Annotated in this window: 50 protein-coding genes (1 of these 50 running past the window's edge); 25 read left to right on the forward strand and 25 right to left on the reverse strand. The window is 46.8% G+C overall.

The features are described from left to right. Positions 1–543, reverse strand: a 543-nt coding sequence (locus tag Q8L79_RS04710; protein WP_305268434.1) for an ABC transporter substrate-binding protein, incomplete at its 3' end; no start/stop codon positions are given. Positions 544–768: 225 nt separating this feature from the next. Next, positions 769–2,505, reverse strand: a complete 1,737-nt coding sequence (locus tag Q8L79_RS04715) for a multicopper oxidase domain-containing protein (protein WP_305268436.1) — start codon at positions 2,503–2,505, stop codon at positions 769–771. A 217-nt stretch (positions 2,506–2,722) separates the two neighbouring features. On the opposite strand from Q8L79_RS04715, the gene Q8L79_RS04720 reads away from it, so the two are divergent. Then, complete coding sequence (locus Q8L79_RS04720; RefSeq protein WP_305268438.1) at positions 2,723–4,330, forward strand: YdiU family protein; 1,608 nt, start codon at positions 2,723–2,725, stop codon at positions 4,328–4,330. Between the two features lie 49 nt (positions 4,331–4,379). Here Q8L79_RS04720 and ylqF read toward each other — a convergent pair whose 3' ends face one another. After that, the gene (gene ylqF / locus Q8L79_RS04725) at positions 4,380–5,300 is read right to left on the reverse strand and encodes a ribosome biogenesis GTPase YlqF (protein WP_305268440.1); all 921 of its coding nucleotides are present in this window, start codon (positions 5,298–5,300) and stop codon (positions 4,380–4,382) included. Positions 5,301–5,630: 330 nt separating this feature from the next. Between ylqF and yfbR the strand changes: the two genes are divergently transcribed. Together yfbR and Q8L79_RS04735 are read left to right on the forward strand one after the other, a co-directional pair. Next, a complete protein-coding gene (gene yfbR, locus Q8L79_RS04730; protein ID WP_305268442.1) occupies positions 5,631–6,233 on the forward strand; it encodes a 5'-deoxynucleotidase in 603 nt (200 codons plus the stop codon). 222 nt (positions 6,234–6,455) lie between these two features. Next, complete coding sequence (locus Q8L79_RS04735) at positions 6,456–6,671, forward strand: hypothetical protein (protein WP_006894047.1); 216 nt, start codon at positions 6,456–6,458, stop codon at positions 6,669–6,671. Positions 6,672–6,687: 16 nt separating this feature from the next. Here Q8L79_RS04735 and mepA read toward each other — a convergent pair whose 3' ends face one another. The 3 genes from mepA to mtgA all read right to left on the reverse strand — a co-directional run bounded on the left by mepA (position 6,688) and on the right by mtgA (position 9,287). Further along, positions 6,688–7,527: a penicillin-insensitive murein endopeptidase gene (gene mepA / locus Q8L79_RS04740; RefSeq protein WP_305268446.1), complete on the reverse strand. Its 840-nt coding sequence runs from the start codon at positions 7,525–7,527 to the stop codon at positions 6,688–6,690. 47 nt (positions 7,528–7,574) lie between these two features. Next, positions 7,575–8,468 carry a VacJ family lipoprotein gene (locus tag Q8L79_RS04745; RefSeq protein ID WP_305268448.1) on the reverse strand — a complete coding sequence of 298 codons (894 nt, stop codon included), beginning with the start codon at positions 8,466–8,468 and terminating at the stop codon, positions 7,575–7,577. Positions 8,469–8,567: 99 nt separating this feature from the next. Then, complete coding sequence (gene mtgA / locus Q8L79_RS04750) at positions 8,568–9,287, reverse strand: monofunctional biosynthetic peptidoglycan transglycosylase (protein WP_305268450.1); 720 nt, start codon at positions 9,285–9,287, stop codon at positions 8,568–8,570. A 317-nt stretch (positions 9,288–9,604) separates the two neighbouring features. Here mtgA and Q8L79_RS04755 point away from each other — a divergent pair, with 317 nt between their 5' ends. The 7 genes from Q8L79_RS04755 (at position 9,605) to Q8L79_RS04785 (ending at position 15,700) form a co-directional block, all read left to right on the forward strand. After that, the gene (locus Q8L79_RS04755) at positions 9,605–10,597 is read left to right on the forward strand and encodes an alpha/beta hydrolase (RefSeq protein WP_305268451.1); all 993 of its coding nucleotides are present in this window, start codon (positions 9,605–9,607) and stop codon (positions 10,595–10,597) included. A 574-nt stretch (positions 10,598–11,171) separates the two neighbouring features. Next, the gene (locus Q8L79_RS04760) at positions 11,172–11,579 is read left to right on the forward strand and encodes a BON domain-containing protein (RefSeq protein WP_305268452.1); all 408 of its coding nucleotides are present in this window, start codon (positions 11,172–11,174) and stop codon (positions 11,577–11,579) included. A gap of 17 nt (positions 11,580–11,596) precedes the next feature. Beyond that, entirely contained in the window at positions 11,597–12,118 is a 522-nt protein-coding gene (locus tag Q8L79_RS04765) for a hypothetical protein (protein ID WP_305268453.1), read from the forward strand. A 52-nt stretch (positions 12,119–12,170) separates the two neighbouring features. After that, a complete protein-coding gene (locus tag Q8L79_RS04770) occupies positions 12,171–12,614 on the forward strand; it encodes a DUF2383 domain-containing protein (protein ID WP_305268454.1) in 444 nt (147 codons plus the stop codon). Positions 12,615–12,932: 318 nt separating this feature from the next. Further along, entirely contained in the window at positions 12,933–13,460 is a 528-nt protein-coding gene (locus Q8L79_RS04775; RefSeq protein ID WP_305268456.1) for a peroxiredoxin, read from the forward strand. Positions 13,461–13,499: 39 nt separating this feature from the next. Continuing rightward, positions 13,500–14,852 (forward strand): glutathione-disulfide reductase, encoded by a 1,353-nt coding sequence (gene gorA / locus Q8L79_RS04780; protein ID WP_305268457.1) that lies wholly within the window; start codon positions 13,500–13,502, stop codon positions 14,850–14,852. A gap of 230 nt (positions 14,853–15,082) precedes the next feature. Further along, the gene (locus Q8L79_RS04785) at positions 15,083–15,700 is read left to right on the forward strand and encodes a DUF4878 domain-containing protein (RefSeq protein WP_305268458.1); all 618 of its coding nucleotides are present in this window, start codon (positions 15,083–15,085) and stop codon (positions 15,698–15,700) included. Between the two features lie 166 nt (positions 15,701–15,866). Here the strand turns inward: Q8L79_RS04785 and Q8L79_RS04790 are convergent, their stop codons facing one another. The 6 genes from Q8L79_RS04790 to Q8L79_RS04815 all read right to left on the reverse strand — a co-directional run bounded on the left by Q8L79_RS04790 (position 15,867) and on the right by Q8L79_RS04815 (position 21,903). After that, complete coding sequence (locus Q8L79_RS04790) at positions 15,867–16,283, reverse strand: glycine zipper family protein (protein ID WP_305268460.1); 417 nt, start codon at positions 16,281–16,283, stop codon at positions 15,867–15,869. 717 nt (positions 16,284–17,000) lie between these two features. Beyond that, positions 17,001–18,383, reverse strand: a complete 1,383-nt coding sequence (locus Q8L79_RS04795; RefSeq protein ID WP_305268463.1) for a GldG family protein — start codon at positions 18,381–18,383, stop codon at positions 17,001–17,003. Then, complete coding sequence (locus Q8L79_RS04800) at positions 18,380–19,132, reverse strand: ABC transporter permease subunit (RefSeq protein ID WP_305268519.1); 753 nt, start codon at positions 19,130–19,132, stop codon at positions 18,380–18,382. Before Q8L79_RS04800 ends, Q8L79_RS04795 begins: the two co-directional genes overlap by 4 nt. Before the next feature lie 2 nt (positions 19,133–19,134). Then, positions 19,135–20,064, reverse strand: coding sequence for an ABC transporter ATP-binding protein (locus tag Q8L79_RS04805; protein ID WP_305268464.1), 930 nt, complete (start codon positions 20,062–20,064; stop codon positions 19,135–19,137). 13 nt (positions 20,065–20,077) lie between these two features. Further along, positions 20,078–20,701, reverse strand: a complete 624-nt coding sequence (gene hflD, locus Q8L79_RS04810) for a high frequency lysogenization protein HflD (RefSeq protein ID WP_305268466.1) — start codon at positions 20,699–20,701, stop codon at positions 20,078–20,080. 2 nt (positions 20,702–20,703) lie between these two features. Then, entirely contained in the window at positions 20,704–21,903 is a 1,200-nt protein-coding gene (locus tag Q8L79_RS04815) for an EAL and HDOD domain-containing protein (RefSeq protein ID WP_305268468.1), read from the reverse strand. A 190-nt stretch (positions 21,904–22,093) separates the two neighbouring features. Here Q8L79_RS04815 and Q8L79_RS04820 point away from each other — a divergent pair, with 190 nt between their 5' ends. Both Q8L79_RS04820 and Q8L79_RS04825 read left to right on the forward strand, forming a co-directional pair. After that, positions 22,094–22,309, forward strand: a complete 216-nt coding sequence (locus Q8L79_RS04820; protein WP_305268469.1) for a heavy-metal-associated domain-containing protein — start codon at positions 22,094–22,096, stop codon at positions 22,307–22,309. Between the two features lie 16 nt (positions 22,310–22,325). Further along, on the forward strand, positions 22,326–24,566 hold the full coding sequence (locus tag Q8L79_RS04825) for a heavy metal translocating P-type ATPase (protein WP_305268471.1): 2,241 nt from the start codon (positions 22,326–22,328) through the stop codon (positions 24,564–24,566). A gap of 11 nt (positions 24,567–24,577) precedes the next feature. On the opposite strand, the gene Q8L79_RS04830 is transcribed toward Q8L79_RS04825, so the two are convergent. The 8 genes from Q8L79_RS04830 to Q8L79_RS04865 all read right to left on the reverse strand — a co-directional run bounded on the left by Q8L79_RS04830 (position 24,578) and on the right by Q8L79_RS04865 (position 34,467). Then, a complete protein-coding gene (locus tag Q8L79_RS04830) occupies positions 24,578–24,781 on the reverse strand; it encodes a hypothetical protein (RefSeq protein WP_305268473.1) in 204 nt (67 codons plus the stop codon). Between the two features lie 207 nt (positions 24,782–24,988). Next, on the reverse strand, positions 24,989–28,021 hold the full coding sequence (locus Q8L79_RS04835) for a type I restriction endonuclease subunit R (RefSeq protein WP_305268474.1): 3,033 nt from the start codon (positions 28,019–28,021) through the stop codon (positions 24,989–24,991). Next, positions 28,018–29,055: a virulence RhuM family protein gene (locus tag Q8L79_RS04840; RefSeq protein ID WP_305268476.1), complete on the reverse strand. Its 1,038-nt coding sequence runs from the start codon at positions 29,053–29,055 to the stop codon at positions 28,018–28,020. The genes Q8L79_RS04835 and Q8L79_RS04840 overlap by 4 nt, the downstream gene beginning before the upstream one ends. Then, positions 29,052–30,035 carry a hypothetical protein gene (locus Q8L79_RS04845; protein WP_305268478.1) on the reverse strand — a complete coding sequence of 328 codons (984 nt, stop codon included), beginning with the start codon at positions 30,033–30,035 and terminating at the stop codon, positions 29,052–29,054. The genes Q8L79_RS04840 and Q8L79_RS04845 overlap by 4 nt, the downstream gene beginning before the upstream one ends. Beyond that, complete coding sequence (locus tag Q8L79_RS04850; protein WP_305268479.1) at positions 30,032–31,288, reverse strand: restriction endonuclease subunit S; 1,257 nt, start codon at positions 31,286–31,288, stop codon at positions 30,032–30,034. The genes Q8L79_RS04845 and Q8L79_RS04850 overlap by 4 nt, the downstream gene beginning before the upstream one ends. Beyond that, complete coding sequence (locus tag Q8L79_RS04855) at positions 31,288–33,099, reverse strand: class I SAM-dependent DNA methyltransferase (protein WP_305268480.1); 1,812 nt, start codon at positions 33,097–33,099, stop codon at positions 31,288–31,290. Before Q8L79_RS04855 ends, Q8L79_RS04850 begins: the two co-directional genes overlap by 1 nt. Before the next feature lie 245 nt (positions 33,100–33,344). Further along, positions 33,345–34,241 carry a (2E,6E)-farnesyl diphosphate synthase gene (gene ispA, locus Q8L79_RS04860; protein WP_305268481.1) on the reverse strand — a complete coding sequence of 299 codons (897 nt, stop codon included), beginning with the start codon at positions 34,239–34,241 and terminating at the stop codon, positions 33,345–33,347. Further along, a complete protein-coding gene (locus Q8L79_RS04865) occupies positions 34,234–34,467 on the reverse strand; it encodes an exodeoxyribonuclease VII small subunit (RefSeq protein WP_305268482.1) in 234 nt (77 codons plus the stop codon). Before Q8L79_RS04865 ends, ispA begins: the two co-directional genes overlap by 8 nt. Before the next feature lie 139 nt (positions 34,468–34,606). Between Q8L79_RS04865 and parE the strand changes: the two genes are divergently transcribed. Next, positions 34,607–36,499, forward strand: coding sequence for a DNA topoisomerase IV subunit B (parE, locus tag Q8L79_RS04870; protein ID WP_305268484.1), 1,893 nt, complete (start codon positions 34,607–34,609; stop codon positions 36,497–36,499). 238 nt (positions 36,500–36,737) lie between these two features. Here parE and Q8L79_RS04875 read toward each other — a convergent pair whose 3' ends face one another. After that, the gene (locus Q8L79_RS04875) at positions 36,738–36,926 is read right to left on the reverse strand and encodes a hypothetical protein (protein ID WP_305268486.1); all 189 of its coding nucleotides are present in this window, start codon (positions 36,924–36,926) and stop codon (positions 36,738–36,740) included. A gap of 255 nt (positions 36,927–37,181) precedes the next feature. Between Q8L79_RS04875 and uvrC the strand changes: the two genes are divergently transcribed. The 3 genes from uvrC (at position 37,182) to Q8L79_RS04890 (ending at position 40,270) form a co-directional block, all read left to right on the forward strand. Then, positions 37,182–39,023: an excinuclease ABC subunit UvrC gene (uvrC, locus tag Q8L79_RS04880; RefSeq protein WP_305268488.1), complete on the forward strand. Its 1,842-nt coding sequence runs from the start codon at positions 37,182–37,184 to the stop codon at positions 39,021–39,023. Then, positions 39,013–39,576, forward strand: coding sequence for a CDP-diacylglycerol--glycerol-3-phosphate 3-phosphatidyltransferase (pgsA, locus tag Q8L79_RS04885; protein ID WP_305268490.1), 564 nt, complete (start codon positions 39,013–39,015; stop codon positions 39,574–39,576). Before uvrC ends, pgsA begins: the two co-directional genes overlap by 11 nt. A 94-nt stretch (positions 39,577–39,670) precedes the next feature. Continuing rightward, positions 39,671–40,270 (forward strand): TetR/AcrR family transcriptional regulator, encoded by a 600-nt coding sequence (locus Q8L79_RS04890; protein WP_305268492.1) that lies wholly within the window; start codon positions 39,671–39,673, stop codon positions 40,268–40,270. A gap of 425 nt (positions 40,271–40,695) precedes the next feature. On the opposite strand, the gene Q8L79_RS04895 is transcribed toward Q8L79_RS04890, so the two are convergent. After that, the gene (locus tag Q8L79_RS04895; RefSeq protein WP_305268493.1) at positions 40,696–42,138 is read right to left on the reverse strand and encodes a glutamate synthase subunit beta; all 1,443 of its coding nucleotides are present in this window, start codon (positions 42,136–42,138) and stop codon (positions 40,696–40,698) included. A gap of 35 nt (positions 42,139–42,173) precedes the next feature. Beyond that, the gene (gene gltB / locus Q8L79_RS04900; protein WP_305268494.1) at positions 42,174–46,793 is read right to left on the reverse strand and encodes a glutamate synthase large subunit; all 4,620 of its coding nucleotides are present in this window, start codon (positions 46,791–46,793) and stop codon (positions 42,174–42,176) included. A gap of 392 nt (positions 46,794–47,185) precedes the next feature. Between gltB and Q8L79_RS04905 the strand changes: the two genes are divergently transcribed. Together Q8L79_RS04905 and Q8L79_RS04910 are read left to right on the forward strand one after the other, a co-directional pair. Continuing rightward, entirely contained in the window at positions 47,186–48,403 is a 1,218-nt protein-coding gene (locus tag Q8L79_RS04905; RefSeq protein ID WP_305268496.1) for a UbiH/UbiF/VisC/COQ6 family ubiquinone biosynthesis hydroxylase, read from the forward strand. A 146-nt stretch (positions 48,404–48,549) separates the two neighbouring features. Beyond that, positions 48,550–48,927, forward strand: a complete 378-nt coding sequence (locus tag Q8L79_RS04910; RefSeq protein ID WP_305268498.1) for a PilZ domain-containing protein — start codon at positions 48,550–48,552, stop codon at positions 48,925–48,927. A gap of 93 nt (positions 48,928–49,020) precedes the next feature. On the opposite strand, the gene glnD is transcribed toward Q8L79_RS04910, so the two are convergent. Together glnD and map are read right to left on the reverse strand one after the other, a co-directional pair. Then, the gene (gene glnD, locus Q8L79_RS04915) at positions 49,021–51,660 is read right to left on the reverse strand and encodes a [protein-PII] uridylyltransferase (protein ID WP_305268500.1); all 2,640 of its coding nucleotides are present in this window, start codon (positions 51,658–51,660) and stop codon (positions 49,021–49,023) included. Beyond that, complete coding sequence (map, locus tag Q8L79_RS04920) at positions 51,657–52,421, reverse strand: type I methionyl aminopeptidase (RefSeq protein ID WP_305268502.1); 765 nt, start codon at positions 52,419–52,421, stop codon at positions 51,657–51,659. The genes glnD and map overlap by 4 nt, the downstream gene beginning before the upstream one ends. A gap of 313 nt (positions 52,422–52,734) precedes the next feature. Here map and rpsB point away from each other — a divergent pair, with 313 nt between their 5' ends. The 7 genes from rpsB to ispC all read left to right on the forward strand — a co-directional run. Next, positions 52,735–53,472 carry a 30S ribosomal protein S2 gene (rpsB, locus tag Q8L79_RS04925; RefSeq protein WP_006889944.1) on the forward strand — a complete coding sequence of 246 codons (738 nt, stop codon included), beginning with the start codon at positions 52,735–52,737 and terminating at the stop codon, positions 53,470–53,472. A gap of 114 nt (positions 53,473–53,586) precedes the next feature. Continuing rightward, on the forward strand, positions 53,587–54,474 hold the full coding sequence (tsf, locus tag Q8L79_RS04930) for a translation elongation factor Ts (protein WP_305268507.1): 888 nt from the start codon (positions 53,587–53,589) through the stop codon (positions 54,472–54,474). Between the two features lie 100 nt (positions 54,475–54,574). After that, positions 54,575–55,306: a UMP kinase gene (gene pyrH, locus Q8L79_RS04935; RefSeq protein ID WP_305268509.1), complete on the forward strand. Its 732-nt coding sequence runs from the start codon at positions 54,575–54,577 to the stop codon at positions 55,304–55,306. Next, entirely contained in the window at positions 55,299–55,856 is a 558-nt protein-coding gene (frr, locus tag Q8L79_RS04940; RefSeq protein WP_370869877.1) for a ribosome recycling factor, read from the forward strand. The genes pyrH and frr overlap by 8 nt, the downstream gene beginning before the upstream one ends. Positions 55,857–55,871: 15 nt before the next feature. Continuing rightward, positions 55,872–56,660: an isoprenyl transferase gene (locus Q8L79_RS04945; protein WP_305268510.1), complete on the forward strand. Its 789-nt coding sequence runs from the start codon at positions 55,872–55,874 to the stop codon at positions 56,658–56,660. Positions 56,661–56,720: 60 nt separating this feature from the next. Beyond that, on the forward strand, positions 56,721–57,602 hold the full coding sequence (locus Q8L79_RS04950) for a phosphatidate cytidylyltransferase (RefSeq protein ID WP_305268511.1): 882 nt from the start codon (positions 56,721–56,723) through the stop codon (positions 57,600–57,602). Beyond that, positions 57,599–57,671, forward strand: partial view of a 1-deoxy-D-xylulose-5-phosphate reductoisomerase gene (gene ispC / locus Q8L79_RS04955; protein ID WP_305268512.1) — the 5' portion only. It continues 1,112 nt past the right edge of the window; 73 of the gene's 1,185 nt are visible here — the first part of the coding sequence; the start codon lies at positions 57,599–57,601; the stop codon falls past the right edge of the window. Before Q8L79_RS04950 ends, ispC begins: the two co-directional genes overlap by 4 nt.

Raw genomic sequence — 57,671 nt, forward strand, 5'->3', positions numbered from 1 at the left:
ATAAGGTTCGTTGCTCAGATAGGAATTAAAGGCATCTGCCTTGCCGTCAACCAAATCATGAATTTCATAACTGCTGGGGATGACATGAAGGCGGCTTATGTCTATGCCTTCATTATTGAACATGGCGACAAAATCAGCATCGACGGTTTGATCCATCAGCATGATTTTTTTTCCGACTAAACCGTCAGGTGAAGAAATTCCGGCATCTTTGCGCGCGATTAACACGGAAGGGGAATGTTGATAGATCGCAGCCAGGGCGACAAGCGGTGCGCCGCGTAACCGTTCCAATAATAATTCGCTATTGGCCACGCCATATTGGGCATGGCCTTGAAGGACTTCCTGCACCGGTTTTTTATCCGGCATGCCTTCGTGGATAATGACGTCGAGTCCCGCGTCTTTGTAATAGCCTTTTTCTAACGCGGCATAATAGCCGGCAAATTGAAACTGGTGATGCCAGCGTAACTGTAAATGGATAGATTCAGCCGATGCAGAAAAGCATGGATATATCAATGCCATAGCAAGTATGGCATAGGTTCGCATCATATTGAGGTTATCCGGTTTTTATGCTTGATAGTCATTCTTCATTGCTTGGCATACACAGATAACTCAACCGCCTCTGCCGAGAAGAAACTTCAGGTGCATATCATGTCAGCATTTGTGCAGTCGAGATTGGAAATAAGTTAGAGATATTGCAACACAAAGCTTCCGTTCCTGCTCCCGCCCATTACCTACATCCATGTAGGTAATGTTTCTAACTGACGACTGGAGTTATTTATTAAGCAGTTTGCGGACACGGTCGTAAATCGTTTGCCGATTAATGACCAGTACATAGCTTAATAATCCAAGTATTAAACCGAACAACAATTTTCCAAAAACAGAACTTTCCTGCTCAGCTGCTGCCGGAGCTGCCGGAGCCCATTGGGGTTGTACGGTCTGTACCGCAACTTTGGAAGGTTGGTATTCTGCCTTCAGGTCCGGCAGACCTAAGCTGCGCCACTCATCATAATCCTGCCAGATAGGATAATTGCGTTTCCAAAGCCCTTTGGTGAAATAAGGCGCAAGACTCATACCGTGCGATTTCGGTATGCCTTTTTCATCAAGGAAATCTTTATAGACGACCAGGCTGATGTCTCCGCCCTCGCCAACGCCATTAGTCGTAAACGCTTTTTCAACATGGTCATGGAACATCCAGATACCTTGTCCAAAACTATGCAAGCCATCATCGACACCGCTTAATTCCAGGTCAATACGCTGTGCGGGTACCATGCCGTGCACATCACGCTGGATATAGGAGCCAGGGCCATTATCGACGCCGTCATAATGAGTGATAGTCGGCTTGTGACCGTGAATATGCATAGCCATAGCTTCCGTATGACCATTCAGAACCCGCAGTTTAACTTTTTCATCCTGGCCCATTTCGATCAGCGACTCCCTTAAGGTATAAGGGAATGAACGGCCATTGAGCATGAAATAATCATCGGTGGCGTCTGTCGTGTCGTATTCCATGTTCATATGCTTGGCAATCAGCCTCGGATCATTGGCTGATCTGGCAACAAGCTCATGTAACTCTTTATCCGCGGATTGATAATGCAAGTCGTATTCTCGGGCATATTTTTCCAGTACCGCCACCGATGGATGGCGAACCTGACCTGCGCCGACATTAAGCGTTTGCGGCCAGTTGTTGGGACGGTTTTCCTCAACGATAAAAATACCCTGCAAGCCCATCGGGATATGCGTATGCGGTTGAACATGGCAATGATAATACATAGTGCCCGGTTGGCGGGGCTTGATCACATAAGTCTTGCTTTGACCAGGCATCGTATCCATGTTGCTGGTTTGCCCAACGCCATCATTACCACCGCCGCCATGATCCATAAACGGATGGTCGATGCCATGCAAGTGTATGGAATGCGGCAAATAATGGGTGTTTTCCAGAACCAGCCAGACCACGTCATCCTGCTCGACACGGATTACCGGAGATGGTACGCGCAGCAATGGATTGGCGACTGGTTCGTAAATGCTCAGTGTAGACATATCGCGGGTTTTTGGGGCAAAGACCCAAAAAGTCGGCTGGATACCCGGCGCTATATCGAAGGTGGTGGTCGGGTCTTTCATGTCCGGTGAATGACCGTTGAGTTCGGCAACTTCAAGTTTGATAATGATTTTATCAGGATCGCCGTCGCCATCGACATCGTCAGACATGGTAATGGCATCGGCAGCAAGCTGAGTTTCCATCAGTGTTGCCATGGAAATGCCGTTAGTACCTTTTACGAAAGCAGCAATGTCGGCCGGATTGTCAGGGTTACAGAGCCGTGAAGCCTGGATTTTTACACCATCAATGACTTGTTCTTTTCGCCATTCCGGAGAAGTAAAGTCAGAACATACCTCTTCTACCGGTCCCATTTCTACCTTGGCCGTAGGAGGTAAATCACTGGCCGCTTGACTCCAAGGATGTATAAGGAGCAGAGTGGCGCCGCACATGAAGGTAAGAAAATTTTTATGCATACAACGACCTCGAAAAAATACAACTAAATAAAATCACCCACCGCTAACTCAAAGCGGAGGTTCTTTAACTTGGCCATTTTAACTGAATATCAAGGAAAATTCATTTTTAACGTTAGAATAAGCTTAAATTGTCAATTATAGATTTTATGGCTGTGTGGAAGAGCCATCATCAATTAAAAACAGTCAGTAATTACTTGCAAATGAAAGGGCAGAACAGATGAATTCTCAAACAAAAACTTCCGGACTCAATGGTTTAATCTTTGATAACCGTTTTATTCGTGAGTTACCTGCCGATCCGCAAACTGCCAATAATCGCCGTCAGGTATTCTGTGCCTGTTATTCGCGGGTGCTGCCGACGCAAGTTGCCAATCCGCAAATAGTCGCTTATTCCAAAGAAGTTGCAGAACTTTTAGACTTGAGTTCCGAAGATTGTGAATCGGATTATTTTACCCAAGTGTTCGTCGGCAATCGCTTGTTACCCGGTATGGATCCTTATGCAACTTGTTACGGTGGTCATCAATTCGGTAACTGGGCGGGGCAGCTCGGCGACGGTCGCGCTATTAATTTGGGTGAAGCGGTCAATCGCCGAGGCGAACATTGGATATTGCAGCTGAAAGGTGCAGGCGAAACGCCATATTCAAGAAGCGCTGACGGTTTGGCGGTGTTGCGTTCTTCGGTGCGCGAATTTTTGTGCAGCGAAGCCATGTATCATCTGGGCGTACCGACTACACGGGCATTGAGTCTGATACTGACCGGCGAAGAAGTTATCAGGGACATGTTTTACAACGGCAATCCCAGACCTGAACCGGGTGCCGTAGTTTGCCGGGTTGCGCCATCGTTTACCCGTTTTGGTAATTTCCAGATTTTCACAGCCAGGGGCGAGCTTGAGCTGCTGAAAAAGCTGGTAGATTATACAATTCGCACCGACTTTCCGCATTTAGGCGAACCATCATTTGATGTTTATCTTAAATGGTTTGAAGAAGTCTGCCGCAGAACGGCGGAAATGATAGTGCACTGGCAGCGGGTCGGCTTTGTTCATGGCGTGATGAATACCGACAATATGTCGATACTCGGACTCACCATAGATTACGGCCCTTACGGCTGGCTGGAAAATTACGATCCTAACTGGACGCCTAATACTACCGATGCGGCTGACCGCCGGTATCGTTTCGGCAACCAGCCGCAAATCGCTTTCTGGAATCTCGGGCAACTGGCCAATGCTATTTATCCCCTGATAGAACAGGTTGAGCCTCTGCAACAGGCGATTAATGCCTATAAAGACACCTTTGAGCAAGGTTGGCAGACCATGGTCGCAGGCAAACTGGGGCTTAATGCCTATGATCCAGCCATTGATAACGAGCTAAACACCGAGTTATTGATCCTGTTGCAATTGGTTGAAACGGACATGACTATTTTTTACCGCAAGCTTGCGATGCTGATCATGAATGTTGAACTCAGCGACGAAGCTTTGATGGCGCCGCTGATGGAAGCCTATTATGTACCTGAGCAGTTAACCGATGAATACAATGCACGTCTTGGTCACTGGCTTAGGCTTTATATAAAGCGGATTCAAGCTTCCGGCATATCCGATGTTGATCGGCAAAAAAGAATGAATGCCGCCAATCCCAAATACGTATTGAGGAATTATCTGGCGCAACTGGCGATAGACAAAGCAGAGCAGGGGGATTTTTCGATGGTTAACGAACTACTGGAACTGTTGCGTCATCCTTACGACGAACAACCCGGTAAAGAAGAATTCGCCTTAAAACGTCCCGACTGGGCAAGGCAGCGGGCGGGTTGTTCTATGTTGTCGTGCAGTTCGTAGATTGCGCTTCACTTTGTTCTGCGCAATCTATGGTTCTACACAAATCAGTTTAATTCGGCTCTTTCCATTTCTGCTTACGCGCTTTTTTCTTGGCTTCTTTCTGCTCGCGAATAATCACCAGTTCGGCCAGTTCTTTTTCCATCATGGCCGGGGTTTCCAGGCTGATTCTGCCAATGGTTCCGGCGCGCAATTCAGACAGCAGGATCTTGGACACTTTATCCATTTCGATGCGCCCGCCTGAACGTAGACAGCCGCGTTTTTTGCCGATGGCTTCCATAAGCTGTTGCTCGGCTTCCGGGAGTTGCTCCAGCTGAAAACGGGCCTGCAATAAATCCGGGTAATGCTGTAACAGATATTCGGCCGCGAAGAAGGCCACATTCTCATGACTGATAGCGGTGTCTTTGATGGCGCCGGTGGTCGCCAGGCGGTAACCGCTGTTTTTGTTTTCGACGTTGGGCCAAAGCATTCCGGGCGTGTCCAAAAGAATAATGCCGTGGCCTATATCAATGCGTTGCTGGGTCTTGGTAATGGCCGGTTCGTTACCGGTCTTGGCAATCATTCTTCCGGCCAGTATGTTGATCAGCGTGGATTTTCCGACATTGGGGATACCCATAATCAGGGTGTGTATGGGTCTGTCGCTGCTGGCTTTGTTCGGCAGCATCTTGTGGCACAGTTCGGTCAATTGGCGCATTTTTTCGGGCTGTTCAGTGGTCAGCGCCAGGGTTTTTACGCCTTGCTCCTGTTCCAGGTAAGTTTGCCATTGTTGCGTAACAACTGGATCGGCAAGGTCGCTTTTGCTGAGGACCTTGATGCAAGGCTTGTCGCCGCGCAGGGCGGCGAGCATCGGATTTTGGCTGCTGAACGGAATACGCGCGTCCAGAATCTCGATGATCAGGTCAACCTTGGGCAGGATTTCTTTGACCTCTTTGCTGGCCTTGTGCATATGGCCGGGGTACCACTGAATAAGCATAATGTTTAGCTGTAACCAAAGTGGACTATTTAAGCATCATAACCCTATAATCAACAGCTATAAATATAAACAAGGCTTAATGAATGAAGATAATTAATATATTAGGAAGACTGTTTTCTGCTGGCTGGCTGTACGCAGGATCAACAAAATAAGCTGTTAAGGAAAGCGGTTAAGTTTGTGGAAGGAAATTATCCGGTCACTTATGCTAATGGTTCAATAATGAAAACCCAATGACAAGGTTACCTCCAACGACAAGAGCTATTATGACTTCTGGAACAATAAGAAGCATTATGTTCAGGTATCGATAGAAAATTCGTTCATTAAAAAAATATGAATAAAGAAATAACAAGTAGTTTCTACGCTTATTTGTCACGGCTAAGATGGATTAAACGGTGGGGGCTAAAGCGTAATGCGCATGCTGAAAATGTCATGGAGCATAGCTGGGAGGTGTCGGTTATTGCCCATACTCTGGCCTTGATTAAAAATCGTTATTATGGCGGGAATGTTGATGCCAACGCCGTTGCTGCTGCGGCTTTGTATCATGATATTACGGAAGTTATTACCGGCGATTTGCCCACGCCCATCAAATACCATTCCAAAGAAATCAGCACAGCTTACAAGCAGATTGAAAAACAGGCGGAGATAGAATTACTGGCTCTTTTACCGATAGAGTTACAGGCTGACTTTCAGATGCTGATTCATCACGATAAGATGCCGCCGGAACATGTGCAGATCATTAAGGCGGCAGATAAAATATCGGCCTATCTCAAATGCCAGGCTGAGCTAAAAGCCGGTAATTTAGAGTTTGAAACCGCCGCCGAACAATTGGCTTTAACTATCGGTGCATCAGAACAACCGGAAGTTACTTTTTTTATGAAAACTTTTGCGCCCAGCTGCGGATTGACGCTGGATGGCTTGATGAAAACCTATTGAGCCGGTTTGAAGTTGGGATGCCGGTAAAGGGGATTTTTTAGTATGGACGTCTCAAGTTATAATGCTTTTTTACTAAGGTAGAAGATAGGATGAAAATTCACGGAGCTGCTGGAATTTCCCTAAGCTTTAAAATAAAACAGATTGCGCATAAAGAAATGGAATCTATACAGTATGAGTGGACAGTCGAATAAATTTACACGGTGCAGTACCCATGGAGAAGTTGTGAAACATCGATACACCATTGAGCAAGCCAGAATATTACTGGATATTTTGAAGTACCATAATGCATCCACCATGCTGCCTTCGTTTCATCAGGTAAAGCAGGAAACACTAGATGAGGCTCTGGATAAATTGCGGCTGGAGTTGTCCGAATTTATTGCAACGGATGACGGACTTGGCTTTATTGTTCCGATCCGGGATGAGAAGGGTCTGATTTAGTTTGGCTATCCAGACGCTATTTCTTTAAAACGACATCGCATAGCGCCGGCAGTACGAGCGCTTCCGGTTTTTTGGCAGCGGGAACCGGCGTTTTGGCTTCTTCTGAAAACCACCATGCCAGCGACGCATCGCAACCATCGCTTTCAGGAAGCGGTTCCTGTCCAATGCAGTTTTTGTTATTCAGCGGACATTTGAGCCGCACGTGAAAGTGATCATCATGCCCCCACCAGGGTCGAACTTTTCTTAGCCAGTCGTGGGCTGACTTACGTGTACACAATAGGCGTTTGACACTGGGATTGACGAAGATGCGGTCTACTTCGGGTCTGCGTGCCGCGGTCTCAAGAATTTTTTCATGAGCCATCGACCACTGGTTATCATTAATGGCATCCGATTGAGCGACAAGAACCGAGGGGGCACTCCAGGTTTCACGTTCATTAAATTCCAGACTTCGGGTTGCAGCTTGTTGTGAAAGCAAATACCAGATATCGACGTCGAGTCCGGTTTGGTGGCTGCGATGCCCGCTTGGCGTCGGGCCACCGCGCGCTTGTCCCAGATCGCCGATCAGCAAGACACCCCAATGCTGTGAGTGGGTAGTCTTGGCTATGCTCTCAATAAATCGTATCAAGTCCGGATGACCATAAGATCGGCTTCGTGTAGGGCGCATCAATTGATAGCCTGTGCCATTCTGAGGTAGCGAGACCGCACCGCTTAAACAACCGGCCGTATAAGAACCAACGCTTTGAGCGCTATCGCCGATTTGTGCAGCTTGTTTGATCATCGCCCAGTTATTGTCAACGGGAGATGAAGAACATTCGGAGAAAATGCCCAATAACAGAATAAATATTGAAAATTTCATTTTAAAATTCAGGGGCGACCGGCTGAACAGGTCGCCCGTTGTCAGGCTTATTTCTTAACAGGCGCTGATAAATCCAGAAAGTGTTTGGAATTATCAGTAACCGGAGCTGAGCCGGGGCGAGTATTGATACTTGCCGGTGAAGCGCTGTTCGTTTTTTCAGTATTCGCTCCCTCTGTTGTAGCTTCATCTTCCAATTGGAGTTCATCTTCTTCAGGAACCTTGCCGTCATGGAGCAGATATTCACGACGTTGCTGATAAGCATTTTTGATAAAGGAATAACGATCTACAGAAGCTTCATCAACGATTTTTTCAGTCGGTATCAGATCGGCGCGAGTGTCTGTGACATCAACTGCTTTGGCTCCCGCATTGATCGCGCTGACGGCGGCGCCGCTACCGGCAAATGCAAAGGTATAGGTGAGTGGGTTCAATAAAGCATCGCCAACAGCCCCTACAACTTCTCTAGGTGAACTGGCCCCCATAAACGGCACCACCAAGTAGTTACCGGTCGGAACGCCCCAGAAGCCTAAGGTCTGACCGAAGTCTTCATTATGCTTGGGCAGATCAATCATTTTTGCCACATCAATAAAGCCGGCAACGCCAATCGTGGTGTTAACCAGGAAGCGACTGGCATCCATACCGCCTTGCAACATTTTAAGTTGCAGTAAATCATTGACGGTTACCCCGATGTCGTTCATGTTACTGAAGAAATTGGTTATGCCCTCATCAACAAATTTCGGAGTGATCCACATATAGCCTTTTGCCACAGGTTTTAAAACAGCCTTGTCCAGATCATCATTAAACTCTTGGGTGCCACGATTCCAGCCTTCCCAGGGGTCTTTTTCGTTAACCGTTGAGGTGCTCGCACAACCCGCAAGCACGCTTGATATAACCAGGCTACTCATAAATAAACGAGTGTTGATGATGGATTTTTGCATGCTCATGGATTATCTCTATCTACTTAATGTTGATGTAATGGGAAGCCTGTATAGAACAGTTATTATTTTTGCGCGAATTATACCAGACACAGTCTATAAAAAGCCTCACTGATTTTGCATTTGCCGGAGTATCCAGCGTTGCCTTTTAAGTAAATAGTTCGATGGCTGAGCTGCCCGCAGCAGTATCGGGTTAGGCAGGGTTGCAGCCAGTAATGCCGCTTGCGATCGGCTGATTTGATTAGCATGGATGCCAAAATAGTGCTGACTTGCGGCTTCTATGCCAAATAGGTGGTCGCCAAATTCAGCAATATTCAAGTAAACCACCAATATTCGTTCCTTACTCCATAGCAATTCGATCAGCAGCGTGAACCAGACCTCCAGTCCCTTACGGACAAGACTTTTTGACGGCGTTAAAAATAAGTTTTTGGCTACTTGCTGGGAAATAGTACTCGCCCCTCTAAGTCGTCCGCCATCCATATAGACATCAATGGATGATTGTATGGAATTTAAATCAAATCCCGAGTGTTGAAAAAAGCGCTGATCTTCTGCCGCGATAACTGCCGAACAGGCGTAAGGCGATATTTTTTTTGCCCCGATCCATGAGTATTTGATAGCCTTAAACGCGCCATCGTCCCTTAAGTCTTCAAAATGTCGATAGACCATAAACGCCGACGTTGGCGCAGGTACCCAACGTAACAATACACACAAGCCGACCGAGGAAGCCAGCAAGGTAAACAGCAAATAAAGCATAGTCTTGCGCAGTATTGCCTTGATGGATAATGAGCGAAAGTTGCTGTTGTTAGGATAACGGGATTGTCTTGCCAAAATACAAAGATTGTTAATGAGAGGGGATTGGCATAAGAGTTATGCACTGCATTTATGCATATGATAAAGCCTTAATCCAAGTTTTAATAGCCGCAAACGATACTGCCGAATTCTGAGGTGAGTATATAATCCTGGAAAATAAAAAGTAGACGTTTCCAGGCGACACAAAAAGCGCAAAAATATATCAAACTTTAGACAGTTACCCAGAGAGTGAACGGCTTAACCAATATAACACACTGATCTATTTAGGATCTTTCGTGGACTAATCGCCGTTTTTAGAATAATAACAACTTACCGTACAGACTTGATTCAAACGCATGAAACTCCGATACACACTGACTGCTCTTTTGCTACTTATTACCCAAAGCGGCTGTATGCCGATGACTTATCCACCGGGCGCAAAAAACAATGCGGCTCAACTTGGCGAGAACACTTTTCTCACCGAAGATGGGGCCAGTTTGCCGTTACGTCATTGGCTGCCGAAAGTCGAACCGCGTACGGTCATTATCGCGCTGCACGGATTTAACGATTACAGCCGTTTTTTTGATACGCCGGGAGAGTATTTCAGCAAACAGGGTATTGCCTGCTTCGCTTACGATCAACGCGGTTTCGGCATGGCTCCAAAACGCGGATTATGGGCAGGGGGCGAGACCTATACCAAGGATTTACAGACCTTGGTGCGACTGGTCAAACAACGCTACCCGAAACGCCCGGTTTATTTGCTCGGCGAAAGCATGGGCGGTGCGATAGTCATTACCGCCATGAGTCGGGCCGATATGCCGGAAGTTTCCGGCATTATCCTCGCCGCGCCGGCGTTATGGGCCAGATCAACCATGCCTTGGTATCAAACCGGTTTACTTTGGACGTTGGCGCACAGCCTACCTTGGCTGACCTTGACAGGGGAGGGCGTACACGTCGTGGCATCGGATAATATCGACATGCTTCGCGCAATGGGCCGTGATCCGTTGGTTATCAAAGCGACCCGCGTGGAAACGGTGTACGGGCTGACTGATTTGATGGACGCGGCATTTAACAGTGCCACGTTGCTACGCGGTAATACTTTGATGCTTTACGGCGAAAAAGATGAAATTATCCCCAAGGAACCGACTTATGCCTTCTTGCAGCAGTTTCTTGCGACAAACTCGACAGAAAAAACCGTGGCCATTTATCAACACGGTTACCACATGCTGTTACGCGATTTGCAAGCGTCCACCACATGGAAAGATATAGCCGCCTGGATTAACGCCAGTCCTGGCAAGCTTCCGTCAGGCGCGGATAATCGGGCGAAGCAATTGTTGAGCAGCCGTTAAAGGTTCTTTAACATTAAATGCATAATTCGATGCATCTTTTTCTAATAAGGTTGGTGATGTATCAGAGCCATCGCGCTTAAATTATCCTCAAGAGTACGAAGTAAATAATCGCTGCCCCGGCTATATTGGCCGGCGACTCTATGCCCTGCGGGTACTTCATTCAATTTATTATCGGCTTAAAATCCGGTTACTTCGCTGTACCCTGGCACCCAATAATTTCAAAACAATCTGATTCCGGGCAGATACAACAGTTCGCCATCTATGTGTGCGATACCGTACCGACTCTAAGAAGCTTTTCCGATAAAGTTTTTATTAACTTACATCATTATGTCTTTTAACAGCATGCTTGAATGTAAGCCAAAGCCAATGGGCTGGTTTCCTTTAAGCCGTTTGTTGAGGCTGTTGGATGACCAGGCTTGTTGTCGTGCAATAACAGATTTTATAGAGCAACAACGGATTAATTGCTGATAACGATACCATTGATCGGATGAGCGTTCGTTGATTTATAAGGATAAAGCGGGCATAGATGCCATTCAATTACTTTAAAGAACCACTCACTATTAAGGAGATTACAATGTCTAGACGATTATTGTTAACTATGTTCACATTAACTGGTAGTTTGATAATGATGACTGGCAATGCTCAGGCCGAACAGAGCGCTGCGCTCTTTTTGGCGGCAGACTCGCCTGCGGAAAATACCGAACGTAATGTTCGAGATAAGTATGACACTACCTTAACCCCTGAAGATCAAATAGAAACCGAAAGTGATGTCAACGTCACGGCTAACATACGTAAAGCCGCGGTCGCAGATGAATCGTTATCGGTCAATGCGAAAAACATAAAAATCATCACGCGTAAGGGGGTAGTAACGTTGCGTGGGCCTGTTGAGAGCCAAACCGAAAGTATGAAACTACAACAAATCGCCAAACAAACGCCTGGTGCAGTGCAGGTAGATAATCAACTTGAAATTAAAGCACCTTAAAGGTCTAGGAGAATGTCATGACTAAAGCAGTTTTTGGTATCGCCCAAAGTATCGATCAGGCAGAGGCTATTGTTAATGAGCTTAAGACCGCCGGTTTTTCAAATAATGACGTATCGGTGCTGTTTCCCGACAAATCCACTACCAGGGATTTTGCCCATGAAAAGCACACCAAAGCGCCGGAAGGCGCTGCTATCGGCGGGACAGTGGGTTTAGGTACTGGCGCTGTATTAGGATGGTTAGCCGGAATCGGTAGTCTGGCTATTCCGGGTGTTGGTCCGTTTATCGCCGCCGGACCGATTATGGGCGCCTTGAGCGGTGCGGCAGTAGGCGCTGCCACAGGAAGTTTGACAGGCGCTTTAATCGGGGTAGGTATTCCTGAGTATGAAGCCAAGCGCTATGAAGAAAAAATCAGGGGAGGAAATGCTTTGATTTCCGTTCATACAGAAAGTAGCGAAGAGCGTGATAGGGCAAAAGAAATCTTTGAGCGGGCTCATGCAGAAGATATTTCCTCGACTGAGGAAGAGTCAGTAAAGACTTAAGATTAATAATGCTATTTCAGTGATCAAGAAATAATCCCATAGGAGTTTTACTATGCATAACATCGAAACAATCGACAAACTGCTGAAAGATGAATTAGCAGCAACGGAAACGTATCAACAGGTTTTGGATAAGTTTCGGGAAGATGTCTCATTCGGCGAAGCAGGCTATTTAATGCCCATTTATGAAGATCATAAAGAAGCGGTTTCCAGTCTACAAGAACAAGCTTCTCAATTGGGAGGAATTCCTGCTGAAGATTCGGGAGTCTGGGGCACTTGGGCTGAAATAGTCCAGGGAGGCGCTAATTTGTTGGGTCAAAAAGCTGCACTGAAGGCTTTGCAGGAAGGAGAAAAAAGTGGCGCAGATGATTATGAGGAAGCGCTACAAGATCCCGAATTGCCTTCAGATATTCGCTCGTTGATTGAAACGAAGCTGCTGCCCGCTCAACAATCGCATATACGTACTTTGGATCGGCTTTTTGATGCGGCAGCTACTTAGGCTTTCCAGTCAACGCCGTCGTTCCGGCAAGGGATTGCCGGAACGACGGATGCTATGGCATCTTTGTACTCTGGATAATGGCAAAAGTTGTCATGGATCAACTGAAATCAGACTAAAGAACGTTTTCGCCGAGTCATCAGTGATAGATATAAGACTATCTAAAGGCCGTTCCAGCACACGGAAATGAAGCTCTGGAAAAAATCCTTGGCTACGAAATTTGATTTAAACAAGCTAGGATTAAAACATTCGGCTTATTTTATGGAGTTGGAATTCCTGCTCTGATTCTATTTTTTAACTAATAAACCAAGGAGCTCCAACATGCTTTCAACAGTACCGGATGTGGTTTTTAAAACACGTGTTCGCGACGAAAGTGTCGGTGGCGACAACCCCTTTCGTTGGCAGGATGTCAGCACCGATGATATTTTTAAAGGAAAAAAAGTTGTAGTTTTGGGGCTTCCCGGCGCCTTTACCCCTACCTGCTCAAGTCAGCATTTGCCCGGATATGATGCCAAGTATCAGCAACTCATTGATTGGGGTATTGATGAAGTTTACTGCGTGAGCGTTAATGATGCTTTTGTCATGTACCAATGGGCCAAGCATCTGGGTATCTCGCATGTAAAAATGCTGCCCGACGGAAATGGCGAGTTTACCCGCGCAATGGGCATGCTGGTGAAAAAAGAAAACTTTGGTTTCGGTGCCCGTTCCTGGCGCTATTCAATGGTTGTCGACGATAAAAAAATTATCAAATTATTCTGCGAGCCAGGCCAAATTGATAATTGCCCGGATGATCCATTTACTGCAAGCGATGTTGATACCCTGCTGGATTATTTACAACATAACAAATGAGCCGCATTACTCTAAATCATTTATAAACGAGAAGTTTTAATGACTCAATATAACTACGACTTGTTTGTAATTGGTGCCGGTTCGGGAGGTATGCGCACGGCACGTATGGCAGCGGATTATGGTGTAAAGGTAGCCATTGCGGAAGAGCGTTATTTAGGCGGCACATGTGTCAATGTCGGTTGTGTGCCCAAAAAGCTATTGGCTTATGCCTCCCAATTCAAAGATCATTTCCACGCGGCAGCGGGTTTTGGCTGGACGGTGGGTAAGTCAACTTTCAGTTGGCCTAGCTTGATCGCCAACAAAAATCAGGAAATAGGACGACTGCAAGCTGTCTATGGCAACCAGCTGCAACAATCGGGTGCCGAGATTATCACTGGCAGGGCACAGTTGTTTGATGCTCATACTGTCGTTGTCGATGGCAAGAAATACAGTGCCGAACGCATAGTTATTGCAACCGGCGGCTGGCCGTCTGTTCCCGATATGTCAGGCAAACAACATATCGTCACCTCTAATGAAATGTTTTTTCTTAATAAATTACCTAAAAGTATCATTATTGTCGGTGGCGGCTACATTGCGGTGGAATTTGCCAGCATCCTTGATAGCTTTGGGGTGCGTACGACTCTTTGTTATCGCGGACACAAACTGCTGCGCGGTTTTGATGAAGATGTAGGTGATTTTTTGGCCCATGAAATGATCAGGAAAGGTATTAATGTCCGGCTTAATACCGATATTGAAGCCATAGAAAGCACAGCCGATTGTTTTACAGCGCGGCTTATTGACGGTAGCAGAGTAAAAACAGATTTGATTATGTACGCTACGGGCAGGCTACCGAATTCAACCGGGTTCGGGCTGAAGGCGCTTGGCGTTGAATTGGACATCGATGGTGCGATTAAAGTTAACGCTGACTATCAAACCAATATACCGTCAATCTATGCGCTGGGCGATGTGACTAACCGGGTCAACCTGACTCCGGTCGCTTTGGCAGAGGCTACGGCTTTAGTGAATAAGTTATATGGCGACCAATCGAGAGCGGTAGATTATGACAATATTCCCACTGCTGTTTTTTGTCAGCCCAACATTGGTACTGTAGGTTTGACCGAAGCACAGGCGCGCGAAAGATATCCGGATATCGACGTTTACAAAACCCGTTTCACGCCGATGAAAAACACCCTGTCAGGCATGGATGAAAAAAGCCTGATCAAGATGATCGTGGTTCGCAGTTCTGACCGGGTTGTCGGTATACACATGATCGGGCCTGACGCTCCTGAAATTATCCAGGGCATGGCAATTGCCATTCGAGCCGGTGCGACCAAGGCGGTCTTTGACTCTACTATCGGCGTACACCCTACTGCTGCCGAAGAATTTGTTTCCTTGCGTGAAGCTGTGACTTAACACTTGGGCGACATGATCTATCTACTTGACTAAATCGAAATTAAACATCACGTAAGGCATCGTCAAAAATGAATCAAAGGATATTACCGGCTTACTCGACAGCCGCAAAGTTTTCCGGAAACGCCTGCTTTAACTGTCGCTCAAGCAGGTTTATTCAGGTTTACAGGACTGGCTGCCGTATATTTCAAATAACTTTCCCCCGGCTTTTCTGTAAATTCCTGGAGTTTTCGGTGGCAACAATTAAAGTGTCATTAAAGGGTTTTTCCTGTGATCGCACCGGGAAAAGCCCGGCTGGATTGGCTGGACTTTTAAGTCTATTGCTCTTGCTGAGCGGCTGTCAGGCCGTATCGACTCCCGAACAGGTTACGCGCGCATTTTGGGAAACGATGGCAGAAGGCAATGTTGACTCTGCCAGAAAATACGCTACTCAGGAGACTCAATATCTTGTGACTAAACAGCAAAATCTGGAAGATGCGACATTAAAAACCGGGGCGGTTTTAATCGACGGTTCCAATGCAACTGTATCAACGGTCATGACGTTAAAAAAACCTGAAAATAACAAGGTCCTGTCTTTTAATACCGTTTTATTAAAAGAAGACGATGTATGGAAAGTCGATTATCTACAAACGCTCAATAATCTTTTAAACCTGCCTTTTGGAGATATTTTTAAAAGTTTGCGAGCGATAGGTGAAACTCTTAACAGAGAGCTGGAATTGCAAATCCCTTTGTTTGAGAAACAAATCAAATCTTTCAGCGAAGAATTGATACGGCAATTGGACGAGTTTCGCCGTCAGCTGGAAAAATCCGTCCCGCCTGAAAAACAGCAGCCTCATTCCAGCACCCTATAACTGCTTATCTCGAGTTCAGAAGAGTATTGTAATCTTGGACTCAACTCATAAGTGCAATCGACAATGAGCGGAAAAGAAAAAGGTTAGCTGATATATGGTTTTACGCCTTTTTCAATCCGATAAAAGGCGAGGAAGCGCATGAGTCATCGCGTATGGGGATAAACATTTAGTCCCAGCCAACGGTCTGATACCCGCGTTCCTGAAGACATCTGTTTACGAAATTCTCAAAGGCGGGACTGTGTTCCGGCTTGCTGAATATCCAGTGTAGTAGTCCGGCGGTCGCGCCAGAGGCTGCTCCGACCGCCGATCCTGAGCCCACTGCGCCCACCACCGCGCCTCCTACGGCACCGGATGCAGCGCCAACGGCAGCGCCTCCAGCGGTTCTGGCCGCCGCCTGTCCTGCGTCGCTGCTGTCGGAATCGGCACCGGCAGACTCTGCGAGATCCATGCATCTGGCAATATCACGTTCCGCGGTCGCTGACCCGACGGTGTTGAAATGCTCGTTGGGATAAAGAACCGGGCGGGTCGATGCGCAGCCCGCCACTCCCAGAGTAATGACAAGGGTCAAAAAAATCTTAAGCATGAAAATCTCCTATTTCAGAGGATAATTGAGAACACAATGCTGTGCCGAATGCAACCGTTGGGTTACGTCGCAGGGATGGGACTGCTCACTGACCGGTCGATCTTGCGTAGACCCGTTGCCAGTCTGAACGGCTGTTCTACTTTCTCTCCGTTCGGCCCGGTTCCAGTGCAACGCATCAGGACAGTCGCGAACACTACTTGATCAACTGCGGCAACACCCATTTTTTCAATATTGAATACCCTTGAATGTTGAGGCCAAGCAAAGAATACGTTCCACGTCTTCCTATACGCGCCGGTTCTTCTTGAGTGCATCAGCGGAAGATCATCGAACATCCGCATCTCAGGGGAGCGACAGGCCAAAATCCCTTGGAGATTCTCTTGCACCACGTTCGGTCGAATCGCGGATTTCAGCTTCTAAAAAACAGCCTCAGGATAATATCAATTGATTGTTCTGCTGTCAGAAATTGCCAATCTCGGTACAACTACTGATCAAAAGTTTAATATTTTGAACTAAATACACAATACGTATGAAAGCCTATGGGTACTAGCCCGAAAAATAGGCGGCTTTGATTTCTCATAGCTTGTTCACGGTTTTGAATGTGCAAGCGACTCGTAAAGATCGATGGCCGGTTTTGCCGAAAGTTGTCGTTGAACGTGCTGTGATTGCCGGACTTACATACAGCCGGTTGTGCCAGTAAAGGTAAAAACCGGACTTGGTTTAACGCTGCTTGCGTTTGCGCCAGATATAAAAGCCGGTAGCCATTAACAACAACGGTATGGCAACCAAAAAACCGAAGCCGATAACGGCGACACTGATCTGGCTTAATTGCAGGCTTTTATCGGTTGCAATTTTGGCAGGGATATCGATAAACCGGTCATCATGAATCAGCCAGTTGACTATTCTTAACCCCATATCCAGGTTGCCGACATTGCCGAGATAGGCGTTGGACAGAAAGTCGCCATCGCCGACAACGACGATGCGTTGCTCGAACGTTTTGCCTTGAACCTGTCCTGAGCTTGTCGAAGGGTTTTTATTCAGATCGCGGGTTAGGGCATAAGCAAAGGCAAGCGGACCTTGTTTTTCGTTGCCGTCGGCATCGAAAAGAATTTTTCCGGCTATGGGGCCGGTTTCTGTCCATGACTTTATTGCACTTTTGAGTAGAACTACGGGCTGAAAATCTGTTTCTTCGCTAATTTCCAGCGCGGAGGCAACCGGATAAACGGTTATGGTCTGAAAACCTTGGGTGATCGGATGGGGCAAGTAGTCGCTGGCGAGCACGAAGCTGGGGTCATTAATGCCGTAGAGCTTGGAACTGCTGTCGACCAAGGTTCCCGGCAGTTGGCGTAAACCTGTGAGCCGCTGCAATGCATCCAGGTGGCGGTTACCCGGATCGGTCAGTAACAGCAGGTTGCCGCCTTGTTGGATATAGCGTTTGATCAATTCAATTTCGCCTGCCATCAAAGGTACGGCAGGGGCGGTAATCACCAATAATGCGGAGTTATCGGGAATGGCCGGGATAGTCGCCAGGTTGATGGTTTGAGCCTTGATTTTACGGCGATCCAGTTCCTTGCCGAATTGGCCTAAGTCGAAATTGGCAATGCCGTCCGGTGTGCGTTCGCCGTGGCCGGTCAGGAAAGTGACCCAGCGTTCATCGGCGTTAGCCAGTTGCAACAGTGCATTGGTCAGGGATGATTCGTCGATAAAGTTCAGCTTTTCTGTGCGACCCTGATATTCGACAATAATGGCGCCTGCCGCTTCTATATTCAGTTCGCGGGTTTTGTCCGGCTGCGAATCGGGATCTATGAAGGTGAGGGTCAGGTCGGCTTTATGCCGTTTATAGCGGTCAACCAATTGTGCAACTTGGCTTCTTAGCGACGGGTCTTTTTTTATATAAGCGATGAGCTGTATTTTATCGGGCAGCGATTTCAGCAGTTTTTGCGATGCCTGAGACAGGCTGTTGCTGCTGTTTTTGGTTATGTCGGTTTCTGCGCTGTAGCGTGTGCTTAACCAAGCCAGTGCGCCGAGCAGGCACAACAGAGCCAAGGTAATGAGTCCGTTTTTTAAGCGGATTTGCTGATGTTTATGCGGCGATATTTTCATTTTTGCAAGCGGTCGTTATCCAGGCTACGTATGCTGAGTGCGATAAAGGTCGTGATAAACAGCAAAAAATAACTGACATCGACTGTGCTGATCAGACCGCTTTGGATATTCTGGAAATGTCTGAGGATCGACAGGTATTCAAACAGCTCACTACGTTGATCGTTCATGCCCACCGACCAGTCTAAAATCCACAACAGCAGTAAAATACCGAAAGTACCCATCGCGGCAATAGTGGGGTGACCGGCGATGCAGGACATAAACAGGCCGGTCGCGCTAAAAGCGGTAACCAGCAGCATTAAGCCTAAAATATTGGCGAATAATTTACCTAAATCCAGCTCGGCACCGGATAGCAAGGATAGCGGCATCAGGGTGATCAGCGCAATGATCAGCAGCATCAGGCCGAGTATGCCTAAATACTTGCCGAGAATAATGTCGATATTGGAAACCGGCGCGGAAAGGAGAAGGGACAAGGTTTTGTTGCGGCGTTCCTCGCAGATCAGACGCATGGTTAATAACGGTGTGACCAGTAAAAGAATAATACCTGCGTTACCGAATAAAGGCGGCACGATGATATCGGTCAAACCGGGTGCGCCTTCAATTGCAGCCAGTTTGGGCTGGAGTTCAGTGAATGCTTCAACTTGGGTTAAAAACAAGAACGCCAGGATGAATTGCAGGATGGCTAATATCGTCCAAGCCATCGGCGATAAAAACAGGCTTCTGAATTCGCGGGAGGCAATGGTTAAAATTATGCTCATAACTCGCGATGTTCTTTGGTTAAGCTGATAAAAATATCTTCCATCGATCTTTTTACCGGCGTCAGTTCCTGTAGTCCCCATCCGGCGGCAATGATAAGCGCTGCAATTTGTTCGGCTGGATTGGCGGTTACACTGTGGTGGATTATGATCCGGTTTTCAGTGATGCTTTCGATAGAGCTGATGCCGGGGATGGTCAGCAGGCTGTTAATGTCAGGCGCTAGCCGGGTGGCGATTTGCAGGGTGCCGGTATCCATTTGCCGGTTGAGTCCGGCTATGGTTTCATTCAGGATCAGTTGTCCCTGATCAATGATTTGTACGTGTGTGCAGGATTCCTGCACTTCAGTGAGTATATGGGTGGACAGAATGACACCGTGATCCTGACCCAATTCCCTGATTAATGCGCGTATTTCCCTGATTTGAATGGGATCAAGGCCGACCGTCGGCTCATCAAGCACGATGACTTCCGGATTATGCAAGATAGCTTGAGCAATGCCGACACGCTGCTGAAAGCCCTTGGACAGGTTGGCGATCAGTCGGTCGGAAACATCGGTTAAGCCGCACCGCTCTTTGGTCCGCTTAATGGCAGGAGTGACGGATTTTTTGTCGATGCCGTGCAGTTGGGCGCAATAAAGCAGGAATTCCTGTACGGTTAAGTCTTTGTAAAGCGGCGGCGTATCGGGCAAGTAGCCTAGATTGAGTTTGGCGGCTTTAGGTTGATCCAGCAGATCGAAACCGTTGATTTTAATTTGCCCGGCGCTGGGCGCGAGATTACCGCACAGCATTTGCATGGTGGTCGTTTTACCGGTGCCGTTGGCGCCCAAGAAACCGAGTACTTCGCCTTTGGCTAAGTTAAAACTGACATCGTTAACAGCGCAATGTTTGCCGTAATAACGGGTCAGATGCTCGGCTTCGATAAGGATAGTCATGCCAAGGCTAAAGCTAAAGGCGTTGCAGCAGGATTTGTAATTCAGCCTGGATTTTTTTTCGGTACAACAGAAACTTCCAGCGGGCGCCGCCGCACTGTTGCCAAAGAATGGCGGAACGTATCCCGGCCAGCAGGCAGGCGCGTATTTTGTTGACAATGTCGGGTCTGGATAAATATTCCTGCTCGCCATTGACCATGATTCTCGGTTGCAGGGTGCTGACGGTAGTGTGATAAATATCGCCGAGATTCGCCAGTACATTCTCATGCATCAGGCCAAAATGCTCTGATTGTGTCTGGGCTCGCTCAATTCCGCTGAAAATAGTTTTAAGCATGGCCGGTTGCTTGGATACTTGATTCTCCAGGAAAACCAGCGAGGCGGCATAGCGCGCCTGTTCAGGATTGGCGATTTTAAGCCCGGTCATTTGATCGTTAAGTCGCTCAAGCCCCAGTTTAAGACCTGATAATCCGCCGTAAACATTTTCTACGCCATGCTCGTCGCTAACAAAAAGGCTGGCAATGCTGGCCTCAAGGGCGGACGAATCGGCGCTGCCGGTCGTTGCCAGTTGTTGAACCAGCGCCGCTGCCTGGGCAATGCCGGCCAGAGCGATAGTTTGGTTGGTGATTGTATTTAACGGCATCGTTATTTTATATTGTTCATAATGTCTTTTGCCCAGTTTATACTGTGAATATAAGCATCGCCAATAATGGTTTGATCAATATCCTTAAATGCTATTGATGAAATATCCCAATGCTCGTAGCTGATAACACACTTAAGCGCTTCACCGCCCAATCCTTTTTTGTGCAATATAGCTGAAACGATATCATCGGCCAACGGCAGTTGGCTGATTGCTTCCTCCAAGGGCATGTCCAGCAAGCTATCCAGATTGGATAAGATGCCGATCAGAAAAAAATTGTCTGATTTATTGCCGCTCAGGCCGGCTAACTCCTCACACATTTTGCCGCGGATCAATGCGTTTTGCATGACTGCTTCCGGCTTGTTGGATAAGGATGCCAGCGTCAATATATTGATCCAGCGTTTTATTTCCTTTAGCCCCAGATAGGAAATAGCATGGTTAATGGATGAGACTTTATTGGGCAGAGCAAAAAATGCACTATTGATATAGTGCAGCAGTTTATAGCTGAGCCCGACATCCAGAGATATTATCTTGGACAAGTCTTCAAATTCAACATCCGGGTTGTTAACTGTGTTTAATAATTGAATGGCAGCTGATTGATTGACACTGACGCGCTTGCCGGAAACTATATTGGGTTTGTTGAAAAAGAAACCCTGAAAATAATCGCAGCCCAATTCGACAAGGTATTGATACTCAGCGTATGTTTCCACCTTTTCTGCGAGCAATTGCACGTTATAGGGCTTGAGTCGATTAATCAGCTCTCGTGTTTTAGACTCGCCCATTTCCAGAATATCCAGCTTGATAATGTCGGCAAATTCCACCAGTGGCGTCCATTCCTCGGAAAAGACAAAATCATCCAGAGCAATGATGTAGCCTAGCGTTGACAGTTCTTTTAAGTTGGCGACGACTCTTGAGTCAATTTCAACATTTTCGAGCACCTCAATAACAATCCGGTCTTTAGGAAGGTGTAAAGGTGTTTTATCCAGAATGTTTTGCGTCGTAAAGTTAATGAAGGCTTTGTGAGGGCCTACTATAGTGTTGAGCCCAAGTTCTAGAATAGTATCGGTAATGACCTGGTTGGTTGCTTGGGTAGCGCCATCCTTATGATTCAGGTCAAAATCATTGCCTCTAAAAAGGAGCTCATAGGCGTAAATATTCAGCTTTTGGTCAAAAATCTGTTGCCGCCCGATTATAATGTCTGCCATTTGAATTACTTAAGGTGTTAAATTTAAATACTTGTAGAGCGGGTTTACCCAAAGGGTACAAAAACTGTAGTACAACCCCATATATGCTCGGATTTATACCATGATTACCGGCTATCAGTCGAGTATGATATAAAGGCATTACTGCAGCGACGTTGCATGCAGCTTCTCTACCCACATTAAGGAGACTGAAATGACTGAATCTGTATCGTTAACCGTTACCGGCATGAAGTGCGGCGGTTGTGAAGCTAATGTAACAAGTAAACTGAAAGCTATCGATGGTGTTTTGTCGGTTAATGCCTCAAGCAAAAACAAGGAAGTCGAGGTTGAATTCGATGCTGGAAAAACCAGTCTGGAAGTTATTACTAACGCTATTATCGATGCGGGCTTTACCGTAGAGACATCGTAATGGATAAGGGGATTTTATGAATACAAAGACTTCCGACGAATTGCGGCTATCCGTTTTAGGTATGCGTTGCGCAGGCTGCGTCAGCGCCGTTGAGGGCGCCTTGGCAGCGGTAGAGGGCGTAACTTCGGTTAGCGTCAACTTTGCCGACCATTCCGCCGTGGTTAAAGGCCAGGCCGACCCTGAATTGTTAAAGCAGGCCGTTAAAGCAGCTGGTTATGATGCGGCGGTGATGGAGGGTTTTGAAGATCCCTCAGAACAGGAAGAGCAAGAGTTGCAACGCTACCGTCAGCTGATGAAAAAAGCGGCGGTGGCGGCAGCCTTCGGCACGTCGCTAATGGTAGCCGAACATTTTGGCTGGTTGCCGGAAATCGGTTCACCGACAGGTCTATGGGTGTGGCCGGAAATCGCTCTCATTACTCTAGGCATACTGATCTATTCAGGCTGGCATTTTTACAGTGGTGCGTACAAGTCGTTAATGCTGGGTCAAGCTAACATGGATACCTTGATTGCCCTGGGCACGGGGTCGGCGTGGCTGTATTCCTGCATTGTTATCGATTATTACGGAACCTTGCCGTCCTTGGCGAAACACGCTTACTTTGAAGCCGCCGTGATGATTCTGGCCTTTATTAATCTGGGCTCCGGATTGGAAACACTGGCCAGGGGTAAAACCTCCAGCGCCATTCGTCAACTGATCGGTTTGCAGCCGCGTACAGCGCGTGTGATCAGAAACGGTGATGAAATGGATATTGCTATCGAGCAAGTCGGTTTGGGAGAAACTTTAAGAGTCAGGCCCGGCGAGAAAATCGCCGTTGACGGCGTATTGCTGGAAGGACATTCCACGGTTGATGAGTCGATGCTGACCGGTGAATCATTGCCGGTAGAAAAAACCGTGGGTGCGGAAGTGGTTGCCGGAACCATGAACCAGACCGGCAGTTTTCTATTTACCGCAACCCGCATTGGTCGCGATACCGCACTGGCGCAGATTATTAAAAGCGTCCGACAAGCGCAAAGCAGCAAGCCTGAAATCGCTCGCTTGGCCGATAAAATTTCCAGCGTTTTTGTACCGGCTGTGGTCGTGATTTCCGTGCTGACTTTTTTGCTTTGGTATGCTTTTGGACCAGACCCTTCATTGGGTTACGCCTTTGTTACCTCAATGACCGTTCTGGTGATCGCTTGTCCCTGCGCCTTGGGTTTGGCGACCCCTATTTCGGTGATGGTCGCGGTAGGCAGAGCCGCTCAATCAGGGATTTTGATTCGTAAGGGTGAAGCCTTGCAAACAGCGGGTAAATTAACCTGCTTAATACTTGATAAAACCGGCACGGTTACCGAAGGCAAGCCTACTGTTTCGATCGTTGAAGCCATCGGCGATACCAGCGAAGAACAGGTGCTGCAACTGGCGGCGAGTATAGAATCAGGCTCGGAACACCCGCTGGCGGCGGCTATTTTGTCGGCAGCGGAACAGCGCCAAATCAAATTGGAAAAAGTTAAACAATTTTCAGCCGTTGCAGGCCACGGGGTGACGGCGACAATTAATGAACAGCGCGTGTTGTTCGGCAACAAGGCGCTGATGGATGAGCAAGGCGTTAGCTTTACACGGTTTAATAGTCGGTTGGAGGAGCTGTCGGCTTTAGGCCAAACGCCGATGCTGCTTGCCGTAGACAATAAAATTATCGGGATTATCGCTGTTTCCGATCCGATTAAAAAGGATTCAGCATACGCTGTGCAGCTATTAAAAAATCAGGGTGTGCGCATCATCATGGTAACCGGGGACAATCAAATAACCGCTCATGCCATTGCCGAACAGGCGGGTATTTCCGAAGTGCGGGCACAGGTGTTGCCTCAGGATAAAGCCGCGGTCGTTAAAGAGCTGCAACAAGCGGGTGAAATCGTCGGCATGGTCGGCGACGGTATCAATGATGCGCCCGCATTAGCTCAGGCGGATGTCGGTTTTGCGATCGGCACCGGCACCGATGTCGCTATTGAAAGCGCCGATGTGGTTATTTTGCAAGGCTCCTTGCTCAAAGTGCCTGAAGCCATTGAATTATCGAAAGCGACGGTCATCAATATCAAACAAAACCTGTTCGGTGCGTTTTTCTATAACACGATCAGCATTCCGGTTGCGGCGGGTTTGTTGTATCCGCTATTCGGTATTTTGTTAAACCCGATGATTGCCGGTGCGGCTATGGCAATGTCTTCTGTAACCGTAGTCGCCAACGCCAACCGATTGCGCTGGACAAAATTTGCTGAACGCAAATAGTCTGCGGCTGACTAAACATAGTGTCGAACATATTCACGGACGAATAGTCGCATGGGCGCATTGCGTAGTTGATATTGTTGGTAAGCCTGATCGACATCCGTTGGCGTGATATGGGCATATACTCCAAAGCCGGTTTTCGCGGTGAACTCATCGCTTAAGATCTCGATAAATATTGTCCAGGATGAATCTGTTGTAGCTGTGTTTTGCGTTGCCATGGCCGTTCTCCCAAGAATAGCTAAATTTAAACTCATTAAATATTCAGCATAAAAGGTGCCGATTACAAAATGTCTTTATACGGCATTGTGTTAGGGTCTCGCTATGTATCACTTTTGGAGAGGTATGGTAATAAACCGGCAATAACTTTCCGTGATTTCTTATCGGAAAATGTTGTTTTTAAAGGGCGGACAGGATTATGTGCGTTGTTACGCTTCTTCATTCAACCTTGCATACACTTTCTTCATCATCAATTCTTTGACCAAACTACCGAACGACTGATTTTCGAGTATCTTTTCAAATATCTCCTGATTCTGATCCATCCGCTCAATCAGCTTGTCAATAAACATCGCTTCAAAGGGGTATTTAAAGGTGTCCAGTTTGTTAACTTTGGCCTGAATCTGAAGGGAGGTATCACCTATCAACTCGGCTTCGATCTGCGCAAAGAAAAGCCGGTCCGCTTCCTCAAACTCGGTGCCGAAGCGGTCGTTTAATACGTCTATGATTTCCGATAAAACCGCTTTCTCTTCCTTGGCGCGTTTGATTCCCGCCTCAGTCAATCCATTCAGCTCACCTTCTTCACCGGTGATTAAATCAATGGAGCCATCTTTGATTTTTTGCAGGCGGTAATATTCCATCGCCACTTCATCCGTTAACTTCATGCTCTCGGCGAAGTCGCGCTTGGGCAGCTTGGTCAGCAGTAGTTTGGCGTAAGCGTAAAACTTTTCAAATTCAGGTTCGCGGAAGGGCATAATTTGGGCAAGGAAGGCATACAGGTTTGTCCATGTACACAGGCTTTTCTTGAATTCTTCTTTTTCATCGTCTGTTTCTATGGCCTTGTAACGGTCAACCGCAGGATCAATAAAACTGTATAGCTGCGCTTGCGTCCTAGCGGTCATTTGCGTGGTCGGATTGAAATAGATTTTAGCCAGCACATCGATTTCCGATCCCAAATAGATCTGCCGTTCATCCAGATTGGCTTTCAAGTCATACAAATGGTTGGGATCAGGTTCTTCGCCAACGGTGGTGATTTCGTAATAAGGCTGGAATGAATCGAGAATGGTTTGCCTGTCATTGACAAAATCCAGCACAAAAGTGTCTTCCTTGCCGGGTGCGGTGCGGTTCAGACGCGAAAGAGTTTGCACAGCCTTAACGCCGGATAACGCCTTATCTACATAGAGGGTGTGCAGTAGAGGTTGGTCAAACCCGGTCTGGTACTTGTCGGCGACGATCAGAATTTTATAGTCATCCTCAGCAAAAACCTGAGGCAATTGTTTTTCGCCAAAACCGGTCAATTGCGGCTCCGTCACCCCGTCCGGGAAGTTGTCATCTACGACCTTGCCGGAAAATGCCACCAGAATTTTAATATTCCGTTCATAGCCTTTTTCTTTGATATAGCGATTGAATTCCTCAAAATAGCGTTTGGCATGCAATCTTGATCCGGTCACCAGCATTGCTTTGGCCCTACCGCCAATCTTGCTAGCCACCACTTGGCGGAAATGCTCAATAATGATTTCAGTCTTTTGTGCCAGATTATGCGGATGCAAAGAGACAAAGCGCCCAATTGCTTGTGCCGCTTTTTTCTTATTGATTTTCGGGTCGTCTTCAATGGCTTTGGACAGTTTGAAGTAAAGCTGATAAGTGGTGTAGTTCTGCAACACATCCAGAATAAAACCTTCCTCAATTGCTTGGCGCATCGAATAAAGGTGAAACGGCTGCGGTTTGCCCTCAGCATCTTGATAGCCGAATACCGCCAAGGTTTTATATTTCGGCGTAGCCGTAAAAGCGAAGAAAGATAAGTTGGATTGCCGGCCACGAGCTGCGGCAGAACGTTCCACATATTGGTTCACCAGCTCCTGCGCATCAACCACTTCACCGTCATCATTGTCGTATTCGGGGTAAGGCTCATTGACTTCCGGAGACGCATCGTCGCTGTTTCCCGGCATATCCCCACTGGCCAGCACCGCCTTCATCTTTTTGCTAGCTTCACCGCCTTGCGAGCTATGGGCTTCATCAATAATCACCGCATATTTGCGGTTAGGCAGCTCACCCACTTTGTCGATCACAAAGGCAAATTTCTGCAAGGTGGTAATAATGATATGGGCGCCGCCGCCGATGGCATTCGCCAATTGCTGCGAATCTTTATCAATGCGCTGAACCACGCCTGATTTATGTTCAAACTGATAAATGGTGTTTTGCAATTGCGAGTCCAGCACCCGCCGGTCTGTTACCACAATCACACTATCAAAGATGCGCTGATCTTGTGCATCGTGCAGACCGGACAAACGATAAGCGAGCCAGGCAATGGAGTTGCTTTTGCCTGACCCTGCCGAATGTTGCACCAGATAGTTATGCCCGGCACCGTGGTTTTGCGCATCGGCAGTAATCTTGCGCACGACATCCAACTGATGAAAACGAGGGAAAATCAACTTTTCTTTCTTGTGGGTGCGGCCTTCAAAGTCGAATTCTTCCACTTGCAGATGAAGAAAGCGCCCGATGATTTCCAGCCAGCTGTCTTTTACCAGCGTTTCCCGCCACAGGTAATCGCTGCGATAGCCTGCGGGGTTTGGCGAATTGCCAGCGCCAAAGTTATAGCCTTTGTTGAAGGGCAGCCAATAAGTCTTGCCGCCGTCGATGCGGGTGGTCATGTAGACCTCTTCATCATCCACGGCAAAATGCACCAAGGCGCGTTTTTTAAATGCAAACAACAGCTCTTTGTTGTCGCGGGTGGCGGCATACTGCTTTTTGGCATGAGCCGTGTTTTGTCCGGTAAAGCGGTTTTTCAGCTCCAGCGTCGCCACCGGCAAGCCGTTCAGCGACAAAACTAAATCCACTGAATTGGTGTTCTTCTTACTGTAATAAACTTGGCGAATCACCTTGAGCCGGTTTTGCCCATACAACGCAAGGGTATCCGGGTTCAAGCCCGATTCCGGCTTAAAAAATGCCATCTTAAAGCGCACGCCGTAATCCACAATGCCGTTGCGAATCACGTCCAGTGCACCACGTAAGTCCATCTCTTTATATAATCGTTGGATAAGTCGATTTTCTACATCGTCACCATGAATGGCGGCAAGTTTGTCCCATTGCTTGGACTGGCTGTCGCGTAAAAAATGCAAGACTTCGGCTTTGAACATGCCTAGTTCAGGGCTATAGTCGCTGGCATTGCCTTCGGTATAGCCGCCTGTTTGTAGCAAGGATTCAATAATCGCCGTCTCGAAGGTGTTTTCTGATGTGATGTTCACTTTGAATCCTTACTGTCCGTATGTTTGCTTTTTGGTAGCTGCTTTATGATCTTTTCAAAAGCGCCATCCTGCTGGTCTGAATGCTGTATCCGCAATTGATGAAACTTGTCATATTCCTGTTCGGCGATCTGTTTGGCAAGTTGCTGAGAGACTTTTCCTGCATGGGTTAAGATTTCGCGATCATTCAGCCCTAAAAAACCATCCAACTTTTTGATCCAATCCTGCATAGTCATTGGGATACGACGCATTGCCTGGCCTTCGGCAAACACAAGATATTGTTCTACCAGATTATTCAGTGCCGACAGTTCGTTTTCGTCCAGATAGTTTTTGGCAATCACCACATCTTGCTTGCGAACTTTTTCGCCGCGAAAATTGGTTAGCCCCATATTTAGTGACTCGGCATTGGCTCGCGCTTTAATAATTTCGGCTGCCGTCTGTCCGGTAATCGCCCAATGCAACTTGTTTTGTACCGCTTTAAAGAAAGTAATACTGGCATCCAGAGTGGGGTCATAATCCACGCTGGTCGCGTAAATATCGGTGATCTTTTGGTAAAAACGCTTTTCAGCGGTACGAATATCCTGAATGCGTTTAAGCAGCTCATCAAAATAATCAAACGGCTGATCCGGGTTCTTTAGACGTTCATCATCCAGCACAAAGCCTTTGATGATGTATTCCTGCAAGCGTTGCGTCGCCCATATACGAAATTTGGTTGCGACATGGCTTTTTACTCGATAGCCCACAGAAATAATCATATCCAGATTGTAATAATCAAGAGGCCGATTCACCTGTCGTTTGCCTTCTTGGCGAACTGTCAAATAATTTTTGACAGTTGCTTCCGGTGCTAACTCTTCTTCTTCGTAAATACGATTAATGTGGTGGCTAATATTCTGTTTACTGGTCTGAAAAAGATCAGCCATTAATTGTTGCGTAAGCCAAACCGTTTCGTCTTCCAGCCGTACCTCAATTTTGGTTTGGCCGCCTTCGGTTTGATAAATGATGAATTGGGAGGCGTTGTGTGGAGTTGGATTACTCATTCAGCTTGCTCCTCCTCGGTATTTTGTTGTTGACGCTCCATAAACTGGCTGTAAGCAATTTGATCGATAATCGCTTTGAGCAGAGATCTGTCCCGTTTACTAAGCCCTGTCTTCAGCTGCCCTTCCGGGTAGCACTTGAGCAAAAAATCCGTATGATCCCCGTACACATCTTTGTCGATAGGTGAGAGCATTTCAGGTAGGGTATCTTCCAATATCTCGCCGGTGTCCGGGTCAACGAATTTCACTGCCGGATTATTCTCCGTGCTGACATCCTTGCCCAAAAAAGTTTTCTTGCCACTGACAGAGGGCCAATACACGCCTAAAAATTCGGTTGCACCGGGCGGATGAATTTTTGCGAGTTGCACCGCGCCATCAATACCGGAATAGGAGGTATCAGGAATCATCTCGATCAATACCTTAAACGGTTCCATATCAAAGCGACGGGATAACGTTTTGCCGGATTTGCTAATCTGATCGACTAGCAGTTCCTGGGATTTCTCCAGCTCATCGCCAATAAAGCAATAAAGCATATCATCGCCATTAGTTTCGTCATGAACGAAAGCACCGGCTTCGTGGTTGTATTCGAGCTTCCAGAGTTTGAATTGATTGGTTTTCCACGACCAGCCGCCAAATAGAAACTGAAAATCGCCCAGCACATTCCTGAATTCTTGTGTGCCGTAATCGGTGATTGAGTGGCAAAGCGAAGTAAATAGCCGCGTTAAATAATCCAGAACCTCAGTAATATCCGTGTGCGAGTTAGACAAGTGTTCGTCAAACTTAATGGAGGTGATCAAATTTAAAATCAGCGGATAAGTACGATTGGTTTCACCGGCAAAACATATTAGGCAATCTTTCCTCGGCAGTTCAAATAACTTAACGCCGGAATGCCAACGCTCGCCACCGGACAGGCAGCTGTCGGTTGCAAAGATTAGCTCTTGCTCTTTATTGATTTCGCGTAGCCAGGCAACACATAAAGTCATAAAGCCATCTCCTTGTCTAACAGATGCGATACCTTGATTTTGCCGGTGACCACTTCGGAAATCAGCGCGGTGCGATACTCTTTTTGCAGCTCGATAATGTGTTGGGTTTTGGCGATTTTAGCATCGACGCGGGCAATTTCGGTTTCTATGAGCTGTACAATAGATTGCTGGTCGCAAATTGACGGTAAAGGTAAGGGGGTATTTCTTAGAGTGTGGAGAGAAAGATTCTTGATCGTTGTTCCACTGAAGGAGTCTTCAAAATAATTTAAGACATATTGAGTTTGCAACGCGTAGTACAAAAAAAGATTGTAAATTTTTTCTTTTATTTCTATGTAAGCAGCGCTTTTGCCAAAAATAACCTTCTCTCCGTTGTAAATTGCCAAATTCCCTATAGTTCCATTCAACGAGATAAGAATAGAGCCAACGTTTAGATCAATTTTGTATTTCTCATATTCCCCAATTGGAACTGATAGAGTATTCTCTGTAATAGAGATTTTTCGACCAGATAGATTCATCCCATTAATAAAAAATATTCCTGTTCCACTTATATAATTTGGCGTGGTATGGATACCATCACCAATTTTATAAGTCTCATACTTCAACTTCTTAATCTCCCAACCCTCAGGTATTTCGCCAAGCCAGTTGATACCGGTATCTTTGAATGTGACGTTGGGGGCAACACCTTGGGTCACGGCTTGATTGATTATGGCGGTTTTTTCTTCTTGATACAGCTCGATTAATCTTTGTTTTTGGGCAATCAGGGCGTCTATTTCCGCCGTCTTGCGGTCAAGGTAGTTGGCGATGGCGGCTTGTTCATCTTGGGGAGGTAAAAAAATATACTGCTCTTTAATCATTGAAGATGTAATCAATGGTTGAGCATTTTTGTTTGCTAATTTATTCAGATCTAAGGCGGTCATAAAAAACTCAATATACTTGCTATTGCCAGAAGCATACGCGAGCAGAGCGTTATCACTAATCCACTTTTTTCCTGAAATAAATCTAATATTTCCGCATTTCGCACCAACTCTACCAATTACAAAAACATCATCATCATTGTTAAATTCTGTCGTATAGCCAACTAAACCATTTCCGCCATAAACTGGATAATCGCCAAAATCTTTTATCTCTTCTGATTTAATGCCTTCACCGTTGCTTATCGACAAAATATACTTCAGCTTCTTAACCGCCCACTCCTTAGGAATCTCTCCAATCCACTCAACCCCACTGCCTTTATATGATTCGTAGCGTTCCATCAATCCAGCACCTTCTTTTCCAACTCCAAACTACTCGCTTCCAGCGCCAGAATGTCGGCTTTGATCTCGGCCAGTGAACGCAGGGGTTTGAACTCGTAAAAGTATTTGGTGAAGTTGATCTCGAAGCCGGTTTTGGTTTTGCTTTCGTCAACCCAGGCCTCGGGCAGGTGGGGTTTCACCTCTCGCTCAAAATATTCCTCAATGCTTTGCGGGATCAGCTTGCCATCATGGGCTTTCTGTAAAAATGGGATGTTTTCATAATCGCGCAGGCTGCTATCGGCTTTAGGCTTGCCATCGCGGCCCTTGATGATGTTGCCGTTGTCATCTTTGTCCGGCTGCTCTACGGTGACGCGCCAGTAGCCGAAAAATTCGTTGGGCAGGATTTTGACGAATTCGCTTTCTTCAAAATCGCCGTAGAGTTTGGTGATAAAGCCGATGCCTTTGCTTTCGCCGTTTTCGGGGATTTGCTTGCGCTTGTTGCCCAGGGAGCGCGGCATCTTTTCCCAGAAACGGTTGTAGTCACGCTTGCCGGTTTTCATCAGCTCTTCATCTTTGTTGCCGGTGGCATTGATCAGCTGGATTTTGCCTTTGCGCTCGGCGCTTTTGTGGTTGTTGAGTATCCAGATGTAGGTGGAAATGCCGGTATTGTAAAACAGCTGGTCGGGCAGGGCGATAATGGCTTCCAGCCAGTCGTTTTCGATGATCCATTGGCGGATGTTGCTTTCGCCGTTGCCTGCTTGTCCGGTAAACAGCGGCGAGCCGTTGAAGACAATACCGATGCGGCTGCCGCCGTTTTCGCGCGGCTTCATTTTGGCGATCATGTGCTGCAAAAACAGTAAAGAGCCGTCATTGATGCGCGGCAAGCCAGCGCCGAAGCGTCCGGCGTAGCCTAAGTTGGCGTGTTCGTCTGTGATGATTTTCTGGGCTTTTTTCCAGTCCACTCCAAAGGGCGGATTGGAGAGCATGTAATCGAACTTTTCATCCCGAAGCCCGTCCACGGTAAAGGTGTTGCCGAATTTGATGTTGGCGGGGTTCTGCCCCTTGATCAGCATGTCGGATTTACAAATAGCGTAGGATTCGGGGTTGATCTCCTGTCCGAACACTTCCAGCTTGGCATTGGGGTTAAAGTCTGTCAGGTGGTGTTCACCGACAGAGAGCATGCCGCCGGTGCCGCAGGCCGGGTCGTACAGGGTTTTGACAATACCGGCTTGAGTCAGTGACTGATGGTCGGCATTGAACAATACATTGACCATCAGCTTGATTACTTCTCTGGGCGTGAAGTGCTCCCCGGCTGTCTCGTTGGATTGCTCGGCAAAACGCCGGATCAGGTCTTCAAACACATAGCCCATGTGCATGGTGTCCATGTCAGCCAGATCAATTTCGGCAAATTTTTTCACCACTTGAAACAGGATGTCCGCCTTAGGATCGTCCATGCGTTCGATCTGATCGTCGAAATTAAAATACTCGATAATCTCACGGGCAGAAGCCGAATAGCCGTTGATGTGGTTACGCAGGTTGGCGGCAATGTGGCTGGGGTCGGCCAGCAGCTTGGCAAAATCGAACGGGCTGCGATTGTGAAAATTTGCCCCGGCTATTTTGTTTAAGGTGAGATCTTTGGCGCTATCGGAGAGTTTTTCAACTTTAGGCAGGGTATCCAGTACCTTTTGTTTGTTCGGTGCTAATACGCAATCCAGTCGGCGCAAGACCGTCATCGGCAAAATCACCTTGCCGTAATCGGACTGTCTGTAATCGCCACGTAACAGGTTCGCCACTTCCCATATTAGGTTGGCTTTATCTTTGAAATTGGTCATTTGCTCTCGTGATGGATGATGTTGTTTACACATAACGTAGAGCTGATCTGCGAGCTACGAAGCGCCGATGTAGCGAGTCGAATTGAGCGGCATGTTATGTCTGTTACTGGTTTGCTTCATGCTCATAGGAGTCAAGCATAGAAGCTAATTCTGCTTTGCCATATTATGCGCAAGATCGTCATGCCCGCTTCCCTGTCGGGATGACGATCTTGGAAAAATTGATCATGTAATCTGACAAAATGGGATTAATGATTCCGTTGAATAATATAAAGCGATAAATCCCGCAATAAGTCGGCTTCGTTGCCGAAAATACTCAAGTTGTCCAACGCTTGCTCATGCAGTTCCTGAGCTTTTTGTTTGGCTCCGGCCATACCCAACAGGGCAGGATAGGTGGGTTTGTTGTTATCCTGATCTTTGCCTTGGGTTTTACCCAGTGTTGCGGTATCGCTTTCTTCGTCGAGAATGTCATCCTTAACCTGAAACGATAGGCCTATGCACTTGGCATAATTATCCAGTTTCTTGGCAACATTGAGATCTATATCTGCTTTTGCCAGCGTTGCCATATTGACGCTGGCTCGGATCAATGCGCCGGTTTTATGGATATGCATGTTTTCAAGTTCGGGCAGTGTCAAGCTGGTTCCGACTGATTCCAGATCGATAGCCTGACCGCCAACCATGCCTTGAGAGCCGCTGGCTTTGGTTAACGCAATGATCATTTTCAAACGGCCTTCAGCGGTTGCGGTGATGCTGGGATCATTGGCCAGTATCTCAAAAGCCAAAGCCTGCAGCGCATCGCCGGTTAAAATTGCGGTCGCTTCATCAAAAGCGACATGACAGGTAGCTTTGCCGCGTCTGAGATCGTCATCGTCCATCGCAGGAAGATCGTCATGAATCAAAGAATAAACGTGTATGAATTCGACAGCACAAGCCGGGCCATCCAATGCTTCAGGAGCTATGCCCAGCGTTTTTCCGGTGCAGTAAGTCAGCATCGGGCGCATACGCTTGCCGCCGTCCAGCACGCTGTAGCGCATCGCCCGATGCAGTTTTTGCGGCAGTATGTTCTCGCTGGGCAGGCGAGCATCTAAAGCTCTTTCTACACGGTTTTGACAAAAATCAAGATAGTCTTTTAACGCATTACTCATCGGTAAATGGCTCCAGGGTTTGAGTGCCGTTTTTTTCAATTAGAATTTGAACTTTTTGCTCGGCCTCTTGCAGGGCTTTTTGACAGGTTCGGGTCAGGTTAACCCCGCGTTCAAATGACTTTAACGATTCTTCGAGTGAAATATCGCCTTGTTCAAGCTGGGTAACCAGCTGCTCAAGTTCTGCGAGAGAATCTTCAAATAAAGTCGTGGTTTTCTTTTTCGGCATGAGATAAAAATATTTTTAATGATACGATGTATAAACGAAGGTGCAAGGTTAAAGACAAGTGCAAGGTTTTTTCGCCTTGTACCTTTAACCTTGCGCCTTTGTATTATATATGAAATTGAATTGTGAGTGATCAGGAAGTATGAGTAACGAATATAACGCGGCGGCAATAGAAGTTTTAAGTGGATTGGAGCCGGTCCGAAAGCGTCCCGGCATGTACACGGACACTACCCGACCTAATCATTTGGTACAGGAGGTTGTTGATAACAGCGTTGATGAAGCAATGGCCGGTCATGCTACGACAATTGACGTGGTCTTGTATAAAGACGGCTCGGTGCTGGTCAGCGATAATGGTCGGGGGATGCCGGTCGATATACATCCCGAGCAAGGCATCCCCGGTGTTGAAGTGATTTTGACCCAACTGCATGCGGGCGGAAAGTTTTCCAATAAAAATTACCAGTTTTCCGGCGGTTTGCATGGTGTCGGCGTCTCTGTCGTTAATGCCTTGTCGGTAAAGCTGGAAGTGGAAGTCAAAAGGAATGGCAAGGTTTACCGGATGGATTATGCCGATGGTGAAAAACAGACTGAATTGATGGAGACCGGCACGGTCGGCAAGAATAATATCGGAACGGCTATCCGGTTCTGGCCGAATGAAAAATATTTCGATTCCAATAAAATATCGGTTTTAAAACTTAAGCACGTGTTGCGCGCCAAGGCGGTTTTGTGCCCGGGATTGAAGATTTCCCTGAAAGTCGATCAAACCGACGAAGAGTATTTCTGGTGTTATCAGAACGGCCTCAAGGAATATTTGCTCGACCGCATCGGCGATATTGACTATTGCCCTGAGCAACCGTTTATGGGCAATATGGCAGCTAATCATGAAGCCGTTGAATGGGGCATCGTCTGGGCGATTGAAAATCCGGCGGAAGTGCTGGCCGAAAGTTACGTGAATCTGGTGCCGACTGCGCAAGGCGGAACCCACGTCAATGGTTTGCGGGCAGGATTGACCGAAGCGATGCGCGAGTTTTGCGACATCAGGAACATCTTGCCGCGCGGCGTTAAAGTTGCTCCGGAAGATGTCTGGGAAAACTGTCATTTTGTGCTGTCGGTCAAATTGGAAGATCCGCAGTTTTCAGGGCAAACCAAGGAACGGCTCAGTTCCCGAGAATGCGTGGCCTTTGTGTCCGGCGTGGCTAAAGACAGCTTTAGTTTGTGGTTAAACCAGAATCCTGCCGAAGGCGAGAAAATTGCCGAAATCATTATTTCCAGTGCGCAAAAGCGGCTGCGATCCAATAAGAAAATCATCCGTAAAAAAATCACCTCAGGCCCGGCATTACCGGGCAAGTTGGCCGACTGTTCTGCGCAAGATATAGCCCGGACTGAATTGTTCCTGGTCGAAGGGGATTCGGCCGGTGGTTCGGCCAAACAGGCGCGGGAACGTGATTTTCAGGCGATTATGCCGTTGCGCGGAAAAATTTTGAATACCTGGGAAGTTGAGTCCAATCAGGTGATGGCGTCACAGGAAGTCCATGATATTGCCGTTGCTCTGGGCATAGAGCCGGGTTCTTCCGATTTGCAGAACCTGCGTTACGGCAAGGTGTGTATTCTGGCTGATGCCGATTCTGACGGCAATCATATCGCCACGCTGATCTGCGCCTTGTTTTATCAGCATTTCAATGCGTTGGTGGTTGCCGGTCATGTCTTTGTCGCGATGCCGCCCTTGTACCGGATCGATGTCGGCAAACGGGTGTTTTACGCGCTGGATGAGGCCGAACGCCAAGGTGTGCTGGATCGTATTGCCGCCGAAAAGCTTAAAGGCCAGATCAATGTGCAACGCTTTAAAGGTCTGGGCGAGATGAACCCAAGCCAGCTTCGGGAAACCACCATGAATCCGGACACCCGCAGACTGGTACAGCTAACGGTAGCCGAAGATGACGATACCAACGGTCAGCTTGATTTATTGTTGGCTAAAAAACGATCGCAAGACAGGAAAGTGTGGCTGGAAACCAAGGGGAATCTGGCGGATATAGCTTGATGTAAGGTGTTAAGCAGCTTTTATAAATGCACCGCAAGGTTTTATTTTTCCGTGTCGTGGTGATGAAAATTTCTAAGAAGCTGTTTGTAAGCTCCGAATGCAGGTCAAAGAAGCCAAGGTATTGAGGTTGTCAATTTGTTAAATTGAATTTTGAAGCGATAAACCTTGTTGCTCGCGGCCTTGCCTGATAATTCCAAACAGCTTCTTAGACCCAGGATAAACATCTTACAGATGCAGGTTAAAAGTGAACCATTAAGCAATCGCCCTGATTAGATGAAATAAGGATGATATCCCCATATTCAGGGTGTTGGCTGCACTTGGCGGCAAGTATTCCTGCGTGTTCAACTCTTTCAACTTCGTCGTAAATATCATCGGAGATTTCTGCATATTGCTGAACTGTAAGGGGGGTTATCTTTATTTCTTTCATTCAGATAGTCTCCGATAGATTAAATGAAAATATGGGTATATAGGATGGTTTTGTTCATGCCAAATTATTTAAGATTTGAATTTAACATACAGGAAGGTAAGCAATCCCTTACATCATTAAAAAGCTTGCCTTGGAAGATGATTTTCCTTTAATAAATATTCAATCATGGATTACAATTAATTTTCAATGGTATAAGGAATAATCTTTGCATAAAATGGATCTATCTTGCTGTACCGTATGCTATCAGGATAAAGTGTGAGCCTTGAGTTACCAGAAAACAGTTTTGACATAAAAGCGTTTTTAAAAAACCTGACTACGCGCCCCGGCATTTACAAGATGCTTAATGACCAGGGCGAGATTATTTATATTGGCAAGGCCAAGAATCTTAAAAATCGCGTTTCCAGTTACTTTAAAAAGCAGACCGCTTCGACTAAGCAACACAGGATGGTGACTAAGATTGCGGCCATTGAAGTTACGGTGACGCACACTGAAGGTGAGGCTTTATTGCTGGAATGTCAGCAGATCAAGCGTCATAAACCCCAATACAATATCTGTTTAAGGGATGATAGATCCTATCCCTATATTTTTCTGTCTACTGATCACGATTTCCCCCAGATCACCCTGCACCGTGGCGCAAAGAAGAAAAAGGGAAAATATTTTGGCCCTTATCCAGGCATTGGCGCAATCAAAGAAAGTCTGAAGTTATTGCAACGGATTTTCCCAATCAGGCAGTGTGATGATTCCATTTATAACAACCGTTCTCGCCCTTGCTTGCAACACCAGATAGAGCGTTGTACTGCGCCGTGTGTCGGCTTAATAAATAAAGCCGCTTATGCGAAGGATGTTGACAACACGGTGCTGTTTTTAGAAGGCAAGGGCGGTCTGCTGATTGATCAGTTGATTATTAATATGGAGGAAGCGTCGGCTAAGCTTGAATATGAGCAGGCAGCCGGTTTCAGGGATCAAATCGTAAAATTGCGTTCGGTACTGGAAAAACATTTTGTGCTCGGCGAACGAGGCGATGTCGATATTCTCGCCTGCGCGACCAAGGCCGGTGTGGCCTGCGTACAGGTGTTTTTTATCCGCAACGGGCAGCATTTGGGCAACAAGGTGTTTTTCCCCAAGATAGCTGATGAACACGATCCGGCGGCTATCGTTCAGGCGTTTATTCCGCAATATTATCTGGATAAACAAGTGCCTCATGAATTGATTGTCAGTCATCAACCGGAAGAAGCTGATTTGTTAAAGGAAGTGCTGGCGGTTCAGGCAAAGCATTCGGTGGCTATTTCTCACAATGTCAGGGGCGAGCGTTTAAAGTGGTTGCAAATGACCTGTACTAATGCCGAAAACTCACTGCTGAGTAAGTTATCGGATAAACAGGGGATTTATGCCCGGTTTCTCAGTTTGCAGGAAGAATTGGGCTGCAAGGAACTGCCAAAACGCCTGGAATGCTTTGATATTAGCCATACTCAGGGCGATCAGACCGTTGCGTCCTGTGTGGTTTTTGACCGGGAAGGTCCGGTAAAATCGGCGTATCGGCGGTTTAATATCGAAGGCATAACCGGCGGTGATGATTATGCGGCCATTCATCAGGCGGTATTCAGACGTTTTAAACGGCTGAAACAGGGCGAACATACGGCACCGGATATATTACTCATAGACGGAGGCAAAGGTCAGGTGCATGAAGCGCAAAAGGCATTGGCGGAATTAGACATAAACAATGTTATGATAGTCGGCGTTTCCAAAGGACCGGATAGAAAGCCCGGCATGGAAAAGCTGATACTGGTGGATCAGGAGCAGCCGATAGATATAAGCCCTGGAGCCAGCGGTTTGTTGTTGATTCAGCATATTCGCGATGAAGCGCACCGGTTTGCGATAACAGGACACAGGCAGCGCCGGGGCAAGGCCAAAAGACAATCGGCTATGGAAGCTATTCCGGGATTGGGGCCTAAACGGCGACAGATTTTATTGAAACAATTTGGGGGGCTGCAAGGTATTTCACAGGCTGGTGTGGATGCACTTTGCAGTGTGGATGGCATAAGCCGTCATTTGGCACAACGGATTTACGAACTATTTCATCATCAAGATGATAATTGAATTTAACTTACCGACAAATCTCACGCTGTTAAGAATCGCGTTAATTCCATTAATAACTGCGGTTTTTTATCTGCCTTGGGCCTATTCCAATGTTGCTTGCATGCTGATTTTTTTAGTTGCGGGGATTACAGACTGGCTGGACGGCTATCTTGCCAGGAAAATGAGTTTGGAAACGCCTTTCGGGGCTTTTCTGGATCCTGTGGCGGATAAACTGATGGTGGCCATGGTTTTGGTTCTGATTGTTCAGCAGCAGGCCAGTCCTTATTTGGCTATTCCTGCGGCAATCATTATCGGCAGGGAAATAACCATTGCCTCGCTTAGGGAGTGGATGGCAGAGATCGGTCAGCGGGCCCAGGTTAAAGTATCCCAATTAGGTAAATGGAAAACTACGGCACAAATGCTGGCGATCGGCATGTTGTTATATCGCGAAGATCTACTGGGCATACCCATAAATTATTGCGGTTACGGTTTGTTGTACATCGCGGCCATATTGACATTATGGTCGATGATCAATTATTTAAGCGCGGCACTGGCGGTATTGACCGCAAAATAAGTTTTATACTTGTGAGTCTACAACGTGTAGACCATTTGAATTTTCACTCACACACAAATAATACAGCGCATTGAATCAGCTGTGAAAGAAGAACATGGATCAGGAAATAGAAAATATTCAGATAAAATCTGAAGTGCAGGATGAGATATTGCTGGCAGCCTTAAAACTGTTTGTAGAAAAAGGTTATTTCAATACATCATTAATCGATATTAAGGATGGGGTCGGAATAAAAAATACCGGCATAATCTATCAGCACTTTAAAACCAAACAAATGATTGCATCGCAGTTGTATGCAAATATTCTCAACAGCTTGAGCATCTCCATTGATGAAATAAGGTGCAAGAATGAAAAACCATCCGAACAATTACGTGGCATAGTCGATTTGTTATTCAAGCTAACAGATGAGGCGCCGGATGTAATGCGGTTTCTGTTGATTTTGAACGTCAACGAGTTTTTGCCGGAGGCAAAGCCGCTACATGAAACTGCGGCGATCATAAAAATCATCAGGATTATTGAAGCCGGTATTAAAGTAGGCGAAATTCGTAATATTACCCCGCAGTTGGGCTACACCCATTTCTTCGGTGTTATTGATAATACTCTGAGATTGGTGTTGGCCGGATTTCTTGACAGGAAAGCCGACTCATATCAGCCACAGACCTGGCTTACGGCGTGGAATACAATCGTCAAAAAATGATATAGCTTGGCAGTTACATATTTTGTATTTTAAAAAACACGAGGTTTTGTCTCGGCTTTTCTTCGTGGATTTATGCTTTAAGTCATGCGTATAGGAAGTGATGAAATGCTACAGATTTTTGTGGCGGCTTGTATAAGACTGGAAGGAAATCATGGGTGACATAGTCCAATTTAAACGGCCTAAACCATCGCAACTGCATAAAGGCAATACCCTATGCCGTAGCGGTTTTCATAAATGGGAAGTTTTAAACGAAAAGCAGTTTGATGTGAAACAGGGGAAGTTGATTACTGTTTATCGGTGTAAGCGGTGTGGGATAGCAAAATCTAAAGCACTTTAGCATCTGATGTTTGGTCGACTGTAGGCATAATACTGTTGACTTAAGCGATTAAGCCAACAGTATCGGATTTTAGTTGCCTCTTACAATATTACCTCGGCAGTTCCGATGTCCCCATCAGGAACTCGTCCACCGCTCTGGCGGCTTGCCTGCCTTCGCGTATTGCCCAGACTACCAGCGATTGTCCTCGTCGCCCGTCGCCGGCCGCAAATACTTTATCCACCGAGGTGCGATACTGCTTATCGTTGGCTTTGATATTATTGCGCTCCAGTTCAACGCCCAGCTCCTTTAACAAGCCTTCGTGTACCGGGTGAACAAAGCCCATGGCTAAAAATACGATGTCCGCTTCCAGCGTGAAAGCACTGTCAGGCTTCTCGCTCATTTTCCACTGTCCGCCTTCTTGCTTCCACTCCACTTCGACCGCGTTCAGATGGGTTATTTTGCCGTCTTTACCGGTAACGCTTTGGGTGTTAACACTCCAGTAACGTTTTTTGATGCCTTCATCATGTGAAGACGTGGTGCGCAACTTGTTGGGCCACAGCGGCCAAGTCAGCGATTTATTTTCTTTTTCAGGCGGTTGCGGCATAATTTCAAGTTGCACCACGGAGGCTGCGCCCTGGCGAATTGATGTGCCTATGCAATCGGAACCGGTATCTCCGCCGCCGATCACTACAACATGCTTGTCGGTCGCGGTAATGGCTACATCTTCGGCTATAGCATCGCCTGCATTGCGCTTGTTTTGCTGGCGCAAAAAGTCCATCGCATAATAAACGCCTTGATAATCATTGCGTCCTTCGACTTCCAGGTCGCGCGGTTTTTCAGAGCCTACCGCTAAAACCACGGCATCGTACTCAGCGAGTATTTTTTGCGCAGGGATATCTGTACCGATATGGCTGTTGGGTCTGAATCTGACGCCCTCCGCCTGCATTTGAGCAATGCGTCGGTCGATGTGTACTTTTTCCATCTTGAAATCGGGAATACCGTAGCGTAACAAGCCGCCGATACGGTCATTCTTTTCATAAACCACGACTTCATGCCCGGCGCGTGCCAACTGTTGAGCGCAGGCTAATCCTGAAGGCCCTGAACCAATTACGGCTACACGCTTGCCGGTGCGTTGCGTTGGGATTTGCGGTTTTACCCAGCCCATCGCCCAGCCTTTGTCGATAATTGCGCATTCTATCGATTTAATGGTTACGGGCTGATCTTGCAAATTGAGTGTGCAAGCCGCTTCGCAGGGCGCAGGGCAGATGCGTCCGGTAAATTCAGGAAAATTATTGGTGCTGTGCAAGATTTCTAACGCCTGTTGCCAATCTCCCCGATAAACGCCGTCATTCCAGTCCGGGATAATATTGTTAACAGGGCAGCCTTGATGGCAAAAAGGGATGCCGCAATCCATGCATCGTGACCCCTGCTCAGCCACTTCGGCTTCGCTGGGAGATAGCGTAAATTCGCGATAATGTTGGATACGATCACTCGGCGATGCGTAATGCCGCTCAGTGCGTGGTAGTTCCATAAACCCGGTTGGTTTACCCATTTTTAATACCTTCTACTTAAATAGTGTCGCAACGATTATACGGTCGCGGATGCTTGTTCAGCCTGAATTTGTTTGAGCGCTTCGCGGTAATCGACCGGCATGACTTTAACAAAACGCGGCAAATAATCCTGCCAGTTATCTAAAATATGCTGGGCTCTGGCGCTGTTGGTATAACGCTTATGGTTTTCAATGAAGTGCTTTAAGCGTTGCGCATCATAACGGGTCATATCGGACATAATGTGAACGCGTCCGTGTGTTTCCATGTCGCCGCCTTGGTGTGCAATGGCTTCCAGCGTGTCGTCTTCTTCGGGGATCGGTTCGAGTTCCACCATCGCCAAATTGCAACGCTTTTCAAAGCTGCGGTCTTCATCAAGCACATAAGCCACACCGCCGGACATACCCGCCGCAAAATTGCGACCGGTTTGTCCGAGTACGATCACAACGCCGCCGGTCATATATTCGCAGCCATGGTCGCCTACGCCTTCGACAACCGCGACAGCGCCCGAATTACGCACTGCAAAACGTTCACCGGCAACGCCGCTGAAATAACATTCGCCGCTGACGGCACCATATAACACAGTGTTGCCGACGATAATATTTTCAGCTGGATTAATGGGGCAGTCTTTAGGCTGATAAATGGCGATACGGCCGCCGCTCATGCCTTTGCCTACATAATCATTGCCTTCGCCTTCAAGTTCGATGCTGATGCCTTGCGCCAAAAACGCGCCGAAACTTTGACCGGCGGTACCTTTGACATTAATAGCAATGGTATCTTCAGGCAAACCTTTATGACCATAACGCTTGGCGACTTCGCCTGACAACATTGCACCAAAAGTGCGGTTAATATTGCGGATCGGCGTATTAATGATTACCGGTTGTCCGTTTTGCAGCGCAGGTTGAGCGGCTGCAATCAAGGTATGATCCAGTGCCTGATCCAAGCCGTGATCCTGGCGTTCAGTGTTATAAACAGCGGTAGCACCGTCAATTTCAGGTTTATAGAAAACCCGGCTAAAGTCCAGTCCTTCGGTTTTCCAATGGTTCAGTGAGCGCTGCATGTCCAGCTTGTCCGAGCGTCCGATCATTTCATTGAAGCTACGGAATCCCAGTTTTGCCATCCACTGACGCACATCTTCCGCGACCATGAAGAAATAATTAACCACATGTTCAGGCTGGCCTGTAAAACGCTTGCGCAGTTCAGGGTCTTGCGTCGCGACGCCGACCGGGCAGGTGTTCAGATGGCATTTGCGCATCATCAAACAACCCGACACGATCAATGGCGCAGTGGCGAAGCCGAATTCATCCGCGCCTAATAATGCGCCGATGATCACGTCGCGTCCGGTGCGCAGACCGCCATCGACTTGTACGGCAATACGACCGCGTAGTTTGTTCAATACCAATGTTTGATGGGTTTCGGCCAGGCCGATTTCCCACGGTAACCCAGCGTGTTTGATCGAAGTCATCGGGCTTGCGCCGGTGCCGCCGTCATAGCCGGAAATGGTCACATGATCGGCGTGGGCTTTGGAAACGCCCGCTGCAACAGTACCGACACCGTGTTCCGATACCAGTTTGACGCTGATCCGTGCTTCTGGATTGACGTTTTTCAAGTCATGGATCAACTGCGCCAAATCTTCAATCGAATAAATGTCATGGTGCGGCGGCGGCGATATTAAACCAACGCCTCGAGTTGAATGGCGCACTCGTGCAATAACCGCGTCGACTTTATGTCCGGGCAGTTGTCCGCCTTCGCCGGGTTTTGCGCCCTGGCTGACTTTTATCTGAATGTCGTCGGCATTGACCAGATATTCGGTGGTCACGCCAAAGCGGCCGGAAGCGACTTGCTTAATCGCCGAACGCATGGAGTCGCCGTTGGGCAAGGTCTTGAAGCGTTCCGGAAGTTCTCCGCCTTCGCCGGTGTTGGATTTGCCGCCGATGCGGTTCATCGCAATAGCCAGATTGGTATGGGCTTCGTAGGAAATTGAACCGAACGACATCGCTCCGGTTGCAAAACGCTTGACGATGTCCGCTGCGGACTCCACTTCGTCCAACGGCACAGGCGTTGCATCTTCCTTGAACGACATCAAGCCGCGCAAGGTCAGCAAGGCTTCGTTTTGTTCATCGATCAAGCGGCAAAATTCAGCATATTTTTCATAGCTGTTGCTGCGCGTTGCGTGTTGCAAGGTGCTGATGGTGGCGGGCGTCCAGGTATGTGCTTCGCCGCGCAGACGGTACGCGTATTCCCCTCCAATATCCAGGGCGTCCCGGTATAACGGCGCATTGCCGAAAGCAATTCGATGACGACGACTGGTTTCTTCGCTGATTTCCGCTAAACCGACGCCTTCGACAGTGCTGGTTGTGCCGGTGAAATAACGATCCAGGAACGGTTCAGCCAAACCGATGGCATTAAAAATTTGCGCGCCGCAATAAGACTGATAAGTCGAAATGCCCATTTTGGACATGACTTTAAGCAGGCCTTTGGAGATCGCTTTGATATAACGTTTGTGCGCTTCATATTCGCTGAGGTCAGCGATATCTTCGCATAGCCCCGACAGGGTGTCGAAAGCCAGATAAGGGTTAACTGCTTCCGCACCGTAGGCGGCCAACAGCGCAAAATGATGAACTTCGCGCGCTTCCCCGGTTTCGACAACCAGACCCACTTTAGTGCGCAGACCTTCGCGGGTCAGGTAGTGATGCACGGCGGAAGTTGCGAGCAAGGCAGGTATTGCAATATGCGCAATATCTAGGTCACGGTCGGACAACGCCAGGATATTGTTACCTTCTTCAACCGCCTGTTTTGCAGCAAGACAAAGTTTATCAAGCGCCGTTTCCATGCCGCTTGCGCCCAAATCAGAGGGATAGCACAGCGTCAGGGTTTTAGTTTTGAATACACCGCCGGTACGCGTTTCGATACGGCGAATTTTTTCCAAATCCTGATTGGTCAAAATAGGCTGTTCCACTTCCAGGCGCATATGAGTTCCGCCTTCGTCCAGACCCAATAAGTTGGGGCGTGGGCCGATCAGTGAAACCAGCGACATGACCAATTCTTCGCGAATAGGGTCGATCGCCGGGTTGGTAACTTGGGCAAAGCCTTGCTTGAAATAATCGTACAGCATGCGCGAACGTTGCGATAACACTGCCAACGCCGTATCGATGCCCATCGAACTGATCGGTTCCTGTCCGGTTTGCGCAATCGGTTTCAGGATGAATTCAATGTCTTCGCGGGTATAACCGAACGCTTGTTGTCTGTCCAAAAGAGTGTGCGCATCCGGTGCCATTGCAGAAATTTCGGCTGGCAGTTCGGATAGCAGAATTTGAGTTTTGCTTAGCCACTCGGAATAAGGGTGGCACGCCGACAAATTGGCTTTCAACTCCGCATCATCAATAATGCGGCCTTCTTCGGTATCAATCAGCAGCATTTTGCCCGGCTGCAGCCGCCATTTTTTGATAATCTTATGCTGGGGAACTTCCAATACGCCCATTTCCGATGCCATGATGACGAAATCGTCATCGGTCACCAGATAACGCGCAGGGCGTAAGCCGTTGCGATCCAGGGTTGCGCCTATTTGACGTCCATCGGTAAAGGCAATGGCCGCAGGGCCGTCCCACGGTTCCATCAGGGCGGCATTATATTCATAAAACGCACGCAGTTTTTCGTCCATTAAGACATTGCCGGCCCAAGCTTCAGGGATCAGCAACATCATGGCGTGGGCCAGTGAATAGCCGCCGGCAACCAATAGTTCCAGTGCATTGTCGAAACACGCCGAATCCGATTGCGCTTCGTCGATCAACGGCCACAGTTTGTGCATATCGTCGCCCAAAACTTTGGACGCGATGGAATGACGACGTGCCGCCATGCCGTTAACATTGCCGCGCAAGGTGTTGATTTCGCCGTTATGGGCGATCAGGCGGAAAGGATGTGCCAGATCCCAAGTCGGGAAAGTGTTGGTGGAAAAACGTTGATGCACTAACGCTAAAGCACTGACCATGCGTTCATCGCTTAAGTCCGCATAAAACGCTCCGACCTGATCGGCCAGCAACATACCTTTGTAAACGATAGTGCGTGACGATAAGGATGGGATATAAAAAGAGTGGCCATGATCCAGCTTCAAATCGCGGACGGCGTTTTCAACTTGCTTGCGAATCACAAACAGTTTGCGCTCGAAAGCATCTTGATCGACGCAATCTTGGTCACGTCCAATAAAAATCTGCCGTATGAACGGTTCAACCAGTTTTACCGACTCACCCAAGGTATGATTGTCGACAGGTACATCGCGCCAGCCTAATAATACGGCTTTTTCCCGCGCAATTATTTCGGTTAACAGATTTTCGCAAGTGGCTCGATTGGCAGCATCGCGCGGCAAAAACACCATGCCTGCGGCATAATCGCCTGCTTTCGGAAGGGTGATGCTTATCTTGTCGCACTCTGCGCGCAAAAAAGTATCGGGCATTTGAATCAGAATTCCCGCACCATCGCCCGCATATATATCGGCGCCAACCGCGCCACGATGGGTCAGGTTTTTAAGTAATTCCAAGCCTTGACGTACGATTTCATGGCTTTTTTGACCCTTTATATGAACGATAAAACCCACGCCGCATGCATCATGTTCATTGCGTGGATCATATAAACCCTGTCTGGGCGGTAGCGTGCTTTGACTCATTGTCACCTCTAAAAAATATTACAAAAGGGCTGTTATCCTCTAACTTACATAACCCTCGTTCCGCACCCGCTCTGATGGAGACATCAAAGGCCGCGGCACGGCAAAACTAGTTAATTATACGGATGACAGGTAATTCTGTCACGTAGTCTTTTGCCGTCCGCACCAGCAATCAATCGGTATGTTGTTCGCTGATATAGATTGGGCGTTGGTCTTTTGTTGCATGATTAATAGAGGTATTTTGGTTATTCCTTAAATGGATGTGGTATCTTTCTGCTCTGTTTTAATGACTGATTGTTCTCGTTGACTATATTCTTCTGTTTTGTAGGCAGACTCGGTTCTTTAAGAGGCATTAAAATTATTTAAGTGAATTCATATCATATTATTGGTTAATTATGAAAGAAAATTTTGATGTTGTAGTTGTAGGTGGAGGCATGGTCGGGGCTGCTGTTGCTTGTAGCCTCGGTGGGAGTTCATTGAGCGTGGCGGTAATAGAGAGTGCGCCGCCACAGGATTTTGCTCCTGAGCAGCCCCATGATTTAAGGGTTTCCGCGCTCAGTATTGCATCAAAAAATATACTTGAAACGGTGGGTGCATGGAGTGGCGTTGTTAATCGCAGGCTTTGTCCGTTTCGCAGGATGCGGGTTTGGGAAACGGCGGGAGATACTGAGTTTTGCAGTGACGATATTAACTATCCTGAATTGGGTTTTATCGTTGAAAACAGGGTGACCCAGTTGGCGTTATTGGAACGCTTGCAAGGTTTTGCCAATGTCGAGCTGATGTGTCCAGCTACCATTAATAAAATCAACTATTCTGCGGGCAAATCACCTGAAGTGGAGCTGGGTGATGGCAGGATTTTATCGGCAAAAGTGTTGGTTGCCGCAGATGGCGGTCAATCCAGAGTCAGACAAACAGTGGGGTTGGGAGTAACCAGCTGGGATTACAATCAACATGCACTGGTGATTTATATTGATACGGATTACGGACAGCAGGATATAACCTGGCAGCGCTTTGTGCCCAGCGGGCCGCAGGCGTTTTTGCCGTTAACCGGGCATTATGGCTCCATCGTCTGGTATAACTTGCCGGATGAAGTGGCTCGCTTGAAAACCTTGTCTAGCGAGGATTTGTTGCGGGAATTGACGGCAACTTTTCCTGATTGCCTGGGTAAGGTTAATGCTATTTTGGGTACGGCAAGCTTTCCGTTGAAGCGGCAGCATGCGCAAAGCTATGTTAAACCGGGCGTGGTCTTGGTTGGTGATGCTGCACACATGATTAATCCGCTGGCAGGACAAGGGGTTAATATCGGTTTACTGGATGCTGCGGCATTGGCCGAGGTGCTGATTGATGCAAGCAAGCAAGGTCTTGATCCGGGTGATTTGGCGGTTTTAAGGCGCTATGAAAAAATGCGTCGTAATGAAAATCTTAAAATGATGACGGTAATGGATATTTTTTATCGGGTGTTCAGTAATCAGGTTCTACCGGTCAAGTTTTTACGCAACTTGGGGTTGGGCTTGGCTGAACGAATTTTGCCTGCCAAAAATAAAGTGATGCGGAGTGCCATGGGGCTGGACGGGAACTTACCCAAACTTGCACGAGGTGAGTCGATTATTTAATTAAAAGGATGTTATGTTGGGGGTTGTGCGTTTCCGGCAATATTCTTGGTATTTGACAAGCGATTAGCCGCGCATCGGTTGCATTGGGATAATTAATTTTTTAAACTTGAGTTTTTAAGTGATTTTGATAGTGAGTGTGAACGGTTATGGAAAGAAGGCTTTATCAAAGGATTCCAGTGCAAGTTTCTGCTATTGTCACTACCGAGGACGGTGTGCGCATTAAGGTGATTGCGGTAGATGTATCCAGCGATGGGCTAGGTGTCGAATGTAATATCAAGCAACGGAACATGATTACTCCGGGAGGGAGTTTTGTTCGCGACGGTAAGCCGGTATCGGTGTTTGTTGACTTGAATCTGTCTGATGGGAATGGTCAGTTATTCAAAATAGTAGCGCGGTGTCATGTGGTTTTTTCTCGGCGTATGTCCAGCGATCAATGTAAAATTGGGCTGCGCTATGCTGATATTGAAAATAACAACCATAAATGGCTTATTCGGTTTATTGAGAAAAGGTTGGTATCTGACTAAATAACGGATGAATATTGATTGTGCGGAGCTTTAGCTTGCTCTATAAGTATTACGGCTGTCCGTTGCGTCCGGGGGAGAACGTCTTGCATTAACCTATAGCGCCAGCATCTTTAAAATTTCTTCGCGTATTTGTTCCTGTCTGGCAGGGTCTGTGATGGGTTGCGACTGGTTGTCGGTGATATAAAACATGTCTTCAGCCCTGCTGCCTATGGTGGTTATTTTTGCGCTGTGCAGATGAATGCCTTTTTGTACAAATGCGCGCCCTATTTTTGATAAAAGTCCGGCATGATCTGTGGTGATAAGCTCAATAATCGTATGCCTGTTTAAAGGGTCCGCATGAAATTGAATACTGGTAGGGATAGGGAAATGTTTGGCTTGTCTTGATTGGCGATGAATATTTTTGTGTTTTTTTACTTCGCGAAGACGCAGGTTATTGCGAAGGGCAGTGCAAATATGAACTTCTCTGAACAATTCATTGATGGGTTTTCCCGATTGCTCAAGAACCAGAAAGCTATTAAGAATATAGTCGTCGGTCGTGGTCATGATCCGGGCGTCAAGAATGGTAAGTCCCAGTTGGTCGAGAGTGGCGGTGCTCAGCGAAAAAATAGCCTCTTCATTTTTTGTGTAAACAAAAACTTCCGCGCTGCCGCGTTGAGTTTGAGGGCGTAGCAGAACCAGGGGCAGGTCATCTTCTCTGGATGAGGCAATGGCAATGGTATGCCAGGCTATTTCATCAGCTGAATATCTTAAAAAATAATCATCACTGGCATGCTGCCAGGATCTGAGAATAACCGGCTCGGATATGCCTAGTTTTAGCAGTTCGTCTTTTGCTTCTTTTTTGTTTTCGAGCAGGCGATCCGCCAATGCTACTGGATTTTGCAAGCCTCTGTGCAAGGCGCTATAGGTCACTGAATAAAGCTCTTTGAGCAGAGCGTCTTTCCATGCGTTCCAAAGCTCTGGATTAGTGGCGCGAATATCGGCCACGGTTAGCAGGTATAGGTGGTTCAGGTATTCAATACTGCCAACGGTCTGGGCAAATTGATGAATGACATCCGGATCACTGATGTCTTTTCGTTGTGCAGTCATCGACATGACCAGATGATTGCGGACTAGCCAGCAGATCAGGTTGGTGTCATGCGGGGAAAGATCGTGCTGAACGCAGAATTCCCTGGCGATTTCTTCGCCAATTGTGGAATGGTCGCCGCTCCTGCCTTTAGCTATGTCATGAAATAGACCGGCAAGATACAATATTTCCGGCTTTGAAATCAGCAGAAAAATATCATTGCAGAAAGGCAGTTCATCAAAATGTTTTTCTAAGGCAAAGCGGCGTAAGTTCCGGATGACAAAAAGCGTGTGTTCGTCCACGGTGTAAATGTGAAACAAATCATACTGCATGCGGGCGACAATATTGGCAAAGCAAGGGATATAAGCGGCTAAAACCCCGTAGCGATTCATGCGTCTTAATTGATCGGTAATGCCTCGCGGTTGGCGGAATGCTTCTATAAACAGGCGGTTGGCATCTTTGTTCTTGCGAAATACGTCGTCGATTAAATACAGGCTTTTACGAACCAAGCGTATGGTTGTTGCCCTGACGCCTTTGATCGATGAATTCTGTTCCAGAACTAAAAAGAGTTCCAGCAAGGCAAGCGGGTGTCGTTCAAAAAGTGTGTCATCAATGGCTTCAAGATAGCCGTTGATGGCAACAAATTTGTCGTTAAGCGGGATTGGTTTGTAAGTAATTTCTCCGGAAACGAAGCGCTCATTAAATAATTGCAACAGCATTTCATTGAGGCGCTCAAGTCCAAGTACCGTTTTAAAATAAAACTGCATGAATTGTTCGACATCCTGATTGTATTCCTGATGTTCGGTGCTGAAACCGAATTGCCGGGCAAGATCGCGTTGATAATCAAAAATAAGTCGGTCTTCGCATCGATTGGTTAAAAGATGCAATGCGTAACGAATTCGCCATAGCACTTCAAGTGCGGCAACCAGTTCCAAATATTCAGACTCGGGCAAGAAGCCGTATTTAATCAGTTCCTTGAGTGTTGAGGAATTGTAATGACGTTTGAACACCCATGCGATGACCTGTCGGTCGCGTAAACCGCCGGGGCCTTCTTTGATGTTGGGTTCGAGATTGTAGGCAGTGTCATGAAATTTGGCATAACGCTGTCGCTGCTCTTCCATTTTGGCGGCAAAAAATTGATCCGACGGCCAAATTTTATCCGGCGTGATTTGTTGATTAAGTGTTTTATGCAAGGTGGTGTTGCCGGTAATCAACCGGTTTTCCATAAGACTGGTTATGATCGTTTGATCGCTGATTGCCGCTTCGACGCATTGTTTGATGGTGCGTACGCTTTGCCCCGGTTTTAAGCCGATATCCCAGAGGAAGGTGAAGAAGTTTGCCAGTGTTTCCTGGTAAGGCGAAGTGTCGTCAGAATCCAGCAAAACGACAATATCGATATCGGAGTAAGGGAATAATTCTCTTCTGCCGTAACCGCCAACGGCGCATAACATCAGCTGGCTGGCGTGTTCGCCAAGGAAATGTTGCCAGCAGCAGCTTAAGATTTCATCGATAAAATCGGATTTTTCTTTAAGTAAGTTGGAAACTGATTTGTGAGGATTGAATTTTTGTCGCAGCTCAGTGTCTTTTTGTTTTAACAGTTGTTTAAATTGTTGCAGGCTGTCTTTTTCGGCAAAAATCGCGGTATTAATGTTTTTGTTCAAGGCGGTCACATTTCTTCTTGGCGCAAAGTCAGGATTTCATAGCCGCTTTGGGTTACCAAAATGGTGTGTTCCCATTGCGCGGACAAGCTCCGGTCTTTGGTTACTGCGGTCCAGCCGTCGGCCAACACTTTCATGTGTCGTTTGCCGAGATTAATCATGGGTTCAATAGTTAATATCATGCCTGCTTCGAGGACCTCGCCTTCGCCGGCTTTACCGTAATGCAATACTTGCGGTTCTTCATGGAATTTTTTGCCGATGCCGTGGCCGCAAAACTCCCGGACTACCGAATAACGATTGGATTCTGCGTGTTTTTGTATGGCGTGGCCAATATCGCCTAATGTAGCCCCCGGCCTTACTTGGTTAATACCCAAAAACATGGCTTCCTGAGTTATTTTAACCAGGCGTTTTGCGTGCGGACTGACTTCGCCGACGCAAAACATTTTGCTGGTATCGCCGTGGTAGTCGTCTTTGATGACGGTAATGTCGATATTGACAATATCGCCTGATTTAAGTTTTTTATCGCTGGGAATGCCGTGGCAGATCTGCTGGTTAATCGAAGTGCAAATGGATTTTGGAAAGCCGTGATAATTAAGCGGCGCAGGGATGGCTTTTTGTACATCAACAATATAGTCGTGGCAAATCTGATTGAGTTCGTCGGTGGTAACTCCGGGAACAACATAGGGTTCAATTATTTCTAAAACTTCGGCTGCCAGTTTTCCGGCAATCCGCATTTTTTCGATTTCACTTTCGGTTTTAATAATTATGCTCATAAAAATCAGGTGCAAAGCTATAAAGGATAAGGAACATTAGGCGCAAACGATAAGTTTTTTAGTCTTGTGGTTTCTGCTTTGCGCCTGTGTAATAAAATCATTTTAACAGAGATCGGCTTGTTGTGAAAAAGTAATTATGGTATAAAGGGAAGTTCGTTTTTGAACTAATACTCACGCCTATCGTCACGTTTGGAAGGGTGCCGGTGCAACCATTCTTTAAATAAAATGATTGTTACTGGTTTCCAGGCGGGATAGGTGGAGGCGTAACCCAACTCGGAACAGATGTTCCGAATTTTTATCTTAGGAGAAATTAATGGCAGCAGTATCTATGCGTCAAATGCTTGAAGCGGGTGTTCACTTTGGACATCAAACTCGTTATTGGAACCCGAAAATGGCTACGTACCTGTTCGGTTCACGTAACAAAATCCATATTATTGATTTGGAAAAAACGCTTCCAATGTTTAATGACGCAATGAATTATCTGGGTCAGATGACAGCAAACAAAGGCACAGTCCTGTTTGTTGGTACCAAGAAAGCAGCGCGAAAAGTAGTTGCTGAAGAAGCCGCACGCTGTGGCATGCCTTATGTCAACCATCGCTGGTTAGGTGGCATGCTGACAAATTTCAAAACCATCAAGAAGTCAATTAATCGTCTTAAAGAATTAGAAGCGATGAAAGCTGACGGTACGCTTTATCAACGTTTTGCCAAGAAAGAAGCGTTAGGTATGGAACGCGAACTTGAAAAACTGGAGCGCAGTCTGGGTGGAATTAAAGACATGAAAGGCGTTCCCGATGTGATTTTCATACTGGATGTCGGTTATGAAAAGAATGCAATCAGTGAAGCTAAAAAATTAGGTATTCCGGTTGTTGGTATTGTTGATTCCAATAATTCACCGGAAAAAATTGATTACATTATTCCTGGTAATGATGACTCAATTCGTGCAGTTAAACTTTATTGCGAAAGTGTTTCTGCGGCAGTAATGGAAGCTAAATCAGCGGGTTTGGGATTGTCAGCAAAAGCTGATGATTTTGTTGAAGAGGCGGCAGAATAAGTACGATCTTAATTTTTTACAGGCGTTTCCTGTGAAATGAGTACTTAAAGTTAGGCAAAAACGCCTCCTCACGGGGGCGTTTTTACAGTTATGAATAATGAGGAAAGATAAAGAATGAGTATTACTATTAGTGCAGCAATGGTTAAGGAACTGCGTGAAAGAACTGCCTCCGGTATGATGGAGTGCAAAAAAGCATTAGTTGAAGCCAATGGCGACATGGAGTTAGCCATTGAAAATATGCGCAAATCCGGTCTAGCCAAGGCCGATAAAAAATCCGACCGCATTGCTGCTGAAGGCATCATCGGCGCTAAAGTTAGTGATGACGGAAAAGCTGTGGCGATTGTTGATGTTAACTGTGAGACTGATTTTGTTGCCAAAGCGGATGATTTCGTAAATTTCGTCAATAATGTCACAGAAGCTTTGTTGAATTCCGATATTGAAACAGATGAACAACTGCTGGCAATGAAACTGGCTGACGGCACGATTGTGGATGAAGTTCGTCGTGGACTGATCGCCAAGTTGGGCGAAAATATTACCGTCAGGCGGTTTCAAAAATACCAGACTGCAATGGGCGGTACTGCTTGCTATTTGCACGGTAAAAAAATCGGTGTGATCGTCGAATTGGCGAAGGCAGATGCTGAGTTAGGCAAAGACATTGCAATGCATATCGCAGCGAGTAAACCGACTTGTGTTTCTGATGAACAAGTGCCTGCAGAACTGATTGAAAAAGAGAAAGAGATTTTCTCGGCTCAAGCAGCAGAAAGCGGAAAACCGGCGGAAATTATTGAGAAAATGGTTGTAGGTCGGATTAGTAAATTTCTGGCGGAAATTACTTTGTTGGGTCAGCCTTTTATTAAGGACGATAAAGTTACTGTCGCTAAACTACTTGCGTCAAAAGGTAACAACGTTATTCGTTTTGCTCGCCTGGAAGTGGGTGAGGGAATTGAGAAGAAAGAAGAAAACTTTGCCGAAGAAGTTATGGCACAAGTTAGAGGCAATTAACGCACTCCTCGGCCGTGGGCGCGAATTTATTCGCGCTGCCTTTATAGACGCGAATAAACTCGCGCCCACAATAATAAATATTAGCCCCCGATAAATTAAAATGACTAAATTGATTTGCCAGAGAATTTTGCTTAAGTTAAGCGGTGAAGCTTTAATGAGTGAAACCGGTGGTAGTATTGATGCAGATATTGTTAAACGTCTTGCAACTGAAATTAAAGAGTTATGTGATGTTGGTCTTCAAGTTGGTTTGGTTATTGGCGGCGGTAATATATTGCGTGGAGCTGAGAAAGCTTCAGAAGGATTGGATCGAGTAACCAGCGACCAGATGGGGATGCTGGCTACTGTAATAAATGCCCTGGCCATGCAGGATGCTTTGGAAGCACACGGTCAGCCGGTCAGGGTGATGTCTGCACTGAAAATCAATCAGGTCTGTGAAGATTATATTCGCCGTCGAGCGATCAGGCATTTGGAAAAAGGCCGGGTTGTTATTTTTGCAGCAGGAACCGGAAATCCTTTTTTCACTACCGATTCGGCCGCCAGTCTTCGGGCGATTGAAATTAATGCCGAGTTGATGATTAAGGCTACTAAAGTCAAAGGCGTTTATTCTGCCGATCCCCAAAAAGACAAAAATGCTAAATTCTATCCGCGATTAACTTATGATGAAGCGCTGGATCAGCGTCTGAATGTGATGGACACCACTGCGCTGGTATTATGCCGGGATAATAATGTACCAATGCGGGTGATGAATATTTTCGAGAAAGGCGCGGTAATGAAACTGATGATGGGCGAAGAGATAGGATCTCTTATTGAACGAGGAACAAATAATGATTAATGATATTCAACAGGACGCTTCAACCCGCATGGGCAAAAGTATTGAAGCTTTAAAACATGAATTCTCAAAAATAAGAACGGGCAGGGCTCATCCCAGCTTATTGGATCAAATTAACGTTTCATATTACGGTACCGAGTCCTCATTATCCCAGGTTGCCAATATTGCCGTCGAAGACGCGCGAACTTTGACGATTACACCGTGGGAAAAGGGCATGGTCCAGGCTATTGAAAAAGCAATTATGAAGTCGGATCTGGGATTGAACCCTGCTACCAACGGGATGGTTATTCGTATTCCATTGCCGCCATTGACCGAAGAGCGTCGTCGTTCCCTGGTTAAAGTCGTCAAGAATGAAGCGGAAAATGGTCGTGTTGCGATCAGAAATATTCGCCGTGATGCAAATTCAGCAATAAAAGAGGCTTTAAAGGAAAAAATGATTTCTGAAGACGAGGCTCGCGCAGCTGAAGAAAAAATTCAAAAATTGACCGATCAGTATGTAAAAGACGTTGAAAAATTGCTGGAAGCAAAAGAAGCCGATTTACTGTCAATGTAATTGGGATTTAAACAAATGCCTACGGATGACTGTAATAGTTTGGAATCAACAAGTACCCTCAAGGGTATAAATAACAATCCGCGCCATATCGCCATTATCATGGATGGTAATGGTCGTTGGGCGCAGAAGAGGTTTATGCCGCGAGCTATTGGTCATCAGGCCGGGGTTAAAGCGGTTCGGAAAATTGTAGAGTACTGCGCCAAACACGAGGTTGAGGTCTTGACCTTATTCGCGTTCAGCAGTGAAAACTGGCGTCGCCCGGATGAAGAGGTGTCATTATTGATGGGGTTGTTTATGGCGACTTTGCAACGGGAAATCAACAAACTTGATCGGAATAATATCCGCTTGCGATTTATTGGCGACAGAACGGCATTCTCTGACAAGTTGCAGACCAAAATGGCCGAAGGCGAGGCGCAAACCAAAGACAATGATGCCTTGACGCTGGTTATCGCAGCCAATTATGGCGGGCGCTGGGACCTGTGTCAGGCGTTCCGGGCGGTGGCAGAAAAAATAGCGTCCGGAGAATTAAAAAATCAGGATATCAATGAGCAGCTGATCAATCAGTATTTATCAACCGCAGACCTGCCCGAGCCCGACTTGTTTATCAGAACAGGCGGCGAGCAGCGCGTTAGTAATTTTTTATTATGGCAGCAGGCTTACACGGAGCTGTACTTTACTGCGACGCTATGGCCGGATTTCGACCAGAACTCACTTGAAGAAGCTATCGACAGTTTTAAGAGCCGGCAAAGACGCTTTGGTCATACCGGGGAGCAACTGCTTGATAAATCGATTACTTTAAAATAACCTGCTGTTTTTTTACTGAAAACTAACACTTACTTCCAACTTCATCTAATAATTATAAAAATGTTACTACAGCGAATTATTACTGCATTAATTCTGGTTCCTCTGGTTGTACTTGCTGTTTTCCAGCTGCCGTCGGAGTATTTTTCATTGCTCATAGGACTAATCACACTTTTAGCGGCATGGGAATGGACTAATCTTATCGGCATTAATTCGCCGTTTAAACGCGGATTATTTTTAGTTGCGTTGATTCTGCCTATGTTATGGCTGCATTTTTGGACGCAATTTCTGGAACTGGCTGCGCAAGTATTGGATTGGCCTGATGTGCGGGATTATTCAGGTGCTCTGGAATGGCTGGTTATAGCGCCGGTGCTGTTTTGGATATTGGTCATGATATTAATCAGAAACACCCCTGCAGGGGTTTTAAAGTTGGAAATGAGAAGCCGTTATAAGGCATTAATAGGCTGGCTTGTTTTATTTGCAACGTGGCTATTTTTGAGCAGATTAAGAGCTTTTTATGGTTCGGAAATGACCTTGTATTTTCTGGTTTTAATCTGGACAGCGGATATTGCAGCTTATTTTGCCGGCAAGAAATTCGGTAAAACCAAGTTGTCGCCCGAAATCAGCCCAGGCAAAACGGTTCAAGGTATGTACGGTGCTTTAATAGCCGGTGCCGTTTGGGCTGCTGCTTTTATTGGCTATTATGGCTATCGTGATGGTTTTGTCTGGATGAGGATAACCGATTTTATACTGTTATCTGTGCTGACGGTGTTGATTTCTATTTATGGTGATTTGTTTTTCAGTGTGGTCAAACGTCAGCGTGGCGTCAAAGATACCGGTTCAATACTGCCCGGTCACGGCGGTATTCTGGATAGAATTGATAGTCTGATTGCTGGAGTTCCATTTTTTTATGCCGGTATAGCAGTGATTGGGCTTATGTCATGAAAGGCATTTGCATACTCGGAGCGACAGGCTCGATTGGCGTCAGTACTTTAGATGTAGTCGCCAGACATT

The sequence above is a fragment of the Methylobacter sp. genome, assembly GCF_030680395.1.
In the GTDB taxonomy this organism is placed as follows: Bacteria; Pseudomonadota; Gammaproteobacteria; order Methylococcales; family Methylomonadaceae; genus Methylobacter_A.

Bases quoted from the DNA above. Each gene is read 5' to 3' on its own strand.
- Q8L79_RS04875 (WP_305268486.1), bottom strand. From the start codon at position 36,926: ATGAAAGAAATAAAGATAACCCCCCTTACAGTTCAGCAATATGCAGAA.
- Q8L79_RS04715 (WP_305268436.1), bottom strand. From the start codon at position 2,505: ATGCATAAAAATTTTCTTACCTTCATGTGCGGCGCCACTCTGCTCCTT.
- Q8L79_RS04815 (WP_305268468.1), bottom strand. From the start codon at position 21,903: ATGGCAGACATTATAATCGGGCGGCAACAGATTTTTGACCAAAAGCTG.
- Q8L79_RS04850 (WP_305268479.1), bottom strand. From the start codon at position 31,288: ATGGAACGCTACGAATCATATAAAGGCAGTGGGGTTGAGTGGATTGGA.
- Q8L79_RS04820 (WP_305268469.1), top strand. From the start codon at position 22,094: ATGACTGAATCTGTATCGTTAACCGTTACCGGCATGAAGTGCGGCGGT.
- pyrH (WP_305268509.1), top strand. From the start codon at position 54,575: ATGACTAAATTGATTTGCCAGAGAATTTTGCTTAAGTTAAGCGGTGAA.
- Q8L79_RS04760 (WP_305268452.1), top strand. From the start codon at position 11,172: ATGTCTAGACGATTATTGTTAACTATGTTCACATTAACTGGTAGTTTG.
- Q8L79_RS04890 (WP_305268492.1), top strand. From the start codon at position 39,671: ATGGATCAGGAAATAGAAAATATTCAGATAAAATCTGAAGTGCAGGAT.
- Q8L79_RS04905 (WP_305268496.1), top strand. From the start codon at position 47,186: ATGAAAGAAAATTTTGATGTTGTAGTTGTAGGTGGAGGCATGGTCGGG.
- Q8L79_RS04795 (WP_305268463.1), bottom strand. From the start codon at position 18,383: ATGAAAATATCGCCGCATAAACATCAGCAAATCCGCTTAAAAAACGGA.
- ylqF (WP_305268440.1), bottom strand. From the start codon at position 5,300: ATGCTTATTCAGTGGTACCCCGGCCATATGCACAAGGCCAGCAAAGAG.
- Q8L79_RS04805 (WP_305268464.1), bottom strand. From the start codon at position 20,064: ATGACTATCCTTATCGAAGCCGAGCATCTGACCCGTTATTACGGCAAA.
- pgsA (WP_305268490.1), top strand. From the start codon at position 39,013: ATGATAATTGAATTTAACTTACCGACAAATCTCACGCTGTTAAGAATC.
- Q8L79_RS04855 (WP_305268480.1), bottom strand. From the start codon at position 33,099: ATGACCAATTTCAAAGATAAAGCCAACCTAATATGGGAAGTGGCGAAC.
- Q8L79_RS04845 (WP_305268478.1), bottom strand. From the start codon at position 30,035: ATGACTTTATGTGTTGCCTGGCTACGCGAAATCAATAAAGAGCAAGAG.
- hflD (WP_305268466.1), bottom strand. From the start codon at position 20,701: ATGCCGTTAAATACAATCACCAACCAAACTATCGCTCTGGCCGGCATT.
- Q8L79_RS04755 (WP_305268451.1), top strand. From the start codon at position 9,605: ATGAAACTCCGATACACACTGACTGCTCTTTTGCTACTTATTACCCAA.
- Q8L79_RS04830 (WP_305268473.1), bottom strand. From the start codon at position 24,781: ATGGCAACGCAAAACACAGCTACAACAGATTCATCCTGGACAATATTT.
- gltB (WP_305268494.1), bottom strand. From the start codon at position 46,793: ATGAGTCAAAGCACGCTACCGCCCAGACAGGGTTTATATGATCCACGC.
- Q8L79_RS04825 (WP_305268471.1), top strand. From the start codon at position 22,326: ATGAATACAAAGACTTCCGACGAATTGCGGCTATCCGTTTTAGGTATG.
- Q8L79_RS04910 (WP_305268498.1), top strand. From the start codon at position 48,550: ATGGAAAGAAGGCTTTATCAAAGGATTCCAGTGCAAGTTTCTGCTATT.
- mepA (WP_305268446.1), bottom strand. From the start codon at position 7,527: ATGAAATTTTCAATATTTATTCTGTTATTGGGCATTTTCTCCGAATGT.
- Q8L79_RS04765 (WP_305268453.1), top strand. From the start codon at position 11,597: ATGACTAAAGCAGTTTTTGGTATCGCCCAAAGTATCGATCAGGCAGAG.
- Q8L79_RS04865 (WP_305268482.1), bottom strand. From the start codon at position 34,467: ATGCCGAAAAAGAAAACCACGACTTTATTTGAAGATTCTCTCGCAGAA.
- Q8L79_RS04770 (WP_305268454.1), top strand. From the start codon at position 12,171: ATGCATAACATCGAAACAATCGACAAACTGCTGAAAGATGAATTAGCA.
- yfbR (WP_305268442.1), top strand. From the start codon at position 5,631: ATGAATAAAGAAATAACAAGTAGTTTCTACGCTTATTTGTCACGGCTA.
- Q8L79_RS04945 (WP_305268510.1), top strand. From the start codon at position 55,872: ATGCCTACGGATGACTGTAATAGTTTGGAATCAACAAGTACCCTCAAG.
- rpsB (WP_006889944.1), top strand. From the start codon at position 52,735: ATGGCAGCAGTATCTATGCGTCAAATGCTTGAAGCGGGTGTTCACTTT.
- Q8L79_RS04840 (WP_305268476.1), bottom strand. From the start codon at position 29,055: ATGAGTAATCCAACTCCACACAACGCCTCCCAATTCATCATTTATCAA.
- Q8L79_RS04895 (WP_305268493.1), bottom strand. From the start codon at position 42,138: ATGGGTAAACCAACCGGGTTTATGGAACTACCACGCACTGAGCGGCAT.
- parE (WP_305268484.1), top strand. From the start codon at position 34,607: ATGAGTAACGAATATAACGCGGCGGCAATAGAAGTTTTAAGTGGATTG.
- Q8L79_RS04720 (WP_305268438.1), top strand. From the start codon at position 2,723: ATGAATTCTCAAACAAAAACTTCCGGACTCAATGGTTTAATCTTTGAT.
- Q8L79_RS04790 (WP_305268460.1), bottom strand. From the start codon at position 16,283: ATGCTTAAGATTTTTTTGACCCTTGTCATTACTCTGGGAGTGGCGGGC.
- gorA (WP_305268457.1), top strand. From the start codon at position 13,500: ATGACTCAATATAACTACGACTTGTTTGTAATTGGTGCCGGTTCGGGA.
- Q8L79_RS04950 (WP_305268511.1), top strand. From the start codon at position 56,721: ATGTTACTACAGCGAATTATTACTGCATTAATTCTGGTTCCTCTGGTT.
- ispA (WP_305268481.1), bottom strand. From the start codon at position 34,241: ATGAGTAATGCGTTAAAAGACTATCTTGATTTTTGTCAAAACCGTGTA.
- tsf (WP_305268507.1), top strand. From the start codon at position 53,587: ATGAGTATTACTATTAGTGCAGCAATGGTTAAGGAACTGCGTGAAAGA.
- map (WP_305268502.1), bottom strand. From the start codon at position 52,421: ATGAGCATAATTATTAAAACCGAAAGTGAAATCGAAAAAATGCGGATT.
- Q8L79_RS04775 (WP_305268456.1), top strand. From the start codon at position 12,933: ATGCTTTCAACAGTACCGGATGTGGTTTTTAAAACACGTGTTCGCGAC.
- frr (WP_370869877.1), top strand. From the start codon at position 55,299: ATGATTAATGATATTCAACAGGACGCTTCAACCCGCATGGGCAAAAGT.
- Q8L79_RS04745 (WP_305268448.1), bottom strand. From the start codon at position 8,468: ATGAGCATGCAAAAATCCATCATCAACACTCGTTTATTTATGAGTAGC.